Raw genomic sequence first — 56470 nt, 5'->3', positions numbered from 1 at the left:
TGCCGTACGCCGAGGACGCGTCGGCGCCGGCCGGATTGCGTCCGGACCTGGACAAGTACGCCGAGCACTGCCGCTGGCTGGTCGACAACGGCTGCCGTGGTGTCGGGCCGAACGGGTCGCTCGGTGAGTACTCGTCGCTCTCCGACGACGAGCGCCGTGCCGTCGCGAAGACCGCGATCGAGGCAGTCGGTGACGACGGCGTCGTGGTGATCGGCGTCCACGGCGTCGGTTCCCACCAGGCCCGCGCCTGGGCGGAGAAGGCGGCCGAGGACGGTGCGGACGGTGTGTTGTGCCTGCCGCCGACCATGTACCGGGCGAACCGCGGCGAGGTGATCGCACACTTCACCGAGGTCGCGAAGGCCGGCCTGCCGGTGATGGTCTACAACAACCCGCTCGACACCAAGGTCGACCTGACCCCGGACCTGCTCGCGGAGATCGCGCAGATCGAGAACATCGTCGCGGTGAAGGAGTTCTCCGGTGACGTCCGGCGGATCCTGGAGATCCGCGAGCTGGCGCCGGACCTGGCCGTGATCGCCGGCGCCGACGACCTGACCCTCGAGGCGCTGCTGATGGGTGCGACGGGCTGGTTCGCCGGCTTCCCGAACGTGTTCCCGAAGGAATCCGTTCAGTTGTTCGAGCTCGCCACGCAGGGCAAGCTGGAGGAGGCCCGCGCGTTGTACGAGCCGTTGGTCGCCGCGTTCCGGTGGGATTCGCGCACCGAGTTCGTCCAGGCGATCAAGTACGGCATGGACTACGTCGGCCGGTTCGGTGGACCGTGCCGGCCGCCGCGCGGACCGCTGATTCCCGAGCACGTCGCGCAGCTGGAGCAGGACATGAAGAAGGCAGTGGAGTCCCTGAGTGGTGGAGCGCGGGGATGAGGTCCGTCCGGACCATCACCGCGATCGACTCGCACACCGAGGGCATGCCGACCCGCGTCGTCACCGGCGGGGTCGGCGTGGTCCCGGGTGCGACGATGGCCGAGCGGCGCGAGTACTTCATCAAGCACCTGGACGACCTGCGGTTGTTCCTGATGAACGAGCCGCGCGGTCACGCGGCGATGAGCGGCGCGATCCTGCAGCCGCCGACCCGGGCCGACGCGGACTGGGGCGTGCTGTACATCGAGGTCTCCGGCCTGCTGCCGATGTGCGGTCACGGCACGATCGGGGTCGCGACCGTGCTGGTCGAGTCCGGCATGGTCGAGGTGACCGAGCCGGTGACCGAGGTCCGGCTGGACACGCCGGCGGGCCTCGTCGTCGTGGACGTTGCCGTAAGCAACGGTCGCGCCGAGCACGTGACCTTGCGCAACGTTCCGGCGTACTCGCACGCTCTGGACGCGTCGGTCGAGGTGCCCGGGCTGGGGCGTGTCACCTATGACATGGCGTACGGCGGGAACTTCTACGCGATCCTGCCGCTCGAGCAGCTCGGGATCCCGTTCGATCGGGCGGAGAAGGACCGGATCCTGAAGGCCGGGCTGGACATCATGGACGCGATCAACGCCACCGACCGTCCGGTGCATCCGCTCGATCCGGGGATCAACGGCTGCAAACACGTGCAGTTCACCGCACCCGGGCTCGACGGCGCCGACTCCCGGAACGCGATGGCGATCCACCCGGGCTGGTTCGACCGTTCACCGTGCGGCACGGGTACGTCGGCCCGGATGGCGCAACTTCATGCCCGCGGCGAGCTCGCCCTCGACACCGACTTCGTCAACGAGTCCTTCATCGGCACCCGCTTCACCGGCCGCCTGATCGAAGAAACCACCGTCGGCTCCCACCAGGCCGTAGTCCCCACAGTCACCGGCCGAGCCTGGATCACCGGCACCGCCAACTACCTCCTCGACCCCGACGACCCCTTCCCCACAGGCTTCGTCCTGTAGCGCCGCCAGCAGCACGGTCAGCGGTGGAGTTGGGATTGCCAGTTGGTGGGGACGTTGCCGCCGGGGACGGGTTGGGTCTCGGGGCGGGAGGCTGGTGGGGCGAGGTCGGGGCCGTCGTAGTACTGGGATTCGCCGTAGTGCCAGAACCAGTCCTCGCCGGGCTCGAAGCTGCGGACGATCTGATGGCCGGTCTGGCTGGCGTGGCCGGAGGCGTGCTGAGCGGGCGAGGAGTCGCAGCACCCGATATGACCGCACTGCGCACACCGACGAAGATGGAACCACCAGCCGTCGACCTGCAAACACTCAACGCATCCGGTGCCGCTCGGGGGAACTGTGCTGTCGATACCTGGCGTTCCAGAACTCTCCGTCATAGCGCCCATCCTGTCCCGTCCCCAGACCCTTGGACAAGGAACCCCCGGGTTATTCGGGCCAGGAAGAGTTCTTGATGACGTCCACGAAATCGGTTCGGTGGAAGCCGGGGACGAAGTGTTCGAGGACATCGGCCTTCACGTTGCCGAAGGTGGTTGCCGGGCGGTCCTGGATGCCTTCGGTGAACGCCTCGAGGATGCGGTTCTTGAAGCCGGGGCGTGGGTGGGCGGTCGTCACGGCGGTGCGTTGGGCTTCGGTGATGGCGTCGTACCCGATGCCGAGTACGTCGAGTTCGACGCCGCGGGTGACGAGGGCGATCTCGGGCGGCATGTGCAGCGGGATCTCGGGAGTGGTGTGGAGCGCGATGGCTGTCCAGACGCGGTCGGCTGCGTCGCCTGTGATGCCGTGCCGCTGCAGGAAGCGGCGGGCCTCGTCGGCGCCGTCGATCTCGAAACGCTGGTCGGTACGGCGGTAGCGCTCGGTCAGGCCGAGGTCGTGGAACATCGCGCCGACGTAGAGGAGTTCGGGGTCGTACGCGAGGCCTTGGGCGCGGAGGGAGCCGAACAGGAAGACGCGGCGGGAGTGGTCGAAGAGCAGCGGTGAGGCGGCGTCGCGGACGAGTTCGGTCGCTTCGCGGGCGATGGTGCTGTCGGGGATGTGGATGCCGGCGATGGTTTCAGGCATGGGTCCAGGTTCGGCGGGGAGGTTAGGCTGATGCCATGTCCTTTTCGCCAGGAGAACCACAGATTCGGACACAGCGGGTGGCCTTCGTCGTGTACGACGGGGTGACGTTGCTGGACGTCAGCGGTCCCTTGGAGGTACTGCACCAGGCGAATCAGGTGGCGGAGAGCCGGACGGGCGTGCGGCGCTACGAGACGGTGCTGGTCGCCCCGTCGGCCGACGCGACTGGTGGGCAGGTTGTGACGGGGGCGGGGTTGGTGTTGGCGGGGGTGCGGGGTGTGGCGGAGGCTGGGGTGGTGGACACCGTGGTGGTTGCGGGGGCTGATCATCTGGTGGATGGGGTGCCGGGCGAGGTGCTAGAGGTGACGGCGGGGCTGGTGGCCGAGGCTGGGCGGGTGGCTTCGGTTTGTAGTGGGGCGTTTGTGTTGGCGGCGCTTGGGTTGCTGGACGGGCGGAAAGCGACGACTCACTGGCGGCATGCGGGGGCGATGGCGCGGCAGTACCCGAAGGTGGAGGTTGTTCCGGATGCCCTGCACATCACCGACGGGCGCTACGTGACCTCGGCCGGCATCAGCGCCGGCATCGACCTCACTCTCGCCCTGGTCGAGGCGGATCACGGAGCCGACGTGGCCAGGGCGGTGGCGCGCGAGCTTGTGGTGTTCATGCAGCGCCCGGGCGGACAGTCGCAGTTCTCGACCGCGATGGCGACCCCGCCGGCGCGGACCGAGGTGATGCGCAGGATCACCGACACGGTCGTCGCGGACCCGGCCGGCGACCACACGCTGCCGAATCTCGCCGCGGCGGCCGCGGTCAGCCCTCGCCATCTGGCCCGCCTGTTCCAGAACGAGTTCCGCACCACGCCCGGCCGCTGGGTCGAACGTGTGCGGCTGGACCGCGCGCAGCAGCTCCTCCTCGACGGCCACAGCATCACGAAGGCCGCCCGCCTCAGCGGACTGGGAAGCGACGAGACCCTCCGCCGCGCCTTCGCCCGCCACCTCGGTGCGACGCCGACGGAGTACCTTCGCCGTTTCAGGAACGTATAGGACAGAACCTGTCCGCTACCCAGTCCAGACTGAAGACATGACAACACAGCAGATCCCGGGCGGTAAGTCGACCATCACGCCGTACGTCGTGGTGAAGGGCGCCGACAAGTTCCTGGACTTCGTGGAGCAGACCTTCGAGGTCCGGACGAGCGGGCGGTTCCCGAACCAGGACGGCACGATCGGCCACGCCGAGATCACCGTCGGTGCGTCGGTCCTGATGACGTTCGACGCGGCACCGGACTGGCCGGACACCCCAAGCTTCCTGAGCGTGTACGTCGACGACGTCGAGCGGACCTTCCAACGAGCGATCGACGCCGGCGCAACCGTCGTGACCGACCTCATGTACTCCGGCATCACCGGCGACCGCGGCGCCCGCGTCAGAGACCCTCTGGGCAACATCTGGTGGCTCCAGACGCACGTCGAAGACGTCGACCCAAGCACCATCCCGGCCCTGTTCGCCAACCCCGAAGAGGCCACCAAAATGCGCCACGCCCAGGACACCTTCGCCGACGAGATGCGCAGGCGCACTACGAACTGAGCAGTCGTACCGGCTGGCCGGGGCGGGTTTGGGCGCAGGCGTCCAGGTCTGCTCCGGCGACGTACGCGATGACTGGGTAGCCGCCGGTGACGGGGTGGTCGGCGAGGAAGATGACGGGGGTGCCGGAGGGTGGGATCTGGATGGCGCCGCGGGTCATACCTTCGCTGGCGAGTTCGCCGGTGCGGGCGCGTTCGAGTGGGTCGCCGTCGAGCCGTACGCCGACGCGGTTGCTGTTGCTGCTCACCGTGTAAACCTGCGACACGAGCGCCGCCCACCCGGCGTCGGTGAACCAGTCCCGGCGCGGTCCCGGAGTGACCCGCAGTACGACGCTCCCGCCGGTGGGATGCGCGACGGGCGCGAGGTCCACGCCGGGCATGGGTTCGACCAACGACCCGATCGGCAGCGTCTGGTTCGCGACCAGTGGCGCCGGTCCGAGTCCGGACAGCAGATCGGTAGAGCGGGAGCCGAGGACCTCGGGTACGTCGATCCCGCCGCGGACGGCGACGTACGTCCGCAGGCCGCTCGCCGGTGCGCCGAGGCGTAGCACCTGCCCCGCACGCAGTGTGGTCGGTGCGTTGAGCGGTACGCCGGTGCACGGCGCTCCCGTGATCGCGACCACGAGATCGGTGTCGGCGTGCACCACCAGACCGCCGTACGTCGCCTCGATCGCGGCTGCGCCGAGGGGATTGCCGACCAGCCGGTTCGCCAGCGCGTAGGACGCGCGGTCGCACGCGCCCGACGCCGGTACGCCGAGCGCGGCCTGGCCGGATCGTCCCCGGTCCTGGATCGTTGCCAAGGGCCCTGGTTCGAGAACGGTCAGGCTGCTCATCCACGACCCGCGTCGACGAACCGGACCCGGCGCCCGGGGTGCAACAGAGCGGCCTGGTCGCGGCCGGAGTCGAAGATCTGCACAGACGTCCGGCCGATCAGCTGCCACCCGCCGGGCGATTCCCGTGGATACACACCGCTGAACTCGCCGGCCAGCGCGACGGCGCCCGTCGGCACCTTCGTCCGGGGTGACTCACGCCGCGGGATCTCCCAGGTGCTGGGGGACGTCAGGTAGCCGAATCCGGGCGCGAACCCGCAGAATGCCACCGTCCACTCGTCGGCCGTGTGCCGCGCGATCACCTCGTGCACCGTACAGCCGAGCAGCTCCGCCACGTCCTCCAGGTCCTCCCCGTCGTAGCGGACCGGGATCTCGACGAGGTCGGCCGACATCCGCGAGCCCACGGCCGGCGACACCGCGCGAAGCGTGCGTGACAGGCTTTGGAGGCTGCCGGCGGTGGTGACCAGCACAGTCCGCGCGGCCGGTACGACGTCGACGACGTCCGTGGGCAGGTCCGCGATCAGCGCCGCGTAGTAGCCGCGCACCTCGTCGAGATCGGCGAGTTCGACCAGCAGCGCCCGGTCGCCGGACGGGAGAACGCGCATCAGCCGGTGAACGGGCGCACCGTGACGCCCGCTCCCTCCAACGCGCCCCGCACCTGGCGGGCGATGTCTACAGCGCCTGGCGTGTCGCCGTGCACGCAGATCGAGGCGGCCTCGACGACCAGCGTGCCGCCCCAGACGTCCTGGATCGGCTGCCCGGTCGCCATCGCCGTACAGCGGGCCGCGATCTCGTCGGCGTCGTGCAGCACGGATCCGGTCTCGCGCCGGGACACCAACGTGCCGGCCGGTGTGTACGCGCGATCCGCGAACGCTTCGTGGACCGCGGTCAGACCGGCCTCGATCGCGAGCTGCAGCCAGGCCGAGCCCGGCAGCCCGAGGACCGGGAGGGTGCTGTCGTACTCCGCCACCGCGGTCACCACCGCGGTGGCCTGATCGACGTGGTGGCCGATCGTGTTGTACAGGGCGCCGTGCGGCTTCACGTAGCGCACCCGGTCGCCCGCGATCCGTGCGAACGCGTCCAAGGCTCCCAGCTGGTACAGGACTTCGTCGCGCAGCGTGGCCGGCTCGATGTCCACGTGCCGGCGCCCGAAGCCGGCCTTGTCGGCGTACCCGACGTGCGCGCCGATCGCGACGCCGCGCTCGACCGCCTCGGCCGTCACCCGGCGCATGATCGACGGGTCGCCGGCGTGGAAGCCGCAGGCCACGTTCGCACTGGTCACGACCTCGAGCAGCGCCGAGTCGTCACCCATCGACCAGGAGCCGAATCCTTCACCCATGTCCGCGTTGAGGTCCATCCGCCACCTCCTGGCCCCGAGCGTAGGGATTGTTGAACAATCCTGCAAGAGGCTTGTTCCACTTTTCCTGCCCAGCTGAGATGATGCGGAGATGAGCACGGGTGGGGCCGAGGAGACCGGCAGGCAGTCCTGGCTGCGAACCGTCGCCGCCGATGTCGCGCGACTGGACCGGAGCAGTTCGGCCGAGCGCGCCGCGGACATCCTGCGCCGCAGTATTACCGAAGGCGCGTTGCCGCCCGGCGCCCAGCTCTCCGAGGTCGAGCTGACCGAGGTCCTGGAGGTCAGCCGGAACACGCTGCGCGAGGCCTTCCGGTTGCTGACCCACGAGGGCCTGCTCGTCTACAAGCTGCACCGCGGCGTCTTCGTGCCGGAGCTCGACGAGCACGACGTGATCGACCTGTACCGGCTGCGTCGCGCCCTCGAAGTGGATGTCGTCCGCGGCCTGGCCGACCGTGACCCTGAGCTCCCGGCCGACCGGCTCGAGCCCCTGCACGACGATGTCGAAGCTGCCGAGGCGGCGGCCGGCGCGGACCGCTGGCCGGCCGTCGGTACGGCGAACATGCGCTTCCACCAGCACCTGATCGGGCTCGCCGACAGTGCGCGGATGGACGCGATGACCGGCCGGCTGCTCGCGGAGCTGCGGCTCCTCTTCCACGTGATCGCGACCCCGCGCGAGCTGCACGAGCCGTACATCGCGCGGAACCGCAGCCTGTTCGAACTGCTCGAGGCCCGCAAGTACGACGAGGCCGCCGCGGACCTCCACGAGTACCTGATCGACTCCGAACGACGCATCCTCACGGCGTTCCGGGATAAGGGCTTGCAAAGCCCCAGGACAACCTGAGTTGATGAACTGACAACGTCAGCTGCAAAGGGGAGCTCAGCTCATGACCGATGACGACCGGACCGACCAGACGCCGAAGTCCTACCGCCCCATCGACGCCAAGGGATTCCGGGAGTTCATCTCGCGTGGCTGGGGGCCTGTGGACCGTTCGGTGTCGGTGCCGGAAGGGCTCGCGGAAGCGGCCGCGGAGCATCGGCGCAAGCTCGCCGCCGCGCTGCCGGGTCGCCGGATCGCGCTCGCGGCCGGTCGTGCGCCGGTCCGGTCGAACGACACCGACTACCAGTTCCGCGCCGACAGCGACTTCGTCTGGCTGACCGGTTGCCAGGCCGAGGGGTCCGTACTGGTCATCTCGGCGGACGGCGACGCGACGCTCTACCTTCGCGAGACGGCCGGGCCGGACGAGGCGGACTTCTTCTCGAACGCGCGCGACGGCGAGCTGTGGATCGGCCCGGTACCGGGGCTGAAGGACTGGTCGGACGCGTTGCAGATCGCCTGCCGCCCGATCGAGGAGCTGCCGGCCGCGGTCCGGGGCGCGGTCCCGTTCATGCTGTCGGTGCCCGGTGTCGAGCCGATGCTGGACGCATTGGTCCGTACGTCGCCCACCGACGGCAACGCGCTGCGGCAGACGCTCGCCGAGCTGCGCCGGATCAAGGACGAGTGGGAGCTCGACCAGCTGCGTGAGGCGGTCGCGGCGAGCGTGCTGGCGTTCGGCGACGTGGCGCGTGAGCTGCCGGAGGCGATCCGCGGCGGCGGCGAGCGCTGGCTGCAGGGCACCTTCGACCGGCGCGCGCGGACCGCGGGCAACGGCGTCGGGTACGCGTCGATCGTTGCGGCCGGCAACCACGCGCCGGTGCTGCACTGGGTCCGGAACGACGGCGCCGTGAACGAGGGCGACGTGATCCTGCTGGACGCCGGCGTCGAGACCCGCACGCTCTACACCGCCGACGTGACCCGTACCTTCCCGGCCAGCGGCGAGTACACCGCGGCGCAGCGGCAGGTGCACGACCTGGTCCACAAGGCGCAGCTCGCCTCATTGGAGGCGGTCAAGGTGGGAGCGCCGTACCGCGCCTTCCAGTACGAGGCGCTGCGGGTGCTGGCCGAAGGGCTGCGGGACTGGGGTGTGCTCGACGTCTCGCTCGACGAGCTTCTCGGCCCGGACGGGCAGCAGCACCGCCGGTACATCGTCTGCGGGACCGGTCACTACATCGGCCTCGACGTGCACGACTGCGACGCGTCCCGGCCGGAGGCGTACTTCGCCGGCACCATCGAGGCCGGGATGGCACTCGCGGTCGAGCCGGGGCTGTACTTCCACCCGAACGACGAGACCGTCCCGCCGGAGCTGCGCGGGATCGGCATCCGGATCGAGGACAACGTCGTCGTCCACCAGGACCGTCTCGAGATCCTCACCGAGGACCTCCCGATCACGACCGACGGTCTCGAGCAGTGGACCCGGTCGCACCTCAACTCCAGGTAATCAAAATTACCCGTCACGAACAGTAACGTTCGCCGCCGCCCGACGATGTACAGGGCGGGGGGAGGGCCGACTCGGCCCGGCGCGTGGCAAGTGGGGGGCCGCGGATCACGCGCCCGGCCGAGTCGGCCTCAACTGGGGCCAGGGGGGACCCAGGATTCCTGGGCACGGGGAGTAGTCAGCATGAACCTACGAGTGCGAGTCATGAACTGCGGCAGCCGGCACTGGTACGCCGACATCGACGACGCCGACGATCCGCAACCGGACGACCCGTTCTGGTACGTCGACAACTGCCGGACCCAGGCACAGGCGCTGGAGAGCGCCTGCGCCGAGCTCCGGCTGATGGCGGGCCGGCTGGTCCGTGGTGATCACCTCGACCGCGTTCTCGAAGTGACCGGCGTACCGGTCTGACCCGTCACCCGGCGGGCTGTACGGCGGCGCAGCTGCTGCCGCGCTCCGGTACGTCCCGCGCGATCAGGTAGTTGTCGATCGTGCTCTCCATGCACGGGCTCTTCGAGTAGCTCCCGTGTCCCCACCCCTCGTACGTCAGCAGTACGCCGTACCGTCCGAGCTGACGCTCAACGCTCTGGGCCCACGCGTACCCGGTGGCGGGGTCGTGGATCGCGTTGGCGAGCAGTACCGGCGTCTTGAGCCCACGGACCTTCAGCACGTGCTGCGGGTTGTTCGCGGGCGGTGAGCCGAGACAGATCGACACAGCCATCAGCTGACCCGGGTAGCGCAGGTCCTGGTTGTTCCGTGCGAGCCGCTGGAGGTGTCCGGCGTACTCGCGGTAGCTGCGGACCGGGAGGTTCCAGTCCTGACAGAACACCGCCAGCGGGTACGGCGCGACTCCCGTCTGCACGGGCTTCGGGGGCGTGACACCTACCTTCAGCATCTCGGCCAGCGCAGACCACTGTGGTCCGTAGAGCGCCCGGAACACGGCGAAGCTCAGTGTGAACGGGTCAGGCGACTTCGCGAGCAGATCCGCCCAGAGCGCGTGGATGTCGCGACCGTGCAGCGCACAGGCCGTTGTGGCGTTGCACCACTTCACGAACTCGTCGAACGAGTCCTGTACCGCGGCCGCCTGGTCATCGAGGAAGTCACCAGTACTCGACGAGCTGTGGTCGCTCACGCTCTCCAGCACCATCGCGCGGACCCGGTGCGGGTAAGTCTCGGCGTACTGCGCGCCGAGCACAGTCCCGTACGAGCTGCCGTGGAATGAGATCGTGGATTCACCGAGCGCTCGCCGTACGGCGTCGACGTCGCGGACCGTCTGCCAGGTGTCGATGTGGTCGTACAGCGGCCCGGTGTGCTCGCGGCAGTCCGTCGCGAGCCGCCGGTTGTAGGTGATTGTGGCGGTGAACTCCGCGGAGTTCTTGATGATCGGCGACGGCTGCTTGTTCAGCAGGTCGGCCGAGCAGCGCACCGGGTTGCTGCGCGCCACTCCGCGCGGGTCGAAGCTGACGATGTCGAAGCGGTTCTGCAGATCGGTGCTGAACCGGTCGATGCCAGTCTTGATCCGGTCGACTCCCGAGTCCCCGGGACCGCCCGGCCCGAACACCAGGACGCCGACGCGTTCGCTCGGCACCTTCGCCGGACGGCGCGCGATCGCCAGCTCGAACGTGGCGCCGCCAGGATCACGCCAGTCGACCGGCAACCGGAGCGTCGCGCACTGCGAGCCGCGGACCTCGGCGGGGTCGTCCTTGCCCTCGGGCTTGCAGTCGGTCCACTGCACCCCGGTCGTGGTGGCAGCTGTGGGCAGAGTTGTCAGCCCGGCGGCTGCGACGCCGAGCAGTACGGCGCCGGTGACGGCGCGCTGGGTGAACGTCATGCCGCCGATCCTTCGGCAATCGCTTGCTACCGGCATCAGGGAGCCGCCCTCGGGCGACCCCGAACGCGGCTTGGGGGGATTGTTAGGGTCGGCGTTGATGATTACCAGACATGCGGCGTGGTTCCGGGCGGTGGCGATCGCCGAGGCGGTCTCGTGGACCGGATTGCTGATCGGGATGCTGTTCAAGTACGTGCTGTCCGACAACGAGATCGGGGTGCAGATCTTCGGCCCGATCCACGGCGGCATCTTCATCGCTTACGTGATCACCGTGCTGGCGGTGCGCGGGCCGTTGCGGTGGTCGTGGCCGGTCACGTTGGCGGCCCTCGCGGCCGGCATTCCCCCGCTGTTCACCTGGTTCTTCGAGATCTGGGCGGTCCGTACCGGCCGGATTGACGTCGGTGGTGAGACCGCCGTACCGTCCCAGACGTCAGTCAATTCAACAGCCGCATGAACCCGTGCGGGAGAGACCCGGACACGATCCGGGCGCCGTAGGAGCAACTCTCCCCAAGAATCTCTCAGGCACCTTCACCGCGCGGGCGAGGCACCTCTGGAAGGCATCCGCCTGACAGAGCGGGGAGGACACCAAACGGTCAACGACGACCGGAAGGAACCTCCACACGATGGCGATCAGCGTCTTCGACCTGTTCAGTATCGGGATCGGCCCGTCGAGCTCCCACACCGTGGGACCGATGCGTGCGGCCCGCACGTTCGCGCGCGGTCTCGCCGACGACGGCCTGCTGGCCGCGACGACGACCGTCCAGGCCCAGCTCTTCGGCTCCCTCGGCGCCACCGGGCACGGGCACGGCAGTAACAAGGCCGTCCTGCTCGGCCTCGAGGGTGCCGACCCGGAGACGGTCGCCACGCACTCGGTCGACGCCCGCGTCGAGACGATCCGCGAACGCGGCCGGATCCTGCTGGCCGGTACCCACGAGATCGGGTTCGACGAGAACACCGACCTGCTCATGCACCGCCGCAAGGCGCTCCCGTACCACCCGAACGGGATGATCTTCGTCGCCCGCGACGCCGCCGGCGCCGTCCTGCGGGAGCGCACCTACTACTCGGTCGGCGGCGGATTCGTCGTCGACGAGACGGCCGCCGCGGGCGACCGGATCGTGCCGGACACGACCCCGCTGAAGTACCCGTTCACCACCGGCGCGGAGCTGCTCGACCGGTGCCGCGAGTCGCAGCTCTCGATCAGCGAGGTGATGCTCGCGAACGAACTCGCCTGGCGGACCGAGGACGAGGTCAAGGACGGTCTGCTGCACATCTGGCAGGTCATGCAGGACTGCGTCCGCGAAGGCTGCGAGACCGAGGGCATCCTGCCCGGCGGGCTCAAGGTGCCGCGGCGCGCCCACGCCCTGCACAAGAAGCTCAGCCAGGATCCGTGGTCGGTCGATCCGCTCAAGGTGATGGACTGGGTGAACCTGTTCGCGCTCGCGGTCAACGAGCAGAACGCGTCCGGCGGCCGGATCGTCACCGCCCCGACGAACGGTGCCGCCGGCATCATTCCCGCCGTCCTGCACTACTACCGGCGGTTCGTGCCCGGGGCGACCGAGGACGGTGCGGTCCGGTTCCTGCTGGCCGCCGGGGCGATCGGCGTGCTCTACAAGGAGAACGCGTCGATCTCCGGCGCCGAGGTCGGCTGCCAGGGCGAGGTCGGCTCCGCCTGCTCGATGGCCGCCGCCGGCCTGTGCGAGGTGCTCGGCGGTACGCCGGAACAGGTCGAGAACGCCGCCGAGATCGCGATGGAGCACAACCTCGGCCTGACCTGCGACCCGGTCGGCGGGCTGGTGCAGATCCCGTGCATCGAGCGGAACGCGATGGCGTCGGTGAAGGCGATCAACGCGACCCGGATGGCGATGCACGGCGACGGCGTGCACGTGGTCACCCTCGACAAGGTCATCAAGACCATGCGCGAGACCGGCGCCGACATGAAGATCAAGTACAAGGAGACGTCCCGCGGCGGCCTCGCCGTCAACGTCATCGAATGCTAGTAACACCAGTACCAGGCTGAACCGCCCGCCGCCCGGGATACTGGGGACATGGGCGAGCTCGGCAGGACGTTGCACGCGTGGCGTGACCGGGTGACGCCTGCGGAGGTCGGCCTGCCGGCCGGAGGGAAACGGCGGGCGCCGGGCCTCCGGCGTGAGGAGCTGGCACACCTCGCCGGGCTGTCGGTCGACTACATCGTCCGGCTGGAACAGGGCCGGTCGGACTCGCCGTCGGTCCAGGTACTGACCGCGCTGGCCCGTGCGCTCCGGTTGTCCGATGCCGAGCGCAACCATCTGTTCGTGCTCGCCGGCGAGGTGCTGCCGTCGCCCGGGCGGATGTCGGCGTACCTTCCACCCGGCGTGCAGCGGATCGTCGACCAGTTGGCGGGCGCGCCGCTGTGCGTCACCGACGCCGCCTGGACGGTGATCACCTGGAACCCGCTGTTCGCGGCGCTGATCGGCGACCCGTCGCCGTGGCAGGGGCGGTGGCGGAACATCATCTACCGGCACTTCGTGGACCCGGGCGACCGCGTCGTGATGACACCGGATCAGCAGCAGAACTTCCGGGCCGCGATGGTCACCGACCTGCGCGCGTCCCTCGCCCGGTATCCCCGCGATCCGGACCTTCGGGCGTTGATCGAGGAACTCCGTGCCGGGTACGACGACTTCGCGCGACTGTGGGACCAGCCCGTCGTCGGCTTCCACCAGAGCGAGCAGAAGACGATCCGGCACCCGGAGGTAGGCACTTTCGACATCGACTGCGACGTGCTCGCGATCCCGGGCAGTGACCTGCGCATGGTCGTCTACACCGCCGCCCCGAACACCGAGGCCGCCGAGAAGCTCCGGCTCCTGTCGGTGATCGGGCTGCAGGCGCTCACCTGATCAGGACCGCAACCGCCAAGGGGTCCTCGACCTGGGCGTTGTGCCCGAGGCCGGGAAGCGTGACGACCTGGTCGTGCAGAGCGTGCAGTTCGGCGTCGCTGTTCATCGGGTCCCGCTCACCGCGAGCGAGCACCACGTCGGCCTGACTCGCCGCGATCAGTGCGGCCAGGTCCGGAGCGCCGACGCCGAAGGTCGCGGGGTCCATGGCGAGGCGCCACCGGCCGTCCTCCTCGCGCAGGCCGTGGTCGACGACGGGCTCGGCCGGGTCCACGAGTCCCTGGAGGCCGGAAACCTTGAGGAATCTCGCCGCTGCCTCGTCGCGGGTGTCGAACCAGGCGACCGGCTTCTGGGCCAGCGCGTTCGCCCGACCCAGGTCGTCCGCGGTCCAGGTCACCTTCACCCCGAGCGCGACGACGCGGTTGACGGTGACGTCGTACCGTCCGCTCGCCAGTTCGAGTGCCACCACGCCACCCAGTGAGTGGCCGATCAGGACGACGTCGCGGCGTACCGGGAGATCCGCTGCGACCGCTGCGGCAAGGGCGGCGAAGGTGTACGACGGGAGCGGGGCGGCTGTGCCGTGGCCCGCGAGGTCCGGAGCGTGGTTGGTTTGCGGCCAGGAGGACCAGACGCGGCCGTTGGCTCCGAGACCGTGCAGCAGTACCAGATTCGCCATGAGAGCAGGTTGGCAGAGGAACAGCGATGCGGTGGGCGGATCGGCGCGTTGTCAGCTAACGCACTGCATTCCTACGAATGCGTAAATGGTTCAGAATTACTAGACCATTACGTTCTGGCGTGGAATTTCTTCCAAGGGCTGTTTGAAACGACTCATCACCCGATACTCTCCGAGTCTTGTGAATCCGATGCCTGCCAAGGCTTCCCGCCGCCCGCCCTGGCAGAACCCGCGGCATCGCCGCCAGGCAGCCGCCGGTGCCGGCGTCCTGTTGCTCGGCTACGCCGTGCTGTTCTTCGTGGCTCTGCTCGGCGGCCCGCGGATCGGCGCCGGGTTCATCCCGCTACCGGGCGGCGGCCCGAAACCGGCCGCCCCGATCGCCGGCCCGCAGCCCGGCGAGCCGACCCAGAACGTCGCGGTACTCCCGCCGCGCACCACCCCCACGCCGGCCGCCACACCCGGCGCGCTCCCCACCGCCACCGCCGTAGCGACCCCGTTGCCGACAGCAACCATGCCGGGCGAGACGCAGCGACCGGTCGGTACCACCAGTACGCCGTACCCGACGCTCGTCCCAGGCACACCGACACCGCAGATCGTCGAGACCACCGACCCGACCATCCCGGTCGCCACCAAGCGCCCTCCCACCGTGCCGACCGCGCCGCCCACGAACCCGACCACCACGCCAACGGCGCGTCCCACCACGTCAACAACCCCCACCGCACCGCCACCCACCAGCACCACCCCGAGCCCGCCACCCACCACTCCCACCACCCCTGACAACCCCGGAGGCCTGGGCGGCATCCTCGGCTCCCTCCTGGACAAACTCGGCCTCTAGGTTTCGAATGTACGTGTGTTAGGGTTGGTACATGTCGATGAAGCGCACGAACGTGTACGCCGATCCGGAGGATCTGGCGCTGATCAAGGACGCTTCTCGGCGGCGCGGGATCCCGGAGGCGGAAATCATCCGCGAGGGCATCCACCTGGCCGCGATGGCGAACCGGGTGTGGGACGAGCCACTCGACTGGCCGACCTTCGACGGCACCGGTGAGCCGGTGACGAAGGAGGAGATCCGCGCCGAGTTCGCGCGTCGTACCGACCAGTGATTCTTGTCGCCGACACCTCCGGCATCATCGCGGCCTTCGATCGCAACGCACCGGAGGGGCCGTCCTGCAGGCAGCTTCTGCAGAACGCCGGGACCGTCATCTTGTCGCCGCTGGTTCTCGCGGAGGTGGATCATCTCGCCCGGGCCCGGCTCGGTGCGGCAGCGCGCTCGACGATCCTCGAACTGTTGACCACCCAGGTGCGAAGGATGCGCTTCCAGGTGGCGGACATCGGCGCCGAGACTCTGACGGCCGCGCTCGCCGTGATGAGCCGATATGCCGATCTGGATCTCGATCTCGCCGACGCGGTGACTGTCGCACTGGCTGCCGACTACCGTACCGACGTGGTTCTGACGCTCGATCGGCGTGACTTCCGCGCGCTCCGACCACTGACCCCGCACAAGTCGTTCAGATTGTTTCCTGACGACCTCTAAGGGCTCTAGTACGCCTCGACTTCGGTGGTGTCGGCGTTGCCGCCTGGGCGGGGTTGCAGGTTGACCTGCCAGGCCTGGTTCTTGCCGAAGGTCTGGTCGAACTTCTTGAACGAGCAGCCCGACCGGAACCTGCGGTGCTCCGCGTCCCAGTCCGCGCCACTCTTGAAGTACAGGCGGTACGCGCCGCCGATCCGGTTCACGGTCGCGGACTCGGTCGCCCGGAGATACACCATCACCTGGGGAGTCCCCGGCGGCTTCCCGTCGCTGACGATCGAGATCGCGACGTCCTTCGCCGTACCGTTGGTGATCTTGAGCCGTCCCATCCCTTCCGGGTCACGCCGTACCAGGACGTCGCCGTTGTCGGGTCGCACCTGCTCCGGCGCGGGACCCGGATCGGGAAGCGTCCGGCCGAACGTCAGCTTGAGCCGCTGCAGTTGCACGAGCGCGGCGCCGAGGTCGGCACGGAGTTGCCGTTGCACCTGCTGCGAGGTGTACGCCGTACCGCCGCAGCGCGCGTCCTCCTCGGTCTTCTCCGCCGAACTCGTCAGCCGCGTCGCCGCCACGCCGATGCGCTCCTGCAGCAGCGGGTGTACGGCGGTCAGCCGGGACGTCACCGTCAGCGCGGACAACCGGACCGCGACCGTGTTGAGCGACTCCGCGAGCGTGCTCACCGCGTCGCTCAGACCCTCGGGCGTCCGGACCCGGGTCAGCGCCCGCGCCGGCCCGGCCAGCACCTGGTCGATCCGGGTCAGCTCGGCCTGATAAGCCGTCGTACCCAACGGACCCGCGGCCGGCACCGAAGACGCCGGCGCCGGTGCGGCATTACTCGAAGAGGTCGCGACAGGACTCGGGGCAGGCTCCTGCTCCCCACCGCAACCCGCCACCAGCAACAGCCCAGCACACAGCGCAACCCAGCACTTCATCCCCACCCCAACCCCCAGGTCCCCAACCCGTGAGAATCAAGGGTAAAGCATCAGTCCCGTGGTGCGGGACGGACGAACGGGAACGCCAGTGTGCTGCGGATGTTCTGGCCGGTGAGCATCATCATCACCCGGTCGACGCCGATGCCCAGGCCGCCGGTCGGAGGCATCGCGTACTCGAGCGCCGACAGGAAGTCCTCGTCCAGCGACATCGCCTCGGGGTCGCCGGCGGCGGCCTTCAGGGACTGCTCGGTGAGGCGCCGGCGCTGCTCGACCGGATCGACGAGCTCGGAGTACGCCGTACCGATCTCGGCCCCGAACGCGACCAGGTCCCAGCGCTCCGCGAGCCGTGGATTCGTCCGGTGGTTGCGGGTCAGCGGCGACGTCTCGAGGGGGAAATCGGTATAGAACGTCGGCAGCGTGGTGTTCGGCTCGACGAGTTCGTCGTACAGCTCCAGGACGAGTTCACCGGCCGACATCTCGAAGGTCGTGTGGACGCCGTGCTCCGCGCACAACGCCCGGAGCTCGTCCGCGGGGGTCTCCGAGTCGATCACCGTACCGGCGGCCGCGCCGACCGCGGCGTGGACGGTGACGACCGGCCACTCGCCCGAGATGTCGATCTCCTCCCCGTCCCGGCGGACGACGGGTTTGCCGTAGACCGCGGTGGCGGCCTCGATCAGCAGCTCGCGGGTGAGTTCGCGCATCACGTGGTAGTCGGCGTACGGCTGGTAGGCCTCGACCGAGGTGAACTCCGGGTTGTGGGTCGCGTCGGCGCCCTCGTTGCGGAAGTTCCGGTTCAGTTCGAAGACCTTGCCCATCCCGCCGACGCTCAGCCGCTTCAGGTACAGCTCCGGCGCGATCCGCAGGAACAGCTCGGTGTCGTAGGCGTTGATGTGCGTGACAAACGGCCGCGCGTTCGCGCCGCCGTGCACCGCCTGCAGCATCGGCGTCTCGACCTCGATGAACCCGCGCGTCTCGAAACCGTTGCGCAGGGCCCGTACCGCGGCGCTGCGCTGCTGCATCATCCGCAGCGAGTCCGGGTTCATCACGAGGTCGAGGTGCCGCTGCCGGACGCGCGCCTCGGGGTCGGTGAATCCCTTCCGCTTGTCGGGCAGCGGGTGCAGGCACTTGGCCGCCATCACCCAGGACGTCGCGGCGATCGACAGCTCACCTCGACGGCTCGTGACGACCTCGCCGGTGACGCTCACGTGGTCGCCGATGTCGACGAGTCGCTGCCATCGGTCCAGCGGTACGTCGCCGCAGGACTCGGCCGTCAGCATCACCTGCAGTTGCGTGAGCCCGTCCTGCAACTGCGCGAACGCGAGGCCGCCGTGGCTCCGCATCCGCAGCACCCGGCCGGTCACGGACGCCGTGTGCCCGGTGCGATGGTCCGGCGGCAGGTTCGGGTACAGCTCCCGGACCCGTTCCAGGGTCTCCGTCCGCGGCACCTCGACCGGATACGGATCGATGCCTGCGGCAACGAGCTCGGCGAGCTTGGTACGCCGGATCTGCTCCTGCTCGGTGAGTTTCCGGGTCGGCAACGCCGGCCGCAGCAACTCCACTTCCTGTTCCTGTACGGCGGTTGCGAACGCGCGACCGTCCGCGGCCATGATCGCGTGCCGCTCCGCCGTCTCGACACTGTCGACGCGGGTCCACGGCCGCGGCGCCGGCAGGAAGCCTTCCGCCGTACCGGCCGCCAGGACCACCTGCGCGAGCGACGCGCCGCGCGAGTAGCACATCAGCCGCGGCGACCAGCGCGGCAGGTACTTCTCGTTCGACTGGTACAGACTCTCCAGTTGCCAGAAGCGCGATCCCGCGGTCAGCAACGCGTTCGTGAGCCGCAGTACCGGTCCCGCGCCGACCCGTTCGGCGTCGCTGAAGATCTCCCGGAACATCGCGAAGTTCAGCGAGATCCGATGCACCCCGAGGTCGCCGCAGGCATCGATCAGCGAGGTCACCATGAACTCCATCAACCCGTTCACGGACTCGGGATCGCGCCGCATCAGGTCCAGCGACACACCCCGGACACCCCACGGGGCGAACGACAGCAGCCCGCGGACGACGCCGTCGGCGTCCCGCGCGATCACCATCACGCAGCGCGCGTCGGCCGGATCGCCGAGCCGCCCGAGCGCCATCGAGAACCCGCGCTCGGTCCGGGCCCCGCGCCACTTCTCCGCGAGGTGGACGTACTGCGCCAGCGTGTCCGGTGACAGGTCTCCGTGCCGGACGACCTCGGCGTGGTACCCGGCGCGCTGGACCCGCGTCACGGCCTGGCGCACCGGTCGCATCGTGCGGCCTTCGAGGGTGAAGTCCGCGACGTCGATGATCGCCTCGTCGCCCATCGACAGCGCGCGGAGGCCGGCGTCGACGTACGCCTGGGCCGCCTCCTCGCTGGCCGACAGGACCGCCGGGGACCACCCGTACCGGCGGGCTTCTTCGAGCCAGCGCTGGATCGCGGCCGGCCAGGCGACCGGATCGCCGAGCGGATCACCACTCGCCAGGCTGACGCCGTTCACCACCCGGTACGCGATCGCGGCGTCGTTGCCCGGCGCGAACACGACTGCCTTGTCCCGGCGGGTCGCGAAGTATCCGAGAGAGTCCCGTTCACCGTGCAGCAGGAGCAGGCGCCGTACCTCGAGTTCTTCGGGCTGGGTGAGGTACCGGACCCGCTGGACCGAGCGGAGGAAGATCCAGAACGCCAGCACCAGCGAGGCCGCCGAGATCGCGCCGACGGTCAGACCGATCCAGCCGTGGCCCTCGTGACCGCCCATCTTGCTGCGCGACTGGCCGAGCGCGGCGATCACGGCCCAGCCGATCTTCTGCCGCTGCCCGCTGAGCGTGCGCGGGAAGATCTGGGTCAGGGTGATGCTGACCGCGATCGAGATCAGCATGCCGAACACCAGCGCGCCGATCGCGAGCCGCCGGCTACCGGGCGCGAGCCGGGCCGGGAAGGCGCCCCGGATCTTCCACAGCAGAACGACGATCGCGGCCACCACGATCGCCTGGACGATGCCCCACTCCAGGTCCGCGACGGTGGCCGGCCCGAAATCGCGGAGCAGGTCCGCGTCGGTCGGGTTGGCCAGCCGGACGCTGGTGAACGCGATCCCGGCGACCTGCGCGAGGAACCAGAGCGCTTCGAAGACCCACAGCACCCAGAGCAGGGCAGCTCGCTTACCGCGCAGCAAGGCGCTGCCGACCACCGCGAGGTAGACGGCGGAGAAGACCGTGTGCCCGGCCGGGATGCCGACGAAGTCGAACGCGAAGTCGACGTGCCTGACGAACCTCGGAGCCGCGACATGCAGCGGGATGGCGATGAACGACCACACCGAGGCGAGCACGACGACGCGGCCGACCCAGACCGCGGCCCGCTGCTGCCACACCGGGATCACTGCTGCTTGTTCCGACCGCACCAGCCGATCATCCCACTAGTTCGCTGCGACTTCGGTCGACCTAGCACTACCTCGACAGTACAGCTGACGCCACAGTCAATACTTTGGTTGACGTGGGAGGGTCTTGTGTATGGCCACCGTCCCTTACCGCCTCATCCGCAACCTCATGCTTGCCGCAGGCGTGCTCTACTGCAGCCTGCTGCTCGAGGCGGCCGCCGGGTTCCCGCTGGATGTCCACAGCTCCTTTCTGAGCGAGCTGGGGGCGCGGGACCAGTCCACGAGTCTCTACGCGCGGGGGATGGACCTGGCCACGGGTGTGTTGCTGCTGGTCGCCGTACTGCTGGCCAGGCCGGTAGCGCGAGCGCAACGGGAGCTGACCGGGTTGCTGATCAGTACGGCGGTGTTCGGGCTCGGTACGTTGTTCGACTCGTTCTCGCCGATGGACTGCGCGCCGTCGGCCAGTGCGGCGTGCCGAGCATCTGAGGCGAACGGCCAGGTCGGGGTGGCCTTGGTGCTCCACGAGGTGACGTCGACGCTCGCAGGTCTCGGGAGCATCGCCATGGGCGTCTTCGCGGTCCTCGTACTCCGCAAGAACGGCTGGGGCGGTCCGTGGGGTAAGGCAGTCGCCGTACTGGCCGGAGCGGTCGCTGTGACCCAGACGTGGCTCGGTCTCCAGACCGGGAGCGACGTCCTCACCGGCAACGAACTGGATGCCCCGGGCATCCTGCAGCGCGTCTCGGTCGCACTCGTCTGCTTAATGCTGGGGACAGTGTTACCAGCATTGAGGCACGCTTTATCTCGATGACCGTGACGTGGATCGTGGTGCCCGGGCTGGCTGAGACTCCGGAGGAGTTCGGCCGGCTTGTCGAGTTGCTCCCGGACGAGGACGTTCGCGTCATCGACCCGTGGCGTACGCCGATCGCGTCGGACGTCGACGCGCTGCGGGCGGCTGCCGGGGTGCGACCCGATGCGGAGATCGGGCTGATCGGGCACTCGATCGGTGGACTCGCGGCCCTGCGCTGGGCGCTGACTCGGCCGCTCGAGGTCACCCGACTGGTGCTGGTCGACAGCAGCCTCACGTCGGAAACGGGATGGCGTGCGTTCTATCCCGGGACGCGGGGCGACCGAGCGGTTCGCGCGGTGGCGCGGTTCCTCGGACGGGTCGGCGTACCGCAGCTGCTCGGTCCCGCGCTCCGACGGTTGATCGTGCGGCTCGGCAGCACGTCGAACCACGACCTGTTGTCAAAGGCAACAGCCAAGGCCCGGTACGGCGAGGCCACGTCGTGGCTCCTCTTCTGGGACGAGCTCGCAAGCAGCTGGGAATTGGCCGCAGAGGTGGCCAAGCTGACCGCCGGCCCGGTCAGCACGATCGCCCCGACAACCCTCCTGGTAGCAACCGGCGGCACCTCCCGCCCCACCGCCAAATCCTGGCTAGCAGGCCAACAACACCTGGCCAACGCCCTGCACGCAACAGTCGAGGTCCTCCCCGACTCAGCCCACCTGGTCCACCTGGACCGCCCCGATGCGATCGCCACCGCCGTCCGCCGATAGCTGGAGTGCGTTTACAGCAGCAACTTGGCAGTACGGCGAAAGTAGCCGCCACGAATGTCACTACAGCCCCGATAGCGGCACTATTTTGCCGATATCGGCACCGAAGCGGTCTGGGCCGTAAGTTCGTCGGGGGTCGACAACGGTTCCTCCTGCACCGGCCGCCTCGGTGCCCTGCTCCAGGAACCGACTCGCAACCATCTGGCCGCACCAGCCGTCGGGGTTGGGAAAGAATTCGTCACGCAGTGGCGAATAGTTACCCAGCTCCCCCGGGTCGGGCGTCATGGGCGGCTCTCGACGAACTTGCGGTGGGGGCCACGAAGTACTCGTAAGGCTCGTGGTGTTGCCCGGAAGCAAGCCTCTTCCGCTCCGCCCCCTGGGTGTCGTACGCTCGCTCCACTGAAACAGTCGTGGCAGTGATTTTCTGTAGTGGGTGGGCACAATGAGTTATCGGTGGACATGGTTTCTCGAAGATGTCGGGGCGCACTGGCGGCGGATTCATCGGCTGTACGTGAGCCGCGCGTACAGCTGGGGTGCCTGGTGATCGTCATTACGTGCTCGGTGTGTGATCGGCGCATGTTGCTGCCGATGAGCATGGTGACGGGGCTGGACCGCCGGGTTGATCTGGCGGGACAGGTGCTCTACGAGCTCACCTACACCTGCTGGTGTGGTGCGCCCGGTGTGAAGGTCGTGAAAGGGCCTGTGGCGGCTAGGTAGTGCTGGTCATCGCCGGTGTGGGCAGCTTGCGTTGCCAGACCTCGTCGAGGGCCATGCGCATCGCACCGGTCACCACAGCGTCCTCGGCCAGGGCAGAGAGCTCCAGCTTCGGGTGATTGAGCGTCAGTAGGCGCAGCTGGTCCGAGATGGCGTCCAGCAGTACGGCGCCGGCGCGGGCGACACCGCCACCGATCACCACCGCGGTCGGGTCGAGTACGAGCACAGACGGAGCCAGTGCGCGCGCGAACGTCCGGGCGACCTGCTGTACGACGGCCTGCGCTACCGGGTCACGCTCCGCCGCAGCGGCGAACACGTCCGCGGTGTCCAGCTGCTCGCCACCCAGCTCGGCCAGCCGCGACTTCGGGTTGTCCAGCGCGGCCTGACGACCCAGTGCCGCGATCGCCTCCGAACCGACCGCGCGCTCGAGCGGTCCGCGGCTGTCCTCCGGGTTGATCACGTCGTCCGTGTCGGTGGCGATGAAGCCGATCTCACCGGCCGCGCCGGTGCCACGGTGCAGCCGGCCGTCGATGACGATGCCCGCACCGAGCCGCTCACCCCACTGCACCGCCAGCAGCGTCCCGGTACCGCCACGCGCGGCGGCGATCGCCAGTGCGGCGAGGTTGGCGTCGTTGTCCAGCATGACCGGGCAGTCGAGCAGCCCGCGGACGTGCTTGATCAGGTCGATCGCCGACCAGCCCGGCACACTCGGGACCAGCTGGACCCGGCCGGTGTGCTCGTCGACGATGCCAGGGCTCGCGGCGACCACGGCGGCGATGTCCTCGGCCGGCACCTCGGCCTCGGCCAGGGCCTCGTTGATGACCTCACCGATGACGCCGAGCAGCTCCTGTGCGGTCCATCCGGGTCCGGAGCGACGTACCAGCGACAGCTTGCGGCCGGCCAGGTCGGAGACGCCGACGGTGACCCGGTGTGGGCCGACGTCGAGTCCGAGCACCGGCGCCGCACGCCCACGCAGTGAGACGCGGATCGCCGGGCGGCCGAGCGAGCGGTCCGCGGAGTCGGGGCCGTGCTGCTGCAGCCAGCCGGCGTCGAGCAGCTCGTCGACGGCCTGCGCGACCGTCGGCCTGGCCAGGCCGGTCCGTTCGACCAGCTCGGCGACGCGCAACGGTGCGGGCGCGGAGCGGCGTACCGCGTCCAGGACCGCGGCCACGTTGATCCGCCGCAGCATCGTCGTACCGCCGCCGCCGACCGTTCCCTTGCTCATGTCCGACCCCTTGCTTGCCACCCGCACAGTATAGATAGCGAGCGTTCGTAAATACTGTCCATTGACCGCATCGATTGGCGGATACCGGTGCGTGAGTCGACAACTTAGTCCTGAAGCACGGTCCTGGCGAAACTGCTCAGGGCCTCCCGGTCCGGTTGCTGGGTCTTGGTCATCAGGCTGGCCACGTGCTTCTCGACGGTTCGCGGCGAGATGTGCAGCCGGGATGCGATCGACTTGTTCCCGATCCGGTCCACCAGCAACCGGCACACCTCGTACTCGCGCGTGGTGACGCCCATCTGCCTGAGGTACGCCGGAACCTGTTCCGAACCGCTCCGCCGTTGTGACACTGTCGCACCGAACTGCCGCATGAGGCTGCGACACGCACTCGCCACCGCCTGGATGTCGGCGTTGTGGAAGTAGTCCTCGGCCTGCCGCAACCAGGCGACCGGTTCACCCCACCCGTCCGCGTGAGCGGGCTCAGCCACCAGCCGGAGGCCGAGGTGGTGCGCCATCGGGTACAGCGACGCGGTCTCCGCCGCTGCGAGCACCATCTCGTTCGCCGCCTCCACCTGACCGTCGCGTCCGAGCAGTACGGCGTGCGCCAGCTGGACGAACTGTTTGTTCCACCGCATGCCACTGGCAGCAGTCGCAGTGACCACCTCGAAGTGCGCCCAGCCGTTCCGCCCGGACAGCACGCCGAGCAGGAGCGCGAGACCGTTCTTGCCTGTCAGGTGCAAGGTGGTCGGGTTCTGAGCGTCGTAGGCGAGCGCCTGCGCCAGCTCAGAGTCGGCCAGCTCGCGGTTCTCCTCCAGCAACGCGCAGAACGTCCGCGCCAGTCCATAGGAGTACGGGAGCTCGTATGACGCCCGCTCGCCGCCCCAGCTCGCGACCTCGGTCAGGGTCGCCTCCATCGCGGACCGCCGGCCCTGATGCGCTTCCAGCGTTGCCTTGATGGTCAGGAAGTATGTCGCGGGCCGACCCATCCGCAGTCGCCGGGTGACCCGGACACCCTCGGCGATGATCTCGTCGGCCCGCGCGTACTCGGACCGCAGGATCGCTTGCTGGCCGAGGATGCTGTCCACCTCATACATCAGCGGGATCGCGCCGATCCGCAGTGCTTGCTGCCGGGCCCGCTCGAGCTCGACGATGCTGCCGTTCGCGAGGCAGATGGTGCCGGCCTGGAAGAAGTGCGAGGTGACCCGCTGGAACGTCATCCCATGGTCTTCGGCGATCTGTCGCGCCCGATGGAAGTAGTCGATCGACTGATCTGGGTCGTGCTCGCGGGCCAGGATCCCCAGTAATTGCAGGGCTTCGCAGGCCACCTCGGGCAGCTCCGCGCGTTCGGCCGCCGCGGCCGCGCGGGTGGCCAGCTCGGTCGCGGCCTGGATCCGCCGAGGGCTCTGGCGGGCGAGCTCGAGGTTCGCGGCGACCCCGTCGACCGGCGCGAGGTCGGCGTCCTCGGGGTCTGTGCCGAGCAACGAGCGAGCGGCCGCGACATGGCCGAACGCGACCGACGAGCGTCCCGCCATCATCTCTGCGTTCGCGAGCTGGACGTACAGAGCGGCGAGCTTGCGGCTGTCGAGGTTGCGGTCGGCCAGTTCGTCGACGGTCGCGGTGTGCGCGGCGATGTGCTCGAAGCCTCCGGTCGCACTGAGCGCGAGCAGCAGCGAGCCGAGGACCTCGGCCCGGTGGCCGATGTCGGGATCGCCGGCGAGCAGGGTGTTCGCGCGGTCCAGCAGGTTGGCCGCCGACCCGGTCGAGCCCTCCTCGAACGACCGCCGTCCGGCCAGGGCGAACAACCGGCCGGCGCGGATCGTGTCGCCGCCGGATTCGGCGAGTTCGGCGACCATCGGGCACCACTCGCCCGGCAGACCGGGATGCAGTTCCTCGACCGCGTCCGCGCAGCGCCGGGCCAAGTCCGAGCGCTCGGTCGGTGTCAGGCCGGCGAGCAGCGACTCGGCGGTCAGCGGGTGCCGGAACGCGTACCAGTCCGGGGCCGGCTCGTCCGGACCGACTAGCTGAGCGGCGAGGCCGGCCCGAAGAGTTGCCAGCAGCAAGCGTTCATCGGTTCCGGTCGCCTTGCGGACCACGGTCAGCGGGAACCGGTGCCCGATGACAGCCGCCAGCACAAGAATGTCCCGCGACTGCGGTCCGAGTTGGGCGGTACGGCTGCTGATACTGCGGACCACAGCCGGCGGGACGTTCGTCTGCAGGTCGTCGACCACCTGCACGCTGCCGTCCGGCCCGGACACCAGTTGTCCGCTGCGGTTCGCCTCTTGCAGCAGTTCCTCGACGATGAAGGGGATTCCGGCGCTGTCGCTCCACAGCTGGTCTGCCAGCTGCTCCGGCACGCCGTCGACCGGAACCTCCAGACAGCCCGCGGCCAGCTCCGCCACCTCGCTCCGATCCAACGGGCGCAGCTCGATCAGCTCCGCCGCACCGCGCTGGGCCGACAGTTGCGCCATTTCGTACGCCGCGCAGATCTCGGACCGCATCGTCGCCACCAGAGAGATAGGCTGCTCGTCCAGGTTGTCGAGCAGGTACTCGATCACCGCGAGCGTCTCCGGGTCGGAGCCGTGCAGGTCCTCGAGAACCAGCAGACAACCGTGGTCCCGGCCGACCAGAGCGAGCAGCCGCAGCACTGCCTCACCGAGCACGACGGGTGACGCAGCCGTGTCGTGTGCGCTGCCGTCGTCCCAGTCCGGCACGAGCCGGCCGAGAACTTGCCGGTACGGGCCGAGGCTGTCCGTCATGGGCATCTCGCCGCGCCGGATCAACGAGAGCAGAGCCTCGGTGAACGGGCGGAACGCAACCATCGTTCCGATCGCGCCGACCCGTCCGCGCAGCATCGTCATACCGGCGTCGAGGGCCTGGGAGGTGGCGGTCGCGGCCAGTCGGCTCTTGCCGATGCCAGGCTCGCCGACCAGGAAGATCGCACCGCCGTGGCCGTCGCGGGCTCCGGCCAGCAGGCGGTCAAGGCTCTCGAGCTCCTGGTCTCGGCCGACCACCCTAGGCGAACGGGTCTGCATGATTGCCAACTGTAACGACTGATGGTTGTCAGCGCAGGAAGTTCGCCGGTGACCGGCCGATCAGGCGAGCGGCCGGCCACTCGGTCAAACGTTCGCTGGCATCGTCCAGCGAATCGTTGGCCCTAGAGCGAGCCGTTCGGCCAGCCGTCGGGGGCCATGACGGCGACCGCCGCGGCGCTCATGCCGACGACCCCGGCGAGGGCCATCGCCCGGGCGCCGACCTTGTGCAGCTTCGGCAACGTGATCGGGCCGAGCGGGTCGGTGCGGTCCGGCGTCGGGTGCTGCTCGTCCACCGGAGTTTCGTGCTGAACATCGTGGTGCTGGGCGGTCATGCTGTTCCCCTTGTCACAGTGTGGGGCTCTGGTGCTGTGCCTCACCGCGGCCCGGTGGTTGGTTCCAGCAACAGCACGGACGGAACCCGTTCGGGGAACGCAAGTCGGAGCAGCCCGTACCCGATCCCTGCCAGACCGGTCAGCAGGCCTGGAGACGGTACGGCGTTAGGTGTCCCGCATTGCGGTCCGTACTGCTGTACTGCCGCGAGCACCAACCCGGCACGACGTCGCCGTGCCGCCTCTGCAGTTGGGTGCTCACGTTCGGCGAGCCACACGAGTGACTCCACCGCGCCGAGCTCGCCGTGGCACAGACTCAGATCGGCGAGCACCGGCCGTTCTGTCGCGGTCCTCAGATAGGAGGTGAGGTCCGCGGGTACTCCTGCCGCCGCCCGGGCCAAAGCGGTGCCGGCGTCACCCGAGCACCACCCGTGGCCGCCCGGAACATCCCGGCGGTCCAGATCGGCGGCCGCTCGGGCGGCGTCGGCGTACCTGTCACCAGGTACGCCGAAGTGCCCGAGCGACCACGCGATGCCCTGGTAGCCACGAGCGAAGCCGCGGACCGCTGCTACTCGGCCACGGAGCCCGCTCTCGACTGTGGCTACCAGGAGGTCTGCATACCGCTCGGCCAGCCGGCCGGCGGCCGGAAGGCCTGCTATTGCTTGCATCGCGGCCAGTCCACCCGCCGCGCCTTCGGCGTACGACGGGAAGTCGGTGGGGTCCAGTGCGACCTGCTCGCTGAGCTCCAGGGACGCGGCCAGCCAGGTGGTGAGGTCACTGTCGCCGAGGAGCGCCGAGAGTAGGTTGAGGCCGTAGCTGATGCCGCCGAGCCCGTGGAACCCGGGGCCGATCAGCTGAGCGGACTCCAGGTCACCCGAGAGGGCTTCGAGCAGTTGCGGGATCGGGCGGATCGCATCGCGGGCCAGCTCGCAGTACTTGCCGGCTCCGGTCAGTACGCCGACCTGTGCGAGGAAGAGCGCCGTACCCGTGTAACCGTTGGACAGGCCGGCGCCCATCTGACGGACGGCCCAGTAGCGGTCGTCGAGCAGTTCGAGGCCGAGCCAGTTGGCCAGGCCGCCGGGCTCGCTGATCACCTGCGCCATGACTTCGTCGGCGATGTCCACGGCCGCGGCCAGCATCTCCTCCGGGTCCGGTGCGGTCGCCCCCACGTGTGGCCGGGTGGCCGCACCGGTGTGGGTGATCGGGCCCGGGCGGGTGGCGAGCGATGCGGAGACCAACCACGCCTGGCGGTGTTCATCGATGTCACCGAGGCTCGCGACCTTCGCCTGGACCGCGGCCAGGCCTTCGGTGGCAAGGACATCGGCGACACGCGTGCCGTCGGACGCCCACAGGTCCCGGCTGTCCGGGCGCGCAGTGAACAGCGGTACGTCGCCCGCCCACAGGTCGGCCAGCTCGCAGGGGACGATCGCCTGCAGCGATTCGTCCGCGTCCCACAGCAGGTCGAGCAGCTGACTGCGGCCGGCCGCGTCGCGCAACGCGTCGGGATGCGTCGACTCGTCCAGCAGGGTCCGGTACAGGCTCGTCGGGCGGGCCACGAACCGCATCTGGTCGGCAGCACAGGCCGCCAGCAACCCGTCCGGCCCGAGCAACTCGTCGCGGTGCCAGGCGATCGCCTCATACGCGGCCCGGAATCCGCTCAGCAGGGCGGGTTCGTGATCCCGCGGCTCCATCAGTTGTCCGTCGAGCATCGGACGGTTGGCAGCGCTCCGCGTCTGCCCAGGTCGCCGGACCAGGTGCATCGAGTCCAGGCCGGCGTCGGCCCAGTCGGCCACGCTCGCGGCTGTTAGCGAGCCGGTGTGCCCGCCCAGCCCGGACACGTCCGAGACACCGTGCTCACCCGGCACGAGCAGCGGCAGCAGTGCCGTGCGGTACACCGATCGGTCGAGCGCTCGGTGCGCCGGATCGAGGGCCAACGCGGACACCGGCACCGGACTGGGGTGGAACAGGGTCTCGATATCCACCAGTACCGGCTGGTCGCCTGCGGCGATCAGGTTCTCGACGTGCATGTCCGTGCCGTCGAGCACGTAGAGCAACGCCAGCAACGCGCCCTGCCGCTGGTAGAACCGCCGTACGCCGGCAACGTCAGAACAGGGCTCGTGAACGACGTACTCCAGCCAGCCGTAGCCGTCGCAGGTGAGTAGCCGGACCGTGCGGATGCCCAGCGACGCCTTGGTGTTCAGCCAGTCCACGAAGGTGTTGAAGTGCTGGTGCAGCTCGAGCGGCCGGGGCTTGTAGACCACCCGTCGGCCGTCCGCGAAGGTGAGGATGGCGGTGCAGCGTCCGCCCCGGTGCGGATCGCCACTGGGCTCGATCGCGGTCAGCGCACCAGGGTCCTGGCCGTCCAGCAGTCCGGTGACGAGAGACTCGCGGTCCTCGGCGAGCCGTGCCAGTAGCTCGAGGTGTCCCTCGACGCTCTGCCGGCACGACTCGCCCAGGACCCGGGCAAGCACCGGGTAGGCGGCCAGAAGCTCCGCCAGTTCGCTCCCTCCGACGAGCCGGTGCGTGAAGTCCAGGAAGCGCGCGGCCGGGGTGTCGCCGGCCAGCTCGCCGCGGTCCCGGGCTCGGGCGAGCTCCAGGACCAGCGTGCGAGCGGCCAACGTCACCAACCGGAGGCCGAGTCGTTGCAGGAACTCCTCGGTGACGGCTCCGGTATGACCGGCCGCGGCCAGATCCTGGCGAGCCGAATCCAGCAACGGCTCCAGGCAACGCATGAGCGCCTGCCGCCAGTCCGTGCCGGACCCATCCGCTGTCGCGGCCGCCCCACCTGAAGTGTGGCCGCCGGTGACACCGGTCCCTGCAGGGTCTCGACCGGCGGCAGGCGCGCTCGGTGGGAGAGAGATGCTGCGTTCCACGTACTCGGCCCAGGCCGGCGCGGACCGGGTGAGGGCGTGGATCTGCTCGTGCTGCCGCAGGCCCGCGGACCACCAGATATCTGGCTGGCCGGTGCGGATCGCGGAGTTGAGCACGCGCTCAGGCTGCCACCGCCCCCTGGGCCCGGGCATGGGTAGTCAGCCCCCATATTTGCGCTGTGATCGGCACCTAGACGGACTGTGGTGGCAGCAGGCCGGTGGACCGGAACGATGCCTGCGCAGTACGGTCCGGAACAAGAGCTCCGAACACCCAAATTCACGCTGCGGAAACACCCCGGCGGATGGGGGCATAACTGCCGGAAGATGGGGGGCGAACCCCCATGCGGATCGGGCCCGTCGCTGCGACCGTGGGCTGGTGCTCACTCCACCTGTTCCCGGTTTGACTGTCTCGGCTCACTCTGTGCTGGACGTCGTACCGCAGCTGCCCGGTCAGTCGGCTGCGGCCGCGCTCCGGGAGACGGCGGAGGTCGCACTGGCCGCTGATGACCTCGGGTACCGCCGGTTCTGGATAGGGGAGCAGCATGGTGTCCGAGGCGTCGGCGGTGCAGCACCGGCGGTACTGGCAGCCGTCCTGGCTGCACGAACGGATCGCATCCGGTTGGGGGCCGGCGGGCTCCTACTGACCAACCACCAGCCGCTGGTCGTTGCCGAGCAGTTCGCTGCGCTCGCTGCGGCGTACCCGGGTCGGATCGACCTCGGTGTCGCGGAGCAGAGCACCGTTGCGCCCAGTACTGCGGCTGCACTCGCGAGTGGTGCGCGCAACACGTTTCCGCAGCGGCTCGACGAGTTGTGCGGGTTCCTGCGCGACGGTACGCCGGGGCGGGCGCCGGTAGGCGACGTACGGCTGTCGCTGGCCGGCCAGGCACCACCTGTGTTCGTACTGGCCGATCGCCCGGCTGCTGCGATGACAGCCGCTGCACGTGGGCTGCCTGTGTTCCTGGCGCATCACTGCGCGGCGGCGACGACACCTGCCGCGATGGCGGCGTACCGCGAGCACTTCGAGCCGACCGGGCCGAAAACGCGGCCGTACATCGCTGCGACGGTCGGAGTGGTGGCGGCGGACTCGGACGAGGAAGCGCTCATCCGGTTCGCCGAGTATGTCCGCGTGCAGAGCCGCCTGGCCGCTGCTGGAGCGCGCGCGACGCCGGGGGAGCTCATGGCGTTGCTGGAGCCCCCGCTGACCGGTCGTGAGCGCGGTAAAGCCGAACGGCTGCTGGACTATCCGGGGCACATCGTCGGCTCCCGTGCGACCGTCGCGGCCGCCCTGGGCGGGCTGGTCGTCGAGACGACCGCCGACGAGCTCATGCTCGTCCCGCTGGCCTTCGACGGACTGATCCGGTCATCGATCCTGCGCAACGTCGCGTCCGCCCTGACCCGGGTCGTCCGCACGGTCCCGAGGTCCGCACCGCCTCTCATCGCCACGGCCTAAGGCCCTGTCTGGCAATCCATCGCCTACTGCGGGGCACTCGGCACGGCACCTCGCCGCACGGGTGCAAAGGCCACGATGCTCCGCATCGAGACCTTCGCCCCCGCACGCCGAGCTACCGCACCGAGCACCTCCTCGCGACGGCGCTGGATCACCAGACAGGACCTAGTCTGGGTGTATGTCACGAGAGCGCGAAGTTGTCGAGGCGTGTCCGACCGAGTTGTTCATCGGCGGTAAATGGGTGGCGGCCTCCAGGACCTTTGCCGTCGAGGACCCGTCGACCGGTACGACGCTCTGCGAGGTCGCTGATGCGCGCCCGGCGGACGGTATGGCCGCTCTGGACGCCGCGGTCGCCGCACAGGCCGACTGGGCCGCGACGGCGCCGCGGGAACGTGGCGAGATCCTCCGCCGCACCTATGAGCTGATGACCGAGCGGGCCGACGACCTCGCGCTGCTGATGACGCTCGAGATGGGTAAGCCGGTCGCCGAGTCCAAGGGCGAGATCGCCTACGCGGCCGAGTTCTTCCGCTGGTTCGCCGAGGAAGCGGTCCGGATCGACGGTGGCTACCAGATCGCGCCGAACGGTGCGAGCCGCTTCCTGGTGATGCGCCGGCCCGTCGGCCCGTGCTTGCTGATCACGCCGTGGAACTTCCCCGCGGCGATGGGTGCCCGCAAGATCGGCCCGGCGGTCGCGGCCGGCTGCACGATGGTGATCAAGCCGGCCGCGCAGACGCCGCTGTCGATGCTCAAGCTGGCCGAGCTGATGACCGAGGCCGGGCTCCCGGCCGGCGTCCTCAACGTGGTCACCACGCACGACGCGGGCGGCGTGATGGAACCGCTGATCCGTGACGGCCGCGCGCGCAAACTCTCCTTCACCGGCTCGACTCCGGTCGGCCGCAAGCTGCTCGAGCAAGCATCGGAGCAGGTCCTGCGGACCAGCATGGAGCTCGGCGGGAACGCGCCGCTGCTGGTGTTCGAGGACGCCGACCTGGACAAGGCCGTCGAAGGCGCGATGCTGGCCAAGATGCGCAACGGCGGTGAGGCCTGTACGGCGGCCAACCGGATCTACGTGCAGTCGTCGGTGATGGCCGAGTTCGCGACCCGGCTGACCGAGCGGATGGCCGCACTGAAGGTCGGCCGCGGCACCGAGGACGGCGTCGACGTCGGCCCGCTGATCGACTCCAAGCAGCGGGACAAGGTGGCCGATCTGGTCGCGGACGCGATCGCGCAGGGCGCCCGCGCGCTGACCGGCGGATCGGTTGCTGAGGGCAACGGGTACTTCTTCCAGCCGACGGTGCTGGCCGACGTACCGCAGAGCGCCCGGCTGCAGAAAGAGGAGATCTTCGGCCCGGTCGCGCCGCTGACCGCGTTCGACACCGAGGACGAGGCCGTACGGATGGCCAACGACACGGAGTTCGGCCTGGTCTCCTACCTGTTCACCAGGGATCTGAGCCGTGCACTCCGCGTCTCCGAACGCCTCGAGGCCGGCATGATCGGCCTCAACCAGGGCATCGTCTCCAACCCCGCCGCCCCGTTCGGCGGCGTAAAACAGTCCGGCCTCGGCCGAGAGGGCGGCGCCATCGGCATCGACGAGTACCTGGACGTCAAGTACGTCGCAATCAACGTCGACTGAACAGGTTTCAGAGTGGCGGCCGGCTCAGTGGGAAGCTGGAAGTTCGACTGACGTCAAGGTGTCGGCGTAAGTCAGGCCCAGGATCTGTGGGTCCAGTCGTCCTTCGTGATTGCCCAGATCTGGAGGTCGTGGATCGTGCCGCGGTACGGGAACGCCTGCCGCAGCGTGCCTTCGAGGACCATGTCGAGTCGCTGTGCCGTGGCCGCGCTCCGGGTGTTGCCGACCGCGCACCGCCACTCGACCCGGTTCAGCCCGCGGGTCCCGATCGCCCAGTCGACGAGCAGGCGACCGGCGCGGGTGATCAGGCCGCGTCCCTCCGCCTCGGCCGACAGCCAGACGCCGAGTTCGCACGCGCCGAAGTTCGCCTCGAACACCCGGAACAGCAACCCGCCGACGAGTTCACCGTCCAGCCGGATCCCGTAGATCCGGCCCTCGTCCGCCGCCTGACGGGTGGCATACCGCTGCAGGAACTTCCTGGCCTGCTCCTCGTCGGTCACCAGGTCGGCCCAGGGGATGTACGGCGAGATGTTCTCGCGCGCCTTGTCCACGTGCGCCGCGAACTCACCCGCCTGCCAGGGCTCCAGTGGTCCGAGTTCGGCGCCCTCACCGAGCTGTACTGCGAACATCAGCCCTCCTCCAATTACATAACAACCGTTACGCAACTGTACACAACAAACGTTCGGTACCATCGGCCCATGCCCGCGAAGACCGATCACGACGCCCGGCGGCGCGACGTGTCCGCCGCGGTCTGGCGCGTCGTCGCCGAGGGCGGGTTCGGTGCGCTCACGCTACGCTCGGTCGCTGCCGAGCTGGGCGCGTCGACGGGTCTCGTGACGCACTACTTCGGATCGAAGCAGCAGCTGATCAGGCACGCCCTGGAGCTCGCCGAAGACCGGACCCGTGCGTCGATCCCGGAAGTGACCGACCTGCGCACGGCTTTGGCGGCAGTGCTGCCGACGACACCGGAAGTGACCGAGATCAGCCGGGTCTGGGTCAGTTCCTGGGACGTCGCTCTCGCCGAACCCGAGCTGCACGCCCTGGAGCGGGCCCGCTACCGCCGCTGGCGGACCCGCCTTCGTCCCCTCGTGATCAAGGCCCAGTCAGTGGGCGACCTGCCGCCCGGCGACCCGGGTGACCTGGCGACCGGTCTGGCCGCGTTCGCGCACGGCTTGGTTGTGCAGGCTCTTTTCGACCCCACGACCTACACACCCAAGCGACAGCTCCGCATCCTGGACACCCACCTGGCCGCCCTGCGCCCCTCAGACTAGGTCGTTCACCGATCGCAAGACCGGTACTGCGATGTCCGCCGGAGCGGCTGCGCCGGTGACGTGGAACGTGTGGCTCTCGCCCGCGGACAGCGTGACGAGGCACGAGTCCACTCGGGCCGCCGCGTCCAACCGGTCCGGGAAGAGCGCCAGGTCCTTCGCCAGCGCGGTCGCTATGACTGTGACGTCGTATCCGTTCTCGGTCGGCGTGACCGTGGCGGTGTAGGCGTCCGCCGCGAGCTGCAGCTGGGTGTCCTCGACGAAGTACGAGTACGCCGTGACGCCGTCGGCGCCGCGCACCTCGAGGTACTCCGCCGCCGGGTTGCCGGCAACCGCAACGGATTCGGGGAGGTCGTTGACGACCGCCGACCGGGCGGCGATCTCGATCGCGAACGTCTCCTGCGCCAGCACGTCGTCGCCGAGCGTCGAGCGCCGCGTGACCGTCACCTCGGTCGACCAGGCCGCGTCGGTGTCGTTGTGTGCGGCAACGACCAGCTGGTCCTCGCGCGGCTGCACGGTCAGCAGCCGGTCGGCGTACACGCGCTTCAACGCGTACCACAACGGCTTCCGGATCCCGTGCCCGTCGACGGCCGCCCATGAGACCACCGGCCAGTTGTCGTTGAGCTGCCAGACGACCGCGCCGGTGTTCAACGGGAACAGGCTGCGGAAGTGCTCGATACCGTAGGCGATCGCCCGCGCCTGGTTCAGCTGCGTGATCCAGTGCCAGTCGTCGATGTCCTTCCAGACCGGGAGGTGCTCGCCCAGTCCGCGCTCCAGCTTGAGGTTACCCTCGAACGCCTTCTGGTGCACCAGCATCTGCTGCCCGTACGGGTCCAACGGCGCGTCGTGCACGACCGACGTCAGCGTCGACCACGCCGGCGGCCCCTGGAACCCGAACTCCGACACGAACCGCGGCTTGTACTTGCGGTACGTCGTGTAGTCCACCTGGTTCCAGACGTCCCAGATGTGCATCGTCCCGTGCCGGTCGTCGTTCGGGTGGATGAACTGGTCGAACGAGTACGGGCTGCCGGCCGAGTACGGCGTCCGCGGGTCGAGCTCGGCGACGATCTTCGGCAGCAGGTCGAGGTAGTACCCGGCGCCCCACGGCCGCCCGGCCAGCGGGACCCGCCAGCCCCACTCGACGTACCCCCAGATGTTCTCGTTGTTGCCGTTCCACACCGCGAGGCTGGCGTGCCGGCTCAGTCGGGTGACGGCCTCGCGCGCCTCCGCCTCGACCTCGCTCCACAGCGGCTCTTCCTCGGAGTACGCCGCGCACGCGAACAGGAAGTCCTGCCAGACCAGGATTCCGAGCTCGTCGCAGATGTCGTAGAAGTCCTCGCTCTCGTAGATCCCGCCGCCCCAGACGCGCAGCAGGTTCATGCCGGAGTCGACCGCGTCCTCGATGCTGGTCCGGTAGGTGTCCGCGTTCAGGCGGGTGACGAACGCGTCGTCGGGGATCCAGTTCGCGCCGCGGACGTAGATCGGCTTGCCGTTCACAGACAGTACGAACGGCGTACCGTCGTTGTCCGGGGCAACGTTCAGGCTGATGTCCCGGAAACCGACCCGGCCGGTCCACGTGTCGTCGGCCAGCGTCACCGTCACGTCGTACAACGGTTGCTCGCCATGCCCGCGTGGCCACCAGAGGTCCACCGCGGGGACCCGGTTGGTGAGGACGGCGGTGTCGGTGCCGGGCTTGACGCTCGTGGACTGTGTTGTCCCGCCGACCTCCGCGGTGACGGTGGCGTACTCGGCGGCGGTGTCGGTCCAGATCAGCGAGACAAAGGTGTTCAGAACGCCGTCGGCGCCGGCGAGCGGGCGGACGGAGTCGATGCGTACGCCGGACCAGGACTCGATCCGGATCGGCCGCCAGATCCCCGCGGTGGCGACGTCCGGTCCCCAGTCCCAGCCGAAGTTCGAGGCCATCTTCCGCAGCTCGTTGTACGGGTGCAGGTTGGTGTGCGGCCAGCTGCCGACCTTCGCCCGCTCCGCCTCGGCGGCCGCCACCGGACCCTCGAACTCGACCACCAGCTCGTTGTCTCCAGCAACCAGTACGCCGGTGACGTCGAACCGGTACGAGCGGTGCTGGTTCGCGGTCCGGCCGAGCTCCTGGCCGTTCACTGAGACCGTCGCGACCGTGTCCAGGCCCTCGGCCACCAACTCCTGCCGCTCGTTGCCATCGGCAACCCAGGAGAACGTTGTCTGGAATTTCCAGCGGGTCCGGCCGATCCAGTGCAACGCCGACTCGTTGTCACCGTCGAACGGGTCCGGGATCTCACCGGCGGCGAGCAGGTCGGTGTGCACCTCGCCCGGCACGGTCGCGGCCACGGCGCGTCCGATCAGGCCGTCGGGCGCCGGACCGTCGACCGCTTGCACGGTCCAGGCGGCACCGCCGTCGGTGGTCAGGTCGAGGGTCTTGAGCGAGGTCACAGTCGGGCTCCAGAGGTGAACCGGTTTAGTAGAACGGCACCGCTCCCGGCGAAACGAGGAGCGGTGAAGGTCAGGCGTCCAGCACGTACCGTCGCCACAGATCGGCGAGGGCACGGTGTCCGGCGGCGGACGGGTGTACGCCGTCGCCGGCGAGCGCCGCCGGCCCGACGGATGCTGCGTGCTTGGTCAGCTCGACATCGAGGGGAACCAGGATCGCGCCGTACTCGACGGCCAGCTTCCGGACCACGTCGAGCTTCGGGTCCAGGTCCTCGCGCCACTCCTCCTGCCCGTCCTTCACCGGCAGCAGGAACGGCTCCATCAGGACCACCGGACACGACAGCGGGTCGAGCAACGACCGGTACGACGCCTCGAAGTCCTCGGGTGTCGTCGGGTCGTCCTCGTCGTACCGCCGCCAGGTGTCGTTGATCCCGATCAGGATCGACACCAGCGCCGGGTTGTGCGCCAGGACGTCGGCGGACCACCGGGCGGCCAGATCGACCGCCCGGTTGCCGCTGATACCGGCGTTCACGATCCGCGGCCGGCGTTCGCCGAGATCGTCGTACAAGTTGCGGACGTAGCCGTCGCCGAGCCCGTCGGGATCGGTCCGGCGGCCGCAGTCGGTCACCGAGTCCCCGGCGAACACCACGGTCCGCCGGGGATCAAGGAGAATGCTCACAGGGTGGCCGCCGTGACGTCCCAGTCGTCGGGCAGGATCGCCGCGACCTCGACCGTGCTCTTCACGTCCACGAATGCGCCGGTGTCGATCGAGTCGGTGATGGAGGCCATCACGTCGACGATGTGGAACGCCAGCGCCCCGGTCGCCCGGTGCGGCCGGTCGGCCCGGATGGCGCGCGCCATCTCGAGGACGCCGGTACCGCGCTGCGCGACCGCCTTCGTCTCGGCGATCGTCTCCCAGTCCTCCGCACCGCGGCGATGGATCTTGATCGCACCGTCGAAACCGTTCGGGTCCGGGACGGCGAGCGTCGCCTCCGAGCCGCTGATCTCGACGAACCCACCCCGCGACAGCGGCGAGTCGAAGCTGAAGATGCTCTGCGATGACTGCCCCGACTCGAACTTCGCGATCGCGCTGACATGCGTCGGCACGGTGACGTCGAAGTCGGTCCCCGCCAGCGGACCGGAGCCGATCGTGCGCTTGTCCTTCGACTTCGAGCCGATCCCCGCGACCGCGGCGACCGGGCCGAAGAGCTGGACCAGCGTGGTCAGGTAGTACGGGCCGATGTCCCACAGCGGACCCGCGCCTTCCTGGAACAGGAACGCCGGGTTCGGGTGCCAGGACTCCGGACCGGGGGACTGCATCAGGGTGAGCGCGGTCAGCGGCGTACCGATGTCGCCGCGCTCGATGATCCGGCGGGACTCCTGCAGACCCGGGCCCAGGATGGTGTCGGGTGCGCAGCCCAGCCGCACGCCCGCGTCCTGTGCCGTCGCCAGCAGTTTCAGGCCGCTCTCCTGGTCGAGCGAGAACGGCTTCTCGCTCCAGACGTGCTTACCGGCGGCCACCGCGGCGAGGGCCACCTCGACGTGCGCGACCGGGATGGTCAGGTTGACCACGATCTCGACGTCCGGGTTGCTCAGCACCGCCTCGGGACCCCCGTGGGTCTCGATGCCGTACTGCTCGGCCTTCTCCTTGGCGGCCTCCGGCCGAAGGTCGCCGATCGCGACGACCTTCAGGTCCGGGAAGCTCTGCATGCTCTTGATGTAGGCGTCGGAGATCACTCCGGCGCCGACCACACCAACACCGACTGCCGTCATTCAGGTGCACCCTCTCCGGTCAGGAACGCGTAGCTGCCCGCGACCGCGTCGAGGATCTCGCCGGTGAAGTCGTCCAGCTCGACCACCCGGAGCGCCTGCGGCGCGGCGGCCAGGATGTCCCGGACCGCGATGGTGCCGTCGCCGACCGCGACCTGCGCCTTGTTGTTCAGCGTGCCGTCGCCGTCCTTGACGTGGATCGCGGTGACCCGGTCGCCGAACTTCTTCAGCAGCGCCGGTACGTCGGCGCCGCCGACCGCGGCCCAGTACGTGTCGACCTCGAGGATCACGTCGTCGGACAGGTTGTCGACCAGAATCTCGAGCGCGTGCACGCCGCCGATCTTCGACTCGAGCTCGAACTGGTGGTTGTGGTAGCCGACCGTGATGCCGTGCGCCGCCGCCTCGACCGCGGCCTTGTTCAGCCCGTCGGCGATGACCTTGATCTCGTCGGCCGACTGCCAGCGCGCCGGGTCGGTGTGCGGGTCGATGACCGTGGTGATGCCGAGCCGCTCGGCGGCGGCGTAGATCGGCGCACTGTCGTCCTTGAGCAGGCCGGCGTGCGTGGTCGGGGCCGAGAGTCCGTGCTTGGGCAGCGCCTCGGCCAGACGGTCCGCGTAGGCGGTGACACCGAAGGGCTCGACCTTGGTGTAGCCGATCTCCGCGATCCGGGCCAGGGTGCCGTCGAAGTCCTCTTCGAGCTTGCCCCGGACCGTGTAGAGCTGGAGGGACAGGTGGTCCTTTGCGACCATGGTTTCTCCTTGTCGGCGGCGCCGTGACCCGCTGCCCTGGGGTGGACGCCGACTGATAAGCCGAACCGGTTAAGTAACGAAGGAAACCGTATCCCAACCGCCCCGGTCCACACCACCCTCCGCCCAACGACTGGGCGGTCACCAAGCCCGAAATCCCCGGTTTTCGCCCGCGGGGCAGAGGTTTGATCAAACGGTCACTTTGTGTGCCCAGGTGATGACAGAGGGTGGAAACGGCGCAACACTGAAGGGTGCTGGATCGACCGTCAGCGATCCGGCCGCCCGTGAGGAGGGTGTCGTCGTGTCTCGTGTGACCATCAAGGAGATCGCCCGGCGTTGTGGGGTCTCCCAAGGAGCGGTGTCGTACGCGCTCAACAACCAGCCCGGGGTGTCGGAGGCGACCCGGGCGCGCGTGCTGAAGGTCGCCGCCGAACTGGAGTGGGTGCCGAACCGGGCCGCGCGGCAACTGTCCGCCGCGCGCAGTGAGACGTTCGGGCTGGTACTCGCCAGATCCGCGCAGACGCTGATCGAGGAGCCGTACTTCATGGGCTTCGTCGGCGGCGTCGAATCGGTCCTGTCGGAGAAGTCGTTCGCGCTCGCCCTGCAGGTCGTCGCCGACCTGGACGAGGAAGTCGCGACGTACCGGAAGTGGGCCGCCGAGCGTCGCGTCGACGGAGTGATCGTCGTCGATCTCCGGGTCGCCGATCCGCGCATCCCGGTACTGCGCAAACTCGGTCTGCCGGCCGTTCTGGTCGGCGATCCCGCGCTCGCGGACGGGATGCCGTGCGTCTGGACGGACGCCACCGCGGCGATGACCGCGGCGCTCGATCATGTGGAGTCGCTCGGGCACCGGGTGATCGCGCGGATCGCCGGTCCGCCCGAGTTCGGCGACGTCTGGATCCGTGACCAGGCGTACGACGTGGCCGCCCGGCGGCTCGCGCTGACAGCGATGGTCCATCACACCGACTTCTCGGCGACACAAGGTGCCGACGCGACCCGCGACGTACTGGCCGCGATCCCGCGGCCGACGGCGATCATCTACGACAACGACCTGATGGCGGTCGCCGGACTGGCCGTCATTCAGGCGCTCGGCCTGCGCATCCCCGACGACATCACGCTGGTCGCCTGGGACGACTCGCCGCTGTGCCGGATCACGCATCCGACCCTCACGGCCCTGAGTCACAACGTGGTCGGCTACGGCGCCGAGGTGATGCACCGCCTGCTGGATGTCCTGGCGGGCGCGCAACCGCAGGCGCACCTGTACTCGACGCCGCTGCTGCTCATTCGGGAGAGCTCTGCCCCGCGGTGACCGTGACGGGGACTCCGTTGACGGCCGCGGTGCCTGCCGTGGGGTCGATGAAGGCCGCGTCGGTGATGTCGTTCGCGCTCGATCCGTCGACACGGTTGGCGATCGTCAGCTGCGTGCCGGGCCGGTTGTGGCCGAAGCCGTGCGGCAGGCTGACCACCCCCGGCATGATGTCGTTGCTGGAGGCAACCTCTACCGCGATCGAGCCGGCCGCGGAGGTGACGGTCACCAGCTGGCCGTCGGCGAGGTCGCGGTCGGCCAGGTCGTGCGGATGCATCAGGAGCTGGTGGCGCGGCTTCCCCTTCACCAGCCGCGCGGAGTTGTGCATCCAGGAGTTGTTGTTCCGCAGGTGCCGGCGGCCGATCAGCAGGAGCTCGTCGACCGCGACGGTGGTCAACGCGTCCAGTCGCGGCAGATCGTCCAGGATCATCCGCTGCGCAAGATCGATCCGCTTCGACTTCTTGTGCAGAGCCCCGGGCAGTGCCGGCTGCAGCGGCCCCAGGTCGATCCCGCCCGGCGAACGCCGCAACTTCCCGACCGACAGCCGATACGGCCCGATCCGCAGCCCCGCGTCCACGATCCGCCGCGGCGACAACCGCAGCCGCACCGTCGTCTCGACCCGGCGCCGGCTCCACGGAGTACGTCGTACCAAGGCGAGCCCGAGATCGCGGAAGATCTCCCAGTCGTGCCGCGCCGATGCGGGTTTCGGGAGTACGGCGTCGTTCCAGCGCGCCGTGTTCCGCACCGCCAGTTGATGGAACACGATGTCGTAGTGGTCCCGCTCCAGGGGCGGCGCGGGCGGCAGGATCACGTCGGCGTGCCGCGTCGTCTCGTTGATGTACGGATCCACCGCGACCATGAAGTCCAGTGACCCGAGCGCCTCGTCCAGCCGCCGTCCGTCCGGTGTCGACAGCACCGGGTTCCCGGCGACCGTGACCATCGCGCGGATCTGGCCCTCGCCCGGCGTCAGGATCTCCTCGGCCATCGTCGACACCGGCAGCTCACCGCCGAACTCCGGCAACCCGCGCACCCGGCTCTTCCAGACGCCGACATGCCCGCGTCCGAGCCCGAGCAACGGGTTCACGGCCGGCCGCGGGAACATCGTCCCGCCGGGCCGGTCGAGGTTTCCGGTGATGATGTTCAGCACCTGGATCGCCCACTGGCAGATCGCGCCGAACTGCTGCGTCGACACCCCGACCCGCCCGTAACAGGCCGCCCGCTCGGCCGCGCCGAATTCCTGGGCGATCCGCCGGATCACGTCCGCCGGGATGCCGGTGACGCCCGCGGCCCGTTCCGGCGTCCACGCCTCGACCGCAGCCTCCACGGCCTCGAACCCGTCGACGTACGCCGCCGGCCGCGCGAAGCCCTGCGTGATCACCTCGTGGATGACCGCGAGCAGAAACGCCGCGTCCGTGCCCGGACGGACGAAATGGTGCTCGTCGGAAACCGCTGCAGTCTCGGTCCGGCGGGGATCGACGACGACCAGCTTTCCGCCGCGTTTCCGCAACTCCTTCAACCGTTTTCCGAACCCGGGCGCGGTCATCATGCTCCCGTTCGACGCCAACGGGTTCGCCCCGAGCATCAACAGGTACGACGTCCGGTCGATATCCGGTATCGCGACCATCAACTGGTGCCCGTACAGCAGGTACGACGCGAGCATGTGCGGCAACTGGTCGATCGACGTCGCGCTGAACCGGTTCCGGGTCCGCAACTGCCGGACCATCGTCGGCAGGTGGGTGAGCGCGCCGAGACTGTGCACGTTCGGGTTCCCCAGGTACACGCCGACCGCGTTCCGCCCGTGCTCGCGCTGGATCCCGGTGAGCTTGCCGACGACGAGCTCGTACGCCGCGTCCCAGCCGATCTCCTGCCAGCCGTCCGGCGTCCGGCGTACCGGTGTGGTCAACCGGTCGGGATCCTCCTGGAGATCGCGCAGCGCGACCGCCTTCGGGCAGATGTGACCGCGCGACAGCGGGTCGGACTCGTCACCGCGGATGTCGGTGACGCGCCCGTCCTCGACGGTCACCAGGACACCGCAGATCGCTTCACAGAGATTGCAGGACGTCCGCCGTACGGTCATCCACTCAAACTACCCTCGGGTAGCGCGGGCCGCATCAGTCGAAGCGTGCCTCGTCGAGACGCCCGAGGATCGCGTCCACGGTCTCGCCGACCGACAGATCGGAGTTGTCCAGCCACAAGCCGCGCCGCGGACTGAACGCGTGCAGTTCGTAGTCGAGCTCGTCGACCAGATGATGCGCGCCGCCGAGCCGGGTCGAGATGACCTCCGGCCGCGGCGTCAGGACGACGAGGTAGCGCGGCCGGGTCTGGATGCCGTCCAGGAATTCGCGCAGCAGTTCACCGATCACCACGTCCTGCAGCACCACCGTGAAACCGGCGTTCGCGTACTCGTCGGCGGCCTTGCAGGCCAGCCGGTAGCGCAACTGCAACTGCCGTTGCGCCTCGAGTACGTCGTCGGCCATCGAGGCCTGACCGCTGACGATCATTCGCCGGAAAACGTCCCCCCGAAGATGCACGCCGTACTGGAATCTCTCGGCGAGCATTTGGGACACCGACGACTTCCCCGCCGCCATGATTCCACTGACGACGATCACCCCCTCGGACTCCATGCGGTGATCGTGCCACGTGCCGCGAGGTTTTAGTCCGGTCTCGGCGATTCTTCTCCGAAAACCCCAGGTTTGTCAGGGGTTTTCGGCCATCAGCGACTCCAGATGGTGGCGCATCAACTGCCGCAGTCGCGACGGCGTGGTGCGCGCGGGCTGGATCGCCGCGTGCAGTGCGAGGCCGTCGAGTACGGCGTGCAGCAGGTCGACCTCGCGGCGCAGATCGAGACCCTGCCTCAGGACGCCCGCATCGGCGAGTGAGCGGAGCAGTGACTCGCAGAGTTGACGCAGTCCGTTGTGGACCGTGTCGAGGTGCTCCTGCAGGGCGCCGGCGTCGGATTCGGCACGGGCCTGCGCGGTGAACGCCAGCCAGACGTCGAACTCGGCTCGGCGCTCGGCGTCCAAGGGAAGGACCTCGTCGAGGTAGCGCAGCACGATGGTCTGCACGCTGCCTTTGTGCTCGATCTTGCTGATCCGCTCGGTCACCCGGCGCGACACCAGGTCCATCGCGAAGCTGAGCAGCCCGTCCTGGTCGGGGAAGTAGTAACGCACCGCGCCCGCCGACCAGCCCGCCTCGGCGGCGACGGTACGGACCGAGGCCGCGCGGATCCCGTCCCGGCGTACCACCCGCCAGAGCGCCTCGGCGATCTCCTCGCGGCGGGTGGCGTGGTCGACGATCTTCGGCACCCGTCCTTTTTAGCACATCTGTGTTAGTCTCGTTTACAACACAGTCGTACTGAAAACATTCTCGGGAGGGGAACGCTGTGCTGATCGCTGTGATCGCCGCGTGTGAGATCGGATTCTGGGTCCTGCTCGCCGCCGGCATGGTGACGCGCTACCTGCTGCGGCAGCCGAAGGCCGGTCTCGTACTGCTGGCCGGCGTACCGCTGGTCGACGTCGTGATGCTGGTCGCGAGCGTCCTGGACATCCATCGCGGGGGCGAGCCTGCGTTCAAGCACTCGCTGGCCGCGATCTTCATCGGCGTCAGTGTCGGGTTCGGGCACCAGACGCTGAAGTGGGCGGACGGCTGGGCCGCGCACTACATGGGAGGTGCGCCGCGTCCGGTGAAGCCGCCGAAGAAGGGGCCGGAGCGTGCCCGCCGCGAACGTGCGGGCTGGTTCCGGCACCTGCTCGCGTACGCCGTCGGTGTCGGCATCATGGTCGGCCTCGGCCTGCTCTCCGGCCGCGGGTACGACGCGGCGCTCGGGCCGGCGTGGACCTGGACCATCGTGCTGGTGATCGACGCGATCGTCTCGTTCAGCTACTCGTTCGAGGGCGCCGAGCCGGAGGCGCGGGAGAAGCAGTCGGTCTGATCTCCCCACGCGCGCGGCGTGGTCGTCGTACATTGCGATTATGACGATGACGGGGCGTATCTGGACGTGGCTGACCGTTGCGGTGGTCGTCGCGGGAATCGGGATTCAGTTGCCGCTGTCGGCGCAGAACGAGGAGGGCTTCTTCTCCACCGCGCCCGAACGCTTCTTCAACGTGTTCGCGTACTTCACGATCCAGTCGAACCTGCTGCTCGGCGGTACGGCGCTCGTGCTCGCGCTGTGGCCGGGCCGTTCGCACGGTGAGCTGTTCAAGACGCTGCGGCTGAACGGCGTGCTGTGCATCGCGGTGACCGGGATCGTCTACCACACGGCGCTGGCAGGGCTGGACGACCTGAGCGGCTGGGCGTGGGTGGCGAACCTCCTGCTGCACACCATTGCCCCGGTCGTCGGCGTACTCGGCTGGCTGCTGTTCGGACCGCGGGACCAGACCGACTGGCGGATCGTCGGGTGGTCGATCGTGTTCCCGTTGCTGTGGCTCGCGTTCACCCTGATCCGCGGGGCGTTCGTGCACTTCTATCCGTACCCGTTCGTGAACGTCGACGACCACGGGTACGGGCGGGTGCTACTGAACTGTCTGCTGGTGGCGGTACTGTTCCTGGCTCTGGCGGCGGGGGCGACCACCCTCGATCGCCGCCTGCGCCGGAAGACAACCGTCGAAAGGTAGACCCGTGCTGGTGACCTCGCGCTCGTACGCCGAGTACGAAGCGATGTTCGACCTGAAGGAACTCCCCGACTCCGTACTCGACTGCTGCGCGGGCGGCGCCGGCTTCACCGCCGAGGCTGCGGCCCGTGGCGTCGACGCGATCGCCGTCGATCCGGCGTACGAGCTGGATCATCCCGAACTCGTCGACAGCGTCCGGCGCAGCCTGCCGGCGACGTCGGGGATCATCGGCGAACACGAAGGGAGCTTCGTCTGGCACTGGTACGGGTCGCCGGAGCGCAAGGACCAGTACCGGATCGAGGCGGCCGACCGGTTCCTGCAGGACGTCGCGGCCGCGCCGGAGCGGTACGTCGCCGCGGGACTGCCGGACCTGCCGTTCGGTGATCGGCGGTTCGAGCTGGTGCTGTGCTCGCACCTGCTGTTCACCTGGTCCGACAAGTACGACCGCGACTGGCACGAGGCCGCGCTGCGGGAGCTGATCCGCGTCAGCAACGCCGAGGTGCGGATCTTCCCGCTGGTGCTGCAGGGGGCCGGCGAGTCGATCCCCTGGCTGCCGGAGCTGCTGGACTCGCTCGAGGGCGTGACCTCTGAGATCCGCAAGGTGCCCTACGAGTTCCAGGTCGGCGCCGACGAGATGCTGGTCATCACCCGCACTTAGGTCCTGTCTGGTGGTGCTTCCCAACCCATCGCGCTCACGGATGAGTTGCGCACTAACCCGTCACGATGGGCGGGAAGCGTCCAGGGGGGTGCCGGGCAGGTGGCGGGAGGACGGTCTACCACCGACCCGCCCGGCTGCCGGGTCAGCGGAGGTACTTGCCGCAGACGGGCCACGGAGAGGCGCCGCGCTGCGCGTAGAGCTTCTTCGCGCGCATCAGCTGCTCGGCCGCGGAGGCCTTCGCCGGGTTGCCGGAACCGCCGACGCTGCGCCAGGTCTGCAGGTCGAACTGGAACAGCCCGTAGTAGCCGGCCGGGTTCACCGCGCGCGGGTTGCCGCTGGACTCGCAGTTCGCGACCTTGGCCCAGGCGCCGCTCAGGTTGGCCTTGCCGGTCGACGGGCGGTCCTCGGAACGGCTGGTCCGGGCCTTGCGCTCGGTCTTCTCGGACTTCTTCGCCTCGGACTTCTTGGTGACCTTCTTCGGCGCCGGGGTGGCGGCCTTCTTCACGCCGTCCAGCGAGAGGGTCTGCCCGATCAGGATGAGATTCGGGTCCTTCAGGTTGTTGATCCGGGCCAGTTCGTGCCAGTCGGCGCCGTTGGCCTGGGCGATCTCGGAGAGGGTGTCACCGGCCTTGACCTGGTAGTCGGTCGCGAACGCCGCACCGGCGCCTGCTGCGGTGATGCCGGCTCCCAGACCGGCGATGGAGAGGGTTCGGGCCACCCGGCGAGTGCTTCGCCGGGCGCGCGCATGTCGGGCCTTGGACATCTGAAATGCGCTCCTTGTGAGCTTGGGCATGGTGGGACGCACCAGGCCCCCCGTGCAGGGGAGGGGCACTCGGACAGGTCACAGGACGGCGTCCGAACGGTCACGCCCCGGTAACGGCGCGACCTGAGTCATCCTGTGCGAGGTTCGGCGGAAACGCAACCCCCGATTCCGATCTGCCCCGAACTTTTTCCATGGTCTGACATTCCGAAACCCCAACAACAGAACGGTTTCCGGGCCCGACACGCCGATGACCGAAGCGCGGAACCGATCGGTTTGCCACCGCCCGAAATGCGCGTGCCGCGACCATGTCGACGGCGCTTCCCGTGTCGTCCGGACGGTTCGCTCGTTATCGAGACACGGGTGCCGCCGGCCGTCGATCGGGGGCGGCTTCCGGTGGATGAGGCGACGGATTGTGATGGGGGCAGAAGCGGTGATCCGAGTGGCTCTCGGCCATCGCGGCACGTTGGTGCGTGGTGCACTGGCCGCGGTGCTGGCAAGGGAGAACGACCTGGACGTGGTGGCCGAGCTGGACCGCTCGGAGGACGTCCTCCAGGTGGCCGGGCGGCGTCCGGACGTGTTCCTGCTCGACCCGCAGCTCCCCGGCCGGATCCGGATCGAGGAGCTCTGCCGCAAACTCGCCGGACGGGGCGTGCTGGTGCTGATCGACCACGAGGCGATCGCGGCGACCAGCCTGGCACTGGTGAAGCAGGCGCCGCGGATCGGGTTGATCGCCACCGACGCGACCACGGACCTCCTTGTGCAGGCGGTGCGCGATGTCGCGAAGGGGCTGCCCGTGGTCGACGTACGACTCGCTGTGGCGGCGTTGAAGGCCGGTGACAACCCGCTGACCGATCGTGAGTGCGAGGTACTGCGGCACGTCACCACCGGCGCGACGGCTCAGGAGGTCGCCCGCACGCTCAGCCTCAGCGCGGGCACCGTGCGGAACTACCTGTCCCGGATCCTCGCCAAGACCGGATCCCGCAGCCGCATCGAGGCCATCCGGAAGGCCCAGGACGCGGGCTGGATCTAGGCGTACATCTAGGTCCAGCTGCCGTGGAGATCGCGGTACAGGCGGGACGTCCGCATCAGGCCGGCGTGGCTGCCGAGGGTGGCCTGGTTGCCGTCGAGGACCAGGATTCGTTTGGCGCGCAGGGCCGAGCTGATCCGGTGCGCGATCACGATCAGCGTGCCGGGGCGCCTGGCGAACGCTTCCTCCGCCTGGCGTTCGGCCTCGGGGTCGAGGAAACAGGTCGCTTCGTCGAGGACGACGAGCGGAGCGGGGGACAGGTACGCGCGGACCAGCGCGATCAGTTGCTTCTCGCCGGCTGACAGTGCGCTCGGCCGGACCTCGGCGTCCAGGCCGCCGATGCGTTCGACGAGCTGGTCCGCGCCGACGGTCTTGACGGCGAGCTCGAGCTGATGATCTGTTGCGTCAGGCAACAAATACCTGAGGTTGTCGCGCGCGGTCCCGGTGAAGACGTACGCCTCCTGCGGGATCAGCACGCGCGTCCCGGCCAGCCGCTCCGTGGCCACCTCCGTCGGCGCTGCGCCGCCCAGCAGGATCTGACCGCCGGTCGGCATCAGCATGCCGCAGACCAGACCGGCCAGCGTCGACTTGCCGATGCCGCTCGGGCCGACGACGGCGAGGTGTTCACCTTCGGGGATCGTCAGGTCGAGTTTGTCGAGTACCGGCTCCGCCTTCGGGCCGTACGCGAACGTCAACCCACGCAGCCGGACCTGGTAGCCGTTCAGTTCGGCGACCGGTCGGGACTCTTCGGCCGGCGTCGAGGTGTCGAGGATCCGGCCGAGCGTGATCACGTACCGCAGGCCGCTGTCCCCCAGAGCGTTCATCACCGTGTTCAGCGCCGGTTGCAGGCCGATCAGGACGTACGTGAGCCCGCCGAGCAGCGTGCCCGTGCTGACTCCCCGCCCGATCAGCCACGGCCCCGCCGCGAGCAGGATCAGCAACGGAAGCCAGCCGCCGACCGCGAAACACAACGTCCGCAGCGCCGAGACCTTCGCCAGCGCGCGCTCCGCCGCCGCGTGTGCCTCGATCGGCTGGCCGGCCAACCACTCGGCGTACTCCTCGGTCCCGGCCGCGGAGATGTCGCGCACCCCGCCGAACACCATGCCGGCCGACGCCGCGAGCTCCTCGTCCGCGGTCAGTGACGCGCGCACCCGGTCGGCCGCCATCCCGAGGACCGCGAGCGACAGCACGAACCCCAGCAAGAACGGCGGTACGACGAACGCGGCGACGAGCGGAGCGAGTGACAACAACCCGGTCAGTACGCCGAACAGCGTGACCGCGAAACTGCGCAGTACAAGGACCAGGCCCGCGAACGTATCGCGGACGATCTCCACCTGCCGGTTCAGCCGCGCGACCGCCCCGTCGTCCCCGGATCGGAGCGCGCCGCCGACAACCCGGCGTACCAGATCGTCCCGCAACGGCTCGACCAACTCACCGAGCCGCCCATACACCTGCCGCGCGCCGGCCGCCCCCAGGCAAGCCGTCGCGACCAGCCCGCCCAGCCAGGCGATTCCTCGCCACGCATGCCCGTCGAGAAAACTGTCCGTCGCCCGCGCCACCGCGATCCCGTACACCGCCGTCGGCAGGATCTCCGGAACCGACCACCCGATCAACTTGACCGAGGCCCGCTTCCGCAACGCAGCAGCGCCGTACGACAGCTCTCTTCTCATCCGAACACGGCTCGGTACGACGTGTTGTGCCAGAGGTCGGCGTGGGGGGCGATGGCTTGGACCTGGCCGTGGTCGAGCCAGAGGACGAGGTCCGCGCGCGCGGCGGTGGCCGGCCGGTGGGTGACGATCAGGCGGGTGCGGTGATGCCGGTCCTCGGTGAGCGTGCGGCTGATCTGGCGTTCGGTCGCGGTGTCCAGGCTCGACGTCGCGTCGTCGAGGACCAGGAGGCGGCCTGCCGACCAGGCGCGGGCGAGGCCGAGGCGTTGCCGTTCGCCGCCCGACATCGGTGCCTTGCGCAACGAAGTGAAGTAGCCGTCGGGCAGGCGGCTGACGAAATCGTGCGCGTGCGTGGCGCGGGCGGCGGCGAGGGTACGGATCGGGCTGACCGCGTGCGGGTCGATCGCCTCGCCGACTGTCCGTCCGACCAGTTGCGGGCGCTCGAACGCGCACCCGACCGCGCTGCGCAGCGCGCGCCGGCTGACAGCCTGCAGCGGTACGCCGTCGAGCGAGACCTGACCCGTCGACGGGTCTCGCAGCCGCGCGGCGACCGCCGCGAGGACCGACTTGCCGGCACCGCTCGGCCCGACGACCGCGATCGTGATCCCACCCGGGAGGTCCAGATTTACGTTGTCGAGCAGGACGTTCCCGTCGGCGACCACGCTGACCCCGTCGAACGTGAGCTGCCCGGGACCGGCCGGCAGGGTCAAGGTGCCGTGCGCGACGGGCTCGACCGCGATCACCTCGGCGGATCGTTGGACGCCGGCCTTGGCGCGGGCGAGCTCGCCGAGGACACCGGTCAGGTTGCCGAGCCCTGCGCCGAGCACGGCGTACTGCGAAGCGGCGAACAGCTCGCCCGCGGTGATGTTGCCAGCCACGAGTTGCAGCCCGCCGACGGCTAGGACGGCGACCAGAACGAGCGGGCCGACGACCGCGGCCTGTGCGCCGGAGCGAGCCAGGATCCGCCAGGTGACGACGCCGTTGCGGTGCAGTTCGGGGAGCAGGCCGAGGATGCGGCGCTCCTCACGTTCCGTCGTACCGGCGGCCGTGATGGTGCGGATGCCGGTGAGCGACTCGGACAGGAGAGCGGCGATGCGGCCCTGGGTCTCCTGGTAGGCGAGGCTGACATCGGCGGTCCGCTTCGCGAAGGTCCAGAGGACCAGGATCACGAGCAGCACGCCGCCGAAGAACGCGGCGGCCAGCCAGGGGTCGATCACCGCCAGCAGGACGAGGCTGCCGAGTGGTGGGGCGATGGCGGCGATCGCGGTCACCAAGGCCGGTCCGGCCTGAGCAGCGTCGGTGGCGTTGGCCGAGACGCGGGTGACGAGGTCGCCGGTCTCGAAGTCGCGCGTGCCGCCGGGGCCGCCGCGGACGACGTGCCGGACCAGCCGATGGCGCAGCCAGGCAGTGGTCTCGGCGACACAGGCCGCGCCGGCGAACGCGTCCACGATGCTCGCCGCGATGCCGAGCCCGATGAGCGCGGCCGCGACGACCAGCCAGCGCGTGTAGCCGGTGCCGGCCACGATCGAGTCGACCGACCGGCCGAGGACCGTCGGCAGTGCGAGCGTGACGGCGCTTCCGATCAGCGCGTTGACCCCGATCACCGGCAACCACCCGCGCCCATGCTTCGCGACCTCTCCGAAGCTGATCATGAGTCCAGGCCCGTCTGGTGGGCGACGAACGCGAGGATGTCGGCGGCCAGGTTGACGCCGCCGGTCGTATGTCCGGCGTCCGGCTCGAACCGCAGCAGCACCGGCCGGGTGCTCGCCGTCGCGTGCTGCAGCGCCGCGCACAGCTTCCTTGCGTGCAGCGGATCGACGCGGGTGTCGTTGCCGAACGCCGTCAGCAGTACGGCCGGGTACTTCACGCCGTCGGCGACGCGGTGGTACGGCGAGTAGGACAGGAGGTTCTTGAAGTCGTCGGGGTCCTGCGCTGTGCCGTACTCCGCGGTCCAGCGTTCGCCGAGGCCTGACAGCTCGTAGCGGACCATGTCCGTCAGCGGCGCGGAGCAGACAGCGGCTGCGAACAGCTCCGGGCGTTGGGTGAGTGCGGCCGCGGTGAGGAGACCACCGTTCGACTCACCACAGATGGCGAGCTGGTCGGCAGTGGTCCAGCCTTCGGCGATCAGGTGCTCGGCGGCGGCGAGGAAGTCGTCGACGGTCTCCTGCTTGCTGTGGCGAGTGCGGAGGGTGGCAGTGACGAATGAGCCACCTGCCTCGACCCAGGCCAGCGCGAACGCGGAGTACGTCGGAGTGAGCTCCTGCCCGAACCCGCCGTACCCGTAGAGGATCGTTGGGCGCGGCCCCGGTTTTCCGATGACCCGCAGCTCGACACCGGAGCTGGTTGTCAGCTGGTGTGTATCAGAGGGCTCTGCGTGGCGGAGCGGGGTCTGTACCTTGCCTGCGTCGTAGCAGCAGACCGTCGGCGGCGTGACGCTGTCGGTGTAGGTGAACCAAGCGCGCTGACCGTGCCCCGAGAGCGAGCCGACAGACCCGTGACCGGGCAGCTCGAGTGTCCGGAGCAGGCGGCCGGTCAGCCGGTCGTGGACGGTGATCTCGGTGGCCGTGCTGACGAGGACCACGTCGTCGAGGACGGCCAGGCCGGTCAGTGGTGCCGTCGGCCGGATGTAGTCGTGCCAGACGGTCGGCTCGGTCGGGTCGCCGACGCAGATCCGGCCGGTGGGCGCGTCCTGCGTCGTGACGACGTACAAACGGCCGTCCGGACCGACCGACATGATCGTGGTCGCCTCCTGCGGGAGGTGCCTCGGCAGCGCGTCCGTCGTCAGGTCGGCGAGCCATACATCGGTCGTCGTGCAGATCGTCAGCCAGCGACCGTCCGCGCTGATCTCCAGCCCGTACGACGCCTCGCCGGCCAGGACCGTGGCGTCGTCGGGGTCGCCCAGGCGGTGGCGGCGTACCTGACGGAAGCGCACGTAGTAGAAGGTGTCGTTGTCCGGGAGCCAGGCCACGGGGGAGTACCGGCAGCCGTCGATCGGGCCGTCGATGACTTGACCGCTCGAGATGTCGAGGACGCTCAGTGCGGAGCGCTCGTCGCCGCCGCGGGAGAGTTGGTACGCCAGCTTGGTGCCGTCCGGAGAGGGCTGCCAGGCGTCGAGCGTGGTCAGACCGCTCGGGTCGAGTTGCTTCGGGTCGAGCAGCGGTGTCTCGTCGACGTACAGCACGGCATACTGCTGACCGGTCTCGCGGCGCAGGGTGAAGCAGCGGCCACCGCGCCAGACAGGCGTGGACACGCTGCTGACGTCGGACAGCTGCCGGACGCGGCTCTTCCAGCGGAACCGGCTGGTCAGCGACGCGGCGTACGTCAGCCACAGGTCGTCCTGGTCCCTCAGCCAGCGCTCGGACGCCAACGGGTCCTCGAGCCAGCGGTACGGGTCCGCGACGGTACAACCGTGCACCTGCTCCACGAGCGTCAGACGCTCGGCGCATGGATACGACTGCACGGAGACAATCACCTCACTCTCTCGAGGTGCTGTCTGGTAGTCCAGCGCCTACTGCGGGGCACTCGGCACGGCACCTCGCCGCACGGGACCGAAGGCCACGATGCTCCGCATCGAGACCTTCGCCCCCGCGCGCCGATGCACCGCACCGAGCACCTCCTCGCTACGGCGCTGGACTACCAGACAGCACCTTGTCCACCAACACAACGAGCCCGCGGGCTCGGGGCTACCGGTTCGGAGACAGGTCGGCCCTGGGCGGGAATCCCACCCAGGGCCTCACTACCTGACATACAGGTGCCGTATCAGTGGCAGAGCAGCAGGCTCAGGTTGCTCGGGGTCTGCGAAGCGCAGCCCAGCACGGTCAGCGTGGAGCCGCCGTGGTGGTGGCCGCCGTGGCCGTAACCCGGGGTCTCCAGACCCTGAAGGTCGAGAAGTGCCATGTTTTACACCTCCTTCGGTGCAGATCGTCGGGATGAAGACTCGGACCACTGGGGAGGTCCGAGGAACGGGAGGGACACCGGCGCGTCGTGCAGCGCCGTTCCCAGAGCCAGCAGGACGCCGGCCGATCCGGTGGCCAGGTCCATCGAGAGACGGAGCAGCTGGTTGCCCGGGTACGCGAGGCCGCCCTCGAACGGCATCGCGTGCCAGCCGAGGCCGTGCACCAGGTCGTCGACCTGGTCGTCAAGGGCGGCTGCAGTGAGAAGAATGCCGGCGCGACCCATGAACAGCCCGGGCTGTACGTAGTAGGAGCAGTGTGTGACCCGCTTGAGCTCTTGCAGCGTGAGGGCGAGCTCTTCGGACGGGCGGTGCCGCAGGTAGCGCTCGAGGACGAGCGCGACGCCGGCCGAGCCCTCTTCGAGGTACGGCAGGGTCCGCCAGCCCTGGTTGACCTGGCGCATCCCGTCCTCGGTGAGCACGGTGCGCTTGAGGTCCTGCCGGATCGCGATCTCCGCAAGGTCGAGCAGACCGGTGTCGCCGAGCTGCTCGAACGCGTTGAGGAACAGCAGTGCCGGACCGGAGGCGCCGTACATCAGACCGGCGCGCGCATGCTGGCCGCCACTGATCTCTGGTACGTCCTGATCGAGTCGATCTGCGACCAGGTCGAGGACCCGGACCGCCTTCGCGCGGAGCGTCGGCTCGGTGTCGAAGTGCAGGAGGCTCAGGCCGATGCCGGCCAGACCGGAGTGCAGCCCGAGCTCGCGGGAGCTCCAGTCGTCGGCGAGAGTGCGGTCGACCAGGTCAAGTGCGTCCTGCCGGTGACCGAGCTCGTCGAGGACGTGCGCGACGCCGTGCAGACCGTCGTACAGGCCAGGGCCGGCAGCAGCGTCGAGAGCTCGCTTCCGCAGCCAGTCCTCGTACGCCGGGAAGCGTCCGGCGCCGGTCTTGGCGAGCGCGTAGAGAACGCCGGCCGCGCCCGTGGCGAGGTCGATGCCGCCGCCGTCGCGGAACTGCGCGATGTCGCCGGGGAACAGGCGGTCGGTGCGCTCCGGAGTCGCGCTCGCCACGATCGCTTTGGTGAGCGCGTCGCGTACCGCGGTCCACTCGGCCTGACCGGGTAGCGCCAGGTCGGCCAGCACATTGCTCTCGTTGGAGCCGACGATCGTGCGGACCGCTTCGTCGAGCTGGGCGCGCGGCACCAGGAACGTCTCGGCGATCATGTCGGCGAGCTGGAACGCCTTGCCGGGATGCAGATTCAGCAGGATCGTCGCCTGCGGCGCGTACATTCCGAGCGCGATACAGGCGAGCGCGTACCGGTCGATGTCGACGCCCTGCCGGTCCTGAGGAGCCGCGTACCCGGGATGGGCGAGTGTCGAACGGGCGTGCTCCTCGGCCCTGGTCGCGACCTCGAAGTCGATCAGCGTCAGCTTGCCGTTCACGTCGAGCAGCAGGTTGTCCGGATGCAGGTCGCAGAACACCACGCCGCGCTCGTGCAGCTGACCGACGGCCTCGCCGACCTTGGCGATCATCGCGGTCGCCCACTCGGCGTACGACGCCTTGTCGGCCTCGGTCGCGTCCGGATGCGTCAGCGGATAACGCCGTACCAGCTCGCGCTGGAGCGACACCGAGTCGATGTGCTCCTGCACGAGGAAGTGGTGGTCACCCAGCTGCAGATAGTCGTGGGTCGCCGGTACGGCGTCCAGGCCGTCCAGCTGCTCGAGGATGTCGCGCTCGTGGGAGATCCTCGCGACCGCGTCCCGCCCCGCCATGTCGAGACCGGCGTGCGGGCGACCCTCCTTGAGTACGACGCGGTCGCCGGTCTCGTTGTGGTGGCCGAGGTACACGCCGCCGCCGTTGGAGAACTGGATGACGCCGTCGATCGTGTACGCGAGGTCGTTGGTGGTGACGGCGTTGCGTGCGTCGAGGTGCGGCCGCAGGAAGTCCGGGAGCTGGATCCAGGGCGGCAGGACGAAGGTCGGCCCGCGGTGGTCCGGGACCAGATTGCCCTGGGCGTCCTCGATCGCCAGGACGCGCTCGCCGGTCGGAGACAGGCAGTACCTGCTGACGAAGGCGCCGTACCGGACGAACAGCGGACCCTCGGCGTAGCGCAGATCGCTCAGGATATAAGGGCCTTCGACGCCTTGGAGGACTTCGTCGAGCTCCTTGAGCACGAGCTCGAGCTGCGTGTCGTCGGTCGGGTAGATCGTCACCAGTTTGCCGCTCGACCCGCGGGGAGCGGCCTTCGAGTTCGTCATCACCAGGACGGCCTCGTTGCGCAGGAACTTGAACGCGATGCCACGCGGGACGCAGTACTCCCACACGGCCTCGAGCGTCCGCTCGACGTCCTGGAGCCGGGCCGAGACGTGGATCTTCCAGCCCTGCTGGGGAAGCCGGAGGACGTCGGGCGCGTAGTGCATCCACTGCTCGCCCGGCACGTGCTGCCAGCCGCTCGGCACCGGCCGCTGCGTGATCGCGAAATCCGGATGCTGCGCGCCGCGGTTGGCCGGCGTCTCGTAGAACCGCCGATCCGCAAGGCAGTAGAACTCGTAACTCTCGTGCATGACTGTCCGACCCCCCTTTCCTGGTGCGTCGCCACATCTTGGGCGCCGCGACCGGGGTCGGCGTAGTGCACGATGTCATCACTCTCGTGTGAAGAACCCACATACTACGAGTGAGTAAGTAAACACTCTTCGTTACCGAATCGCGCATCCTGAGCGTGAATCATCTCGTGACAACATGTCAATCCACCGCAACAACATCACAGCCCGTAACTTCCATCGGCATGCGTCGTACCACCAACTCGGCTCGATCGGACAGCGGTGCCGCACGCGCTTGTCTCACGGACCTGTGGACACCCTCCGGGGCCGTGCGACAGGTTCTGGTGGGCTCGGACCGGGTATTCGCTGTCCGCTGCCCCCGGTGGGTGTCTCTTCCCCCGCCAACCGACCAACCACACTCACCTGCAGACGCAGTCCCCGAAGCTGCATCTCGACAGTACGTATACGTCTACTACCCGCCACCACGCACCGTGCCGCAGGCCGGATCGCCCGACAGTGGACGTATACGTACTGTCGAGGCGACCGCGACGAACAGTCCCGCCGGCGGCCAGGCCGATGGGTGCCGATGCTCTCCCTGTCGAACCGCCCCGCACCCTCCACCCCGTGGCTGCTCTGGCTCCCCAAACCAGTTCGGGGAGCCCGCGGCCCCGGGAAGTCGTACCCCTGTTACACATCAGAAGCTCTTGTCTGCTTCGCCGACTCCTCGGGGGTGGGAAGATGGGGTGGGCCGCTCGGTAAGCCGGTTTGACTGTGATGCCGCGAGAGCT

At 69.1% G+C, this 56470-nt stretch carries 51 protein-coding genes and 1 riboswitch (1 of these 52 cut by a window edge); of the genes, 24 read left to right on the top strand and 27 right to left on the bottom strand.

What is annotated here, in order from left to right:
• Together E0H50_RS00255 and E0H50_RS00250 are read left to right on the top strand one after the other, a co-directional pair.
• Positions 1-878: the 3' portion of a dihydrodipicolinate synthase family protein gene (locus E0H50_RS00255; protein ID WP_131283510.1), read on the top strand. The gene continues 40 nt to the left of window position 1, outside the view; the window shows 878 of its 918 coding nt (coding positions 41-918); the start codon falls outside the window, past its left edge; the stop codon is at positions 876-878.
• Positions 875-1876 (top strand): proline racemase family protein, encoded by a 1002-nt coding sequence (locus E0H50_RS00250; protein ID WP_131283508.1) that lies wholly within the window; start codon positions 875-877, stop codon positions 1874-1876. Before E0H50_RS00255 ends, E0H50_RS00250 begins: the two co-directional genes overlap by 4 nt.
• Before the next feature lie 17 nt (positions 1877-1893).
• On the opposite strand, the gene E0H50_RS00245 is transcribed toward E0H50_RS00250, so the two are convergent.
• Together E0H50_RS00245 and E0H50_RS00240 are read right to left on the bottom strand one after the other, a co-directional pair.
• Positions 1894-2247 (bottom strand): UBP-type zinc finger domain-containing protein, encoded by a 354-nt coding sequence (locus E0H50_RS00245; RefSeq protein ID WP_131283507.1) that lies wholly within the window; start codon positions 2245-2247, stop codon positions 1894-1896.
• A 49-nt stretch (positions 2248-2296) separates the two neighbouring features.
• Positions 2297-2929 (bottom strand): HD domain-containing protein, encoded by a 633-nt coding sequence (locus tag E0H50_RS00240; RefSeq protein ID WP_131283505.1) that lies wholly within the window; start codon positions 2927-2929, stop codon positions 2297-2299.
• A 77-nt stretch (positions 2930-3006) separates the two neighbouring features.
• Here E0H50_RS00240 and E0H50_RS00235 point away from each other — a divergent pair, with 77 nt between their 5' ends.
• Together E0H50_RS00235 and E0H50_RS00230 are read left to right on the top strand one after the other, a co-directional pair.
• Positions 3007-3969 carry a GlxA family transcriptional regulator gene (locus E0H50_RS00235; protein ID WP_238150684.1) on the top strand — a complete coding sequence of 321 codons (963 nt, stop codon included), beginning with the start codon at positions 3007-3009 and terminating at the stop codon, positions 3967-3969.
• Between the two features lie 37 nt (positions 3970-4006).
• Positions 4007-4507 (top strand): VOC family protein, encoded by a 501-nt coding sequence (locus E0H50_RS00230; protein WP_131283501.1) that lies wholly within the window; start codon positions 4007-4009, stop codon positions 4505-4507.
• Here the strand turns inward: E0H50_RS00230 and E0H50_RS00225 are convergent.
• The 3 genes from E0H50_RS00225 to E0H50_RS00215 are packed head-to-tail and all read right to left on the bottom strand — an operon-like array spanning position 4497 to position 6690.
• Positions 4497-5336, bottom strand: a complete 840-nt coding sequence (locus tag E0H50_RS00225) for a 5-oxoprolinase subunit C family protein (RefSeq protein ID WP_131283499.1) — start codon at positions 5334-5336, stop codon at positions 4497-4499. The two genes, E0H50_RS00230 and E0H50_RS00225, sit on opposite strands and share 11 nt — an antisense overlap.
• Complete coding sequence (locus E0H50_RS00220; protein ID WP_131283497.1) at positions 5333-5938, bottom strand: 5-oxoprolinase subunit B family protein; 606 nt, start codon at positions 5936-5938, stop codon at positions 5333-5335. Before E0H50_RS00220 ends, E0H50_RS00225 begins: the two co-directional genes overlap by 4 nt.
• Positions 5938-6690 (bottom strand): LamB/YcsF family protein, encoded by a 753-nt coding sequence (locus E0H50_RS00215; protein WP_131283495.1) that lies wholly within the window; start codon positions 6688-6690, stop codon positions 5938-5940. The genes E0H50_RS00220 and E0H50_RS00215 overlap by 1 nt, the downstream gene beginning before the upstream one ends.
• 91 nt (positions 6691-6781) lie before the next feature.
• Here E0H50_RS00215 and E0H50_RS00210 point away from each other — a divergent pair, with 91 nt between their 5' ends.
• The 3 genes from E0H50_RS00210 to E0H50_RS00200 all read left to right on the top strand — a co-directional run bounded on the left by E0H50_RS00210 (position 6782) and on the right by E0H50_RS00200 (position 9413).
• Entirely contained in the window at positions 6782-7531 is a 750-nt protein-coding gene (locus E0H50_RS00210) for a GntR family transcriptional regulator (protein ID WP_131283493.1), read from the top strand.
• Between the two features lie 43 nt (positions 7532-7574).
• Positions 7575-9005: an aminopeptidase P family protein gene (locus E0H50_RS00205; RefSeq protein WP_131283491.1), complete on the top strand. Its 1431-nt coding sequence runs from the start codon at positions 7575-7577 to the stop codon at positions 9003-9005.
• 180 nt (positions 9006-9185) lie between these two features.
• On the top strand, positions 9186-9413 hold the full coding sequence (locus tag E0H50_RS00200) for a hypothetical protein (RefSeq protein ID WP_131283489.1): 228 nt from the start codon (positions 9186-9188) through the stop codon (positions 9411-9413).
• 4 nt (positions 9414-9417) lie between these two features.
• On the opposite strand, the gene E0H50_RS00195 is transcribed toward E0H50_RS00200, so the two are convergent.
• Positions 9418-10833, bottom strand: coding sequence for an alpha/beta fold hydrolase (locus E0H50_RS00195; protein WP_131283487.1), 1416 nt, complete (start codon positions 10831-10833; stop codon positions 9418-9420).
• A 97-nt stretch (positions 10834-10930) separates the two neighbouring features.
• On the opposite strand from E0H50_RS00195, the gene E0H50_RS00190 reads away from it, so the two are divergent.
• The 3 genes from E0H50_RS00190 to E0H50_RS00180 all read left to right on the top strand — a co-directional run bounded on the left by E0H50_RS00190 (position 10931) and on the right by E0H50_RS00180 (position 13706).
• Positions 10931-11284: a DUF3817 domain-containing protein gene (locus E0H50_RS00190; RefSeq protein WP_131283485.1), complete on the top strand. Its 354-nt coding sequence runs from the start codon at positions 10931-10933 to the stop codon at positions 11282-11284.
• A riboswitch (glycine riboswitch) is annotated at positions 11282-11374 on the top strand. Its footprint overlaps the gene before it by 3 nt.
• A 79-nt stretch (positions 11375-11453) precedes the next feature.
• On the top strand, positions 11454-12827 hold the full coding sequence (locus E0H50_RS00185) for an L-serine ammonia-lyase (protein ID WP_131283483.1): 1374 nt from the start codon (positions 11454-11456) through the stop codon (positions 12825-12827).
• A gap of 48 nt (positions 12828-12875) precedes the next feature.
• Positions 12876-13706, top strand: coding sequence for a helix-turn-helix transcriptional regulator (locus E0H50_RS00180; RefSeq protein WP_131283481.1), 831 nt, complete (start codon positions 12876-12878; stop codon positions 13704-13706).
• Here E0H50_RS00180 and E0H50_RS00175 read toward each other — a convergent pair.
• The gene (locus E0H50_RS00175) at positions 13699-14379 is read right to left on the bottom strand and encodes an alpha/beta fold hydrolase (protein WP_131283479.1); all 681 of its coding nucleotides are present in this window, start codon (positions 14377-14379) and stop codon (positions 13699-13701) included. The two genes, E0H50_RS00180 and E0H50_RS00175, sit on opposite strands and share 8 nt — an antisense overlap.
• A 187-nt stretch (positions 14380-14566) precedes the next feature.
• On the opposite strand from E0H50_RS00175, the gene E0H50_RS00170 reads away from it, so the two are divergent.
• The 3 genes from E0H50_RS00170 to E0H50_RS00160 are packed head-to-tail and all read left to right on the top strand — an operon-like array spanning position 14567 to position 15910.
• Positions 14567-15211: a hypothetical protein gene (locus E0H50_RS00170; protein WP_131283477.1), complete on the top strand. Its 645-nt coding sequence runs from the start codon at positions 14567-14569 to the stop codon at positions 15209-15211.
• Between the two features lie 31 nt (positions 15212-15242).
• Positions 15243-15479 (top strand): ribbon-helix-helix domain-containing protein, encoded by a 237-nt coding sequence (locus E0H50_RS00165; RefSeq protein ID WP_131283475.1) that lies wholly within the window; start codon positions 15243-15245, stop codon positions 15477-15479.
• Positions 15476-15910 (top strand): PIN domain-containing protein, encoded by a 435-nt coding sequence (locus E0H50_RS00160; RefSeq protein ID WP_131283473.1) that lies wholly within the window; start codon positions 15476-15478, stop codon positions 15908-15910. Before E0H50_RS00165 ends, E0H50_RS00160 begins: the two co-directional genes overlap by 4 nt.
• 5 nt (positions 15911-15915) lie before the next feature.
• Here the strand turns inward: E0H50_RS00160 and E0H50_RS00155 are convergent, their stop codons facing one another.
• Both E0H50_RS00155 and lysX read right to left on the bottom strand, forming a co-directional pair.
• Entirely contained in the window at positions 15916-16707 is a 792-nt protein-coding gene (locus E0H50_RS00155) for a hypothetical protein (RefSeq protein ID WP_131283472.1), read from the bottom strand.
• Positions 16708-16883: 176 nt separating this feature from the next.
• Positions 16884-20240 carry a bifunctional lysylphosphatidylglycerol synthetase/lysine--tRNA ligase LysX gene (gene lysX / locus E0H50_RS00150; RefSeq protein WP_131283470.1) on the bottom strand — a complete coding sequence of 1119 codons (3357 nt, stop codon included), beginning with the start codon at positions 20238-20240 and terminating at the stop codon, positions 16884-16886.
• 109 nt (positions 20241-20349) lie between these two features.
• Here lysX and E0H50_RS00145 point away from each other — a divergent pair, with 109 nt between their 5' ends.
• The 3 genes from E0H50_RS00145 (at position 20350) to E0H50_RS44155 (ending at position 22484) form a co-directional block, all read left to right on the top strand.
• Entirely contained in the window at positions 20350-21024 is a 675-nt protein-coding gene (locus tag E0H50_RS00145; protein WP_131283468.1) for a DUF998 domain-containing protein, read from the top strand.
• A complete protein-coding gene (locus E0H50_RS00140) occupies positions 21021-21770 on the top strand; it encodes an alpha/beta fold hydrolase (protein ID WP_131283466.1) in 750 nt (249 codons plus the stop codon). The genes E0H50_RS00145 and E0H50_RS00140 overlap by 4 nt, the downstream gene beginning before the upstream one ends.
• A gap of 585 nt (positions 21771-22355) precedes the next feature.
• Positions 22356-22484, top strand: coding sequence for a hypothetical protein (locus tag E0H50_RS44155; RefSeq protein ID WP_272948479.1), 129 nt, complete (start codon positions 22356-22358; stop codon positions 22482-22484).
• Here E0H50_RS44155 and E0H50_RS00135 read toward each other — a convergent pair.
• The 4 genes from E0H50_RS00135 to E0H50_RS00120 form a co-directional block, all read right to left on the bottom strand.
• A complete protein-coding gene (locus E0H50_RS00135) occupies positions 22477-23706 on the bottom strand; it encodes an ROK family transcriptional regulator (RefSeq protein WP_238150683.1) in 1230 nt (409 codons plus the stop codon). The genes E0H50_RS44155 and E0H50_RS00135 overlap by 8 nt on opposite strands.
• A gap of 104 nt (positions 23707-23810) precedes the next feature.
• Positions 23811-26735: a helix-turn-helix transcriptional regulator gene (locus E0H50_RS00130; protein ID WP_131283462.1), complete on the bottom strand. Its 2925-nt coding sequence runs from the start codon at positions 26733-26735 to the stop codon at positions 23811-23813.
• A 122-nt stretch (positions 26736-26857) separates the two neighbouring features.
• A complete protein-coding gene (locus tag E0H50_RS00125; RefSeq protein ID WP_131283460.1) occupies positions 26858-27067 on the bottom strand; it encodes a hypothetical protein in 210 nt (69 codons plus the stop codon).
• Positions 27068-27108: 41 nt separating this feature from the next.
• The gene (locus E0H50_RS00120; protein ID WP_131283458.1) at positions 27109-30051 is read right to left on the bottom strand and encodes a type 2 lanthipeptide synthetase LanM family protein; all 2943 of its coding nucleotides are present in this window, start codon (positions 30049-30051) and stop codon (positions 27109-27111) included.
• 304 nt (positions 30052-30355) lie between these two features.
• Between E0H50_RS00120 and E0H50_RS00115 the strand changes: the two genes are divergently transcribed.
• Positions 30356-31384: an MsnO8 family LLM class oxidoreductase gene (locus E0H50_RS00115; protein WP_238150682.1), complete on the top strand. Its 1029-nt coding sequence runs from the start codon at positions 30356-30358 to the stop codon at positions 31382-31384.
• A 175-nt stretch (positions 31385-31559) separates the two neighbouring features.
• On the top strand, positions 31560-33014 hold the full coding sequence (locus tag E0H50_RS00105; RefSeq protein ID WP_131283454.1) for an NAD-dependent succinate-semialdehyde dehydrogenase: 1455 nt from the start codon (positions 31560-31562) through the stop codon (positions 33012-33014).
• Between the two features lie 71 nt (positions 33015-33085).
• Here E0H50_RS00105 and E0H50_RS00100 read toward each other — a convergent pair whose 3' ends face one another.
• Entirely contained in the window at positions 33086-33640 is a 555-nt protein-coding gene (locus E0H50_RS00100) for a GNAT family N-acetyltransferase (protein WP_131283452.1), read from the bottom strand.
• A gap of 69 nt (positions 33641-33709) precedes the next feature.
• On the opposite strand from E0H50_RS00100, the gene E0H50_RS00095 reads away from it, so the two are divergent.
• On the top strand, positions 33710-34282 hold the full coding sequence (locus E0H50_RS00095) for a TetR/AcrR family transcriptional regulator (RefSeq protein WP_131283450.1): 573 nt from the start codon (positions 33710-33712) through the stop codon (positions 34280-34282).
• On the opposite strand, the gene E0H50_RS00090 is transcribed toward E0H50_RS00095, so the two are convergent.
• From E0H50_RS00090 to E0H50_RS00075, 4 genes are all read right to left on the bottom strand, one after another.
• A complete protein-coding gene (locus E0H50_RS00090; protein ID WP_131283448.1) occupies positions 34274-36706 on the bottom strand; it encodes a glycoside hydrolase family 2 protein in 2433 nt (810 codons plus the stop codon). The genes E0H50_RS00095 and E0H50_RS00090 overlap by 9 nt on opposite strands.
• Before the next feature lie 70 nt (positions 36707-36776).
• Positions 36777-37382: an SGNH/GDSL hydrolase family protein gene (locus tag E0H50_RS00085; protein ID WP_238150681.1), complete on the bottom strand. Its 606-nt coding sequence runs from the start codon at positions 37380-37382 to the stop codon at positions 36777-36779.
• Positions 37379-38476 carry a Gfo/Idh/MocA family protein gene (locus E0H50_RS00080; RefSeq protein ID WP_131283446.1) on the bottom strand — a complete coding sequence of 366 codons (1098 nt, stop codon included), beginning with the start codon at positions 38474-38476 and terminating at the stop codon, positions 37379-37381. The genes E0H50_RS00085 and E0H50_RS00080 overlap by 4 nt, the downstream gene beginning before the upstream one ends.
• Positions 38473-39222, bottom strand: a complete 750-nt coding sequence (locus E0H50_RS00075; RefSeq protein WP_131283444.1) for a sugar phosphate isomerase/epimerase family protein — start codon at positions 39220-39222, stop codon at positions 38473-38475. Before E0H50_RS00075 ends, E0H50_RS00080 begins: the two co-directional genes overlap by 4 nt.
• Positions 39223-39520: 298 nt before the next feature.
• On the opposite strand from E0H50_RS00075, the gene E0H50_RS00070 reads away from it, so the two are divergent.
• Complete coding sequence (locus E0H50_RS00070) at positions 39521-40528, top strand: LacI family DNA-binding transcriptional regulator (RefSeq protein WP_131283442.1); 1008 nt, start codon at positions 39521-39523, stop codon at positions 40526-40528.
• Here E0H50_RS00070 and E0H50_RS00065 read toward each other — a convergent pair.
• The 3 genes from E0H50_RS00065 to E0H50_RS00055 form a co-directional block, all read right to left on the bottom strand.
• Positions 40500-42602 carry a molybdopterin-dependent oxidoreductase gene (locus E0H50_RS00065; protein ID WP_131283440.1) on the bottom strand — a complete coding sequence of 701 codons (2103 nt, stop codon included), beginning with the start codon at positions 42600-42602 and terminating at the stop codon, positions 40500-40502. The two genes, E0H50_RS00070 and E0H50_RS00065, sit on opposite strands and share 29 nt — an antisense overlap.
• A 34-nt stretch (positions 42603-42636) precedes the next feature.
• Positions 42637-43149: an AAA family ATPase gene (locus tag E0H50_RS00060; RefSeq protein ID WP_131283438.1), complete on the bottom strand. Its 513-nt coding sequence runs from the start codon at positions 43147-43149 to the stop codon at positions 42637-42639.
• Positions 43150-43221: 72 nt separating this feature from the next.
• Positions 43222-43830, bottom strand: coding sequence for a TetR/AcrR family transcriptional regulator (locus E0H50_RS00055; protein WP_131283436.1), 609 nt, complete (start codon positions 43828-43830; stop codon positions 43222-43224).
• Positions 43831-43907: 77 nt separating this feature from the next.
• On the opposite strand from E0H50_RS00055, the gene E0H50_RS00050 reads away from it, so the two are divergent.
• From E0H50_RS00050 to E0H50_RS00040, 3 genes are read left to right on the top strand one after another with little or no spacing between them, the layout of a single operon-like run.
• A complete protein-coding gene (locus E0H50_RS00050) occupies positions 43908-44456 on the top strand; it encodes a 2TM domain-containing protein (protein ID WP_131283434.1) in 549 nt (182 codons plus the stop codon).
• Positions 44457-44496: 40 nt separating this feature from the next.
• A complete protein-coding gene (locus E0H50_RS00045; RefSeq protein WP_131283432.1) occupies positions 44497-45138 on the top strand; it encodes a Pr6Pr family membrane protein in 642 nt (213 codons plus the stop codon).
• A gap of 4 nt (positions 45139-45142) precedes the next feature.
• Positions 45143-45793 (top strand): class I SAM-dependent methyltransferase, encoded by a 651-nt coding sequence (locus tag E0H50_RS00040; protein ID WP_131283430.1) that lies wholly within the window; start codon positions 45143-45145, stop codon positions 45791-45793.
• A 142-nt stretch (positions 45794-45935) separates the two neighbouring features.
• Here E0H50_RS00040 and E0H50_RS00035 read toward each other — a convergent pair whose 3' ends face one another.
• A complete protein-coding gene (locus E0H50_RS00035; RefSeq protein ID WP_131283428.1) occupies positions 45936-46556 on the bottom strand; it encodes a transglycosylase family protein in 621 nt (206 codons plus the stop codon).
• Positions 46557-46986: 430 nt separating this feature from the next.
• Here E0H50_RS00035 and E0H50_RS00030 point away from each other — a divergent pair, with 430 nt between their 5' ends.
• On the top strand, positions 46987-47586 hold the full coding sequence (locus E0H50_RS00030; protein ID WP_238150680.1) for a response regulator transcription factor: 600 nt from the start codon (positions 46987-46989) through the stop codon (positions 47584-47586).
• An 8-nt stretch (positions 47587-47594) separates the two neighbouring features.
• Here the strand turns inward: E0H50_RS00030 and E0H50_RS00025 are convergent, their stop codons facing one another.
• The 5 genes from E0H50_RS00025 to lanKC form a co-directional block, all read right to left on the bottom strand.
• Complete coding sequence (locus E0H50_RS00025) at positions 47595-49253, bottom strand: ABC transporter ATP-binding protein (protein ID WP_131283426.1); 1659 nt, start codon at positions 49251-49253, stop codon at positions 47595-47597.
• Positions 49250-50902 (bottom strand): ABC transporter ATP-binding protein, encoded by a 1653-nt coding sequence (locus E0H50_RS00020; protein ID WP_131283424.1) that lies wholly within the window; start codon positions 50900-50902, stop codon positions 49250-49252. Before E0H50_RS00020 ends, E0H50_RS00025 begins: the two co-directional genes overlap by 4 nt.
• Positions 50899-52710, bottom strand: a complete 1812-nt coding sequence (locus E0H50_RS00015; RefSeq protein WP_238150679.1) for a prolyl oligopeptidase family serine peptidase — start codon at positions 52708-52710, stop codon at positions 50899-50901. The genes E0H50_RS00020 and E0H50_RS00015 overlap by 4 nt, the downstream gene beginning before the upstream one ends.
• 299 nt (positions 52711-53009) lie before the next feature.
• On the bottom strand, positions 53010-53147 hold the full coding sequence (locus E0H50_RS00010; protein WP_130387812.1) for a SapB/AmfS family lanthipeptide: 138 nt from the start codon (positions 53145-53147) through the stop codon (positions 53010-53012).
• A gap of 3 nt (positions 53148-53150) precedes the next feature.
• Positions 53151-55706 carry a class III lanthionine synthetase LanKC gene (lanKC, locus tag E0H50_RS00005; protein WP_131283422.1) on the bottom strand — a complete coding sequence of 852 codons (2556 nt, stop codon included), beginning with the start codon at positions 55704-55706 and terminating at the stop codon, positions 53151-53153.
• Between the last annotated feature and the right edge of the window lie 764 nt (positions 55707-56470).

Source organism: Kribbella sindirgiensis (genome assembly GCF_004331435.1).
GTDB classification, from domain to species: Bacteria; Actinomycetota; Actinomycetes; order Propionibacteriales; family Kribbellaceae; genus Kribbella; species Kribbella sindirgiensis.
Note: the sequence above shows the minus strand (reverse complement) of the source record. Positions and strands in the feature narration are given on the sequence as shown.

Excerpts from the sequence above, each read along its gene's own strand:
- E0H50_RS00250 (WP_131283508.1), top strand. The coding sequence starts at position 875 with ATGAGGTCCGTCCGGACCATCACCGCGATCGACTCGCACACCGAGGGC.
- E0H50_RS00225 (WP_131283499.1), bottom strand. The coding sequence starts at position 5,336 with ATGAGCAGCCTGACCGTTCTCGAACCAGGGCCCTTGGCAACGATCCAG.
- E0H50_RS00175 (WP_131283479.1), bottom strand. The coding sequence starts at position 14,379 with ATGGCGAATCTGGTACTGCTGCACGGTCTCGGAGCCAACGGCCGCGTC.
- E0H50_RS00145 (WP_131283468.1), top strand. The coding sequence starts at position 20,350 with ATGGCCACCGTCCCTTACCGCCTCATCCGCAACCTCATGCTTGCCGCA.
- E0H50_RS00130 (WP_131283462.1), bottom strand. The coding sequence starts at position 26,735 with ATGCAGACCCGTTCGCCTAGGGTGGTCGGCCGAGACCAGGAGCTCGAG.
- E0H50_RS00035 (WP_131283428.1), bottom strand. The coding sequence starts at position 46,556 with ATGTCCAAGGCCCGACATGCGCGCGCCCGGCGAAGCACTCGCCGGGTG.
- E0H50_RS00075 (WP_131283444.1), bottom strand. The coding sequence starts at position 39,222 with ATGGTCGCAAAGGACCACCTGTCCCTCCAGCTCTACACGGTCCGGGGC.
- E0H50_RS00045 (WP_131283432.1), top strand. The coding sequence starts at position 44,497 with ATGACGATGACGGGGCGTATCTGGACGTGGCTGACCGTTGCGGTGGTC.
- E0H50_RS00185 (WP_131283483.1), top strand. The coding sequence starts at position 11,454 with ATGGCGATCAGCGTCTTCGACCTGTTCAGTATCGGGATCGGCCCGTCG.
- E0H50_RS00025 (WP_131283426.1), bottom strand. The coding sequence starts at position 49,253 with ATGAGAAGAGAGCTGTCGTACGGCGCTGCTGCGTTGCGGAAGCGGGCC.
- E0H50_RS00080 (WP_131283446.1), bottom strand. The coding sequence starts at position 38,476 with ATGACGGCAGTCGGTGTTGGTGTGGTCGGCGCCGGAGTGATCTCCGAC.
- E0H50_RS00240 (WP_131283505.1), bottom strand. The coding sequence starts at position 2,929 with ATGCCTGAAACCATCGCCGGCATCCACATCCCCGACAGCACCATCGCC.
- E0H50_RS00180 (WP_131283481.1), top strand. The coding sequence starts at position 12,876 with ATGGGCGAGCTCGGCAGGACGTTGCACGCGTGGCGTGACCGGGTGACG.
- E0H50_RS00140 (WP_131283466.1), top strand. The coding sequence starts at position 21,021 with ATGACCGTGACGTGGATCGTGGTGCCCGGGCTGGCTGAGACTCCGGAG.
- E0H50_RS00100 (WP_131283452.1), bottom strand. The coding sequence starts at position 33,640 with ATGTTCGCAGTACAGCTCGGTGAGGGCGCCGAACTCGGACCACTGGAG.
- E0H50_RS00105 (WP_131283454.1), top strand. The coding sequence starts at position 31,560 with ATGTCACGAGAGCGCGAAGTTGTCGAGGCGTGTCCGACCGAGTTGTTC.
- E0H50_RS44155 (WP_272948479.1), top strand. The coding sequence starts at position 22,356 with ATGAGCATGGTGACGGGGCTGGACCGCCGGGTTGATCTGGCGGGACAG.
- E0H50_RS00125 (WP_131283460.1), bottom strand. The coding sequence starts at position 27,067 with ATGACCGCCCAGCACCACGATGTTCAGCACGAAACTCCGGTGGACGAG.
- E0H50_RS00215 (WP_131283495.1), bottom strand. The coding sequence starts at position 6,690 with ATGGACCTCAACGCGGACATGGGTGAAGGATTCGGCTCCTGGTCGATG.
- E0H50_RS00245 (WP_131283507.1), bottom strand. The coding sequence starts at position 2,247 with ATGACGGAGAGTTCTGGAACGCCAGGTATCGACAGCACAGTTCCCCCG.
- E0H50_RS00200 (WP_131283489.1), top strand. The coding sequence starts at position 9,186 with ATGAACCTACGAGTGCGAGTCATGAACTGCGGCAGCCGGCACTGGTAC.
- E0H50_RS00190 (WP_131283485.1), top strand. The coding sequence starts at position 10,931 with ATGATTACCAGACATGCGGCGTGGTTCCGGGCGGTGGCGATCGCCGAG.
- E0H50_RS00010 (WP_130387812.1), bottom strand. The coding sequence starts at position 53,147 with ATGGCACTTCTCGACCTTCAGGGTCTGGAGACCCCGGGTTACGGCCAC.
- E0H50_RS00220 (WP_131283497.1), bottom strand. The coding sequence starts at position 5,938 with ATGCGCGTTCTCCCGTCCGGCGACCGGGCGCTGCTGGTCGAACTCGCC.
- E0H50_RS00205 (WP_131283491.1), top strand. The coding sequence starts at position 7,575 with ATGACCGATGACGACCGGACCGACCAGACGCCGAAGTCCTACCGCCCC.
- E0H50_RS00210 (WP_131283493.1), top strand. The coding sequence starts at position 6,782 with ATGAGCACGGGTGGGGCCGAGGAGACCGGCAGGCAGTCCTGGCTGCGA.
- E0H50_RS00020 (WP_131283424.1), bottom strand. The coding sequence starts at position 50,902 with ATGATCAGCTTCGGAGAGGTCGCGAAGCATGGGCGCGGGTGGTTGCCG.
- lanKC (WP_131283422.1), bottom strand. The coding sequence starts at position 55,706 with ATGCACGAGAGTTACGAGTTCTACTGCCTTGCGGATCGGCGGTTCTAC.
- E0H50_RS00095 (WP_131283450.1), top strand. The coding sequence starts at position 33,710 with ATGCCCGCGAAGACCGATCACGACGCCCGGCGGCGCGACGTGTCCGCC.
- E0H50_RS00165 (WP_131283475.1), top strand. The coding sequence starts at position 15,243 with ATGTCGATGAAGCGCACGAACGTGTACGCCGATCCGGAGGATCTGGCG.
- E0H50_RS00060 (WP_131283438.1), bottom strand. The coding sequence starts at position 43,149 with ATGGAGTCCGAGGGGGTGATCGTCGTCAGTGGAATCATGGCGGCGGGG.
- E0H50_RS00065 (WP_131283440.1), bottom strand. The coding sequence starts at position 42,602 with ATGACCGTACGGCGGACGTCCTGCAATCTCTGTGAAGCGATCTGCGGT.
- E0H50_RS00230 (WP_131283501.1), top strand. The coding sequence starts at position 4,007 with ATGACAACACAGCAGATCCCGGGCGGTAAGTCGACCATCACGCCGTAC.
- E0H50_RS00195 (WP_131283487.1), bottom strand. The coding sequence starts at position 10,833 with ATGACGTTCACCCAGCGCGCCGTCACCGGCGCCGTACTGCTCGGCGTC.
- E0H50_RS00170 (WP_131283477.1), top strand. The coding sequence starts at position 14,567 with ATGCCTGCCAAGGCTTCCCGCCGCCCGCCCTGGCAGAACCCGCGGCAT.
- E0H50_RS00135 (WP_238150683.1), bottom strand. The coding sequence starts at position 23,706 with ATGAGCAAGGGAACGGTCGGCGGCGGCGGTACGACGATGCTGCGGCGG.